Annotated in this window: 50 protein-coding genes; 26 read left to right on the forward strand and 24 right to left on the reverse strand. The window is 46.9% G+C overall.

Translation table 11 applies throughout. From position 1 onward, the window contains the following. Positions 1-165: 165 nt before the first annotated feature. From LMJ53_RS15160 to LMJ53_RS15190, 7 genes are all read right to left on the reverse strand, one after another. Entirely contained in the window at positions 166-2,175 is a 2,010-nt protein-coding gene (locus LMJ53_RS15160) for a methyl-accepting chemotaxis protein (RefSeq protein WP_229588042.1), read from the reverse strand. Between the two features lie 75 nt (positions 2,176-2,250). Continuing rightward, positions 2,251-3,051 (reverse strand): symmetrical bis(5'-nucleosyl)-tetraphosphatase, encoded by an 801-nt coding sequence (locus LMJ53_RS15165; RefSeq protein ID WP_229588044.1) that lies wholly within the window; start codon positions 3,049-3,051, stop codon positions 2,251-2,253. Continuing rightward, positions 3,051-3,428: a Co2+/Mg2+ efflux protein ApaG gene (gene apaG, locus LMJ53_RS15170; RefSeq protein ID WP_229588046.1), complete on the reverse strand. Its 378-nt coding sequence runs from the start codon at positions 3,426-3,428 to the stop codon at positions 3,051-3,053. Before apaG ends, LMJ53_RS15165 begins: the two co-directional genes overlap by 1 nt. Continuing rightward, complete coding sequence (gene rsmA, locus LMJ53_RS15175) at positions 3,418-4,236, reverse strand: 16S rRNA (adenine(1518)-N(6)/adenine(1519)-N(6))-dimethyltransferase RsmA (RefSeq protein WP_229588048.1); 819 nt, start codon at positions 4,234-4,236, stop codon at positions 3,418-3,420. Before rsmA ends, apaG begins: the two co-directional genes overlap by 11 nt. Next, positions 4,233-5,222 carry a 4-hydroxythreonine-4-phosphate dehydrogenase PdxA gene (gene pdxA / locus LMJ53_RS15180; RefSeq protein WP_229588050.1) on the reverse strand — a complete coding sequence of 330 codons (990 nt, stop codon included), beginning with the start codon at positions 5,220-5,222 and terminating at the stop codon, positions 4,233-4,235. Before pdxA ends, rsmA begins: the two co-directional genes overlap by 4 nt. Next, positions 5,222-6,511, reverse strand: coding sequence for a peptidylprolyl isomerase SurA (surA, locus tag LMJ53_RS15185; protein WP_229588052.1), 1,290 nt, complete (start codon positions 6,509-6,511; stop codon positions 5,222-5,224). The genes pdxA and surA overlap by 1 nt, the downstream gene beginning before the upstream one ends. Positions 6,512-6,524: 13 nt before the next feature. Further along, positions 6,525-8,789, reverse strand: coding sequence for an LPS-assembly protein LptD (locus LMJ53_RS15190; protein ID WP_229588054.1), 2,265 nt, complete (start codon positions 8,787-8,789; stop codon positions 6,525-6,527). 163 nt (positions 8,790-8,952) lie between these two features. Between LMJ53_RS15190 and djlA the strand changes: the two genes are divergently transcribed. Then, entirely contained in the window at positions 8,953-9,756 is an 804-nt protein-coding gene (gene djlA, locus LMJ53_RS15195) for a co-chaperone DjlA (RefSeq protein WP_229588056.1), read from the forward strand. Here djlA and LMJ53_RS15200 read toward each other — a convergent pair. The 5 genes from LMJ53_RS15200 to rapA form a co-directional block, all read right to left on the reverse strand. Beyond that, on the reverse strand, positions 9,743-10,492 hold the full coding sequence (locus LMJ53_RS15200) for a DUF3530 family protein (RefSeq protein ID WP_229588058.1): 750 nt from the start codon (positions 10,490-10,492) through the stop codon (positions 9,743-9,745). The two genes, djlA and LMJ53_RS15200, sit on opposite strands and share 14 nt — an antisense overlap. A 32-nt stretch (positions 10,493-10,524) precedes the next feature. Beyond that, the gene (locus tag LMJ53_RS15205) at positions 10,525-10,845 is read right to left on the reverse strand and encodes a hypothetical protein (protein WP_229588060.1); all 321 of its coding nucleotides are present in this window, start codon (positions 10,843-10,845) and stop codon (positions 10,525-10,527) included. Between the two features lie 193 nt (positions 10,846-11,038). Next, a complete protein-coding gene (locus LMJ53_RS15210; RefSeq protein ID WP_229588061.1) occupies positions 11,039-12,118 on the reverse strand; it encodes an OmpA family protein in 1,080 nt (359 codons plus the stop codon). Between the two features lie 160 nt (positions 12,119-12,278). Beyond that, the gene (locus LMJ53_RS15215; protein ID WP_229588063.1) at positions 12,279-12,929 is read right to left on the reverse strand and encodes an RluA family pseudouridine synthase; all 651 of its coding nucleotides are present in this window, start codon (positions 12,927-12,929) and stop codon (positions 12,279-12,281) included. Positions 12,930-12,933: 4 nt separating this feature from the next. Then, entirely contained in the window at positions 12,934-15,837 is a 2,904-nt protein-coding gene (gene rapA, locus LMJ53_RS15220; protein WP_229588064.1) for an RNA polymerase-associated protein RapA, read from the reverse strand. Between the two features lie 247 nt (positions 15,838-16,084). Between rapA and LMJ53_RS15225 the strand changes: the two genes are divergently transcribed. The 3 genes from LMJ53_RS15225 to LMJ53_RS15235 all read left to right on the forward strand — a co-directional run bounded on the left by LMJ53_RS15225 (position 16,085) and on the right by LMJ53_RS15235 (position 19,457). Continuing rightward, entirely contained in the window at positions 16,085-17,476 is a 1,392-nt protein-coding gene (locus LMJ53_RS15225) for a PhoH family protein (RefSeq protein ID WP_229588066.1), read from the forward strand. A 79-nt stretch (positions 17,477-17,555) separates the two neighbouring features. After that, positions 17,556-18,590 carry a hypothetical protein gene (locus tag LMJ53_RS15230; RefSeq protein ID WP_229588068.1) on the forward strand — a complete coding sequence of 345 codons (1,035 nt, stop codon included), beginning with the start codon at positions 17,556-17,558 and terminating at the stop codon, positions 18,588-18,590. A gap of 36 nt (positions 18,591-18,626) precedes the next feature. After that, positions 18,627-19,457 (forward strand): RluA family pseudouridine synthase, encoded by an 831-nt coding sequence (locus tag LMJ53_RS15235; RefSeq protein ID WP_229588070.1) that lies wholly within the window; start codon positions 18,627-18,629, stop codon positions 19,455-19,457. Positions 19,458-19,478: 21 nt separating this feature from the next. Here LMJ53_RS15235 and LMJ53_RS15240 read toward each other — a convergent pair whose 3' ends face one another. Together LMJ53_RS15240 and LMJ53_RS15245 are read right to left on the reverse strand one after the other, a co-directional pair. Next, a complete protein-coding gene (locus tag LMJ53_RS15240; protein WP_229588072.1) occupies positions 19,479-21,527 on the reverse strand; it encodes a tetratricopeptide repeat protein in 2,049 nt (682 codons plus the stop codon). 67 nt (positions 21,528-21,594) lie between these two features. Beyond that, on the reverse strand, positions 21,595-22,530 hold the full coding sequence (locus LMJ53_RS15245) for a D-2-hydroxyacid dehydrogenase (RefSeq protein WP_229588073.1): 936 nt from the start codon (positions 22,528-22,530) through the stop codon (positions 21,595-21,597). Positions 22,531-22,736: 206 nt separating this feature from the next. On the opposite strand from LMJ53_RS15245, the gene LMJ53_RS15250 reads away from it, so the two are divergent. The 3 genes from LMJ53_RS15250 (at position 22,737) to LMJ53_RS15260 (ending at position 25,290) form a co-directional block, all read left to right on the forward strand. Then, on the forward strand, positions 22,737-23,666 hold the full coding sequence (locus LMJ53_RS15250) for an ABC transporter ATP-binding protein (protein ID WP_229588075.1): 930 nt from the start codon (positions 22,737-22,739) through the stop codon (positions 23,664-23,666). Further along, the gene (locus LMJ53_RS15255) at positions 23,663-24,844 is read left to right on the forward strand and encodes an ABC transporter permease (protein WP_229588077.1); all 1,182 of its coding nucleotides are present in this window, start codon (positions 23,663-23,665) and stop codon (positions 24,842-24,844) included. Before LMJ53_RS15250 ends, LMJ53_RS15255 begins: the two co-directional genes overlap by 4 nt. Before the next feature lie 125 nt (positions 24,845-24,969). After that, positions 24,970-25,290, forward strand: a complete 321-nt coding sequence (locus LMJ53_RS15260; RefSeq protein WP_229588079.1) for a hypothetical protein — start codon at positions 24,970-24,972, stop codon at positions 25,288-25,290. On the opposite strand, the gene LMJ53_RS15265 is transcribed toward LMJ53_RS15260, so the two are convergent. Then, on the reverse strand, positions 25,291-25,761 hold the full coding sequence (locus tag LMJ53_RS15265; RefSeq protein WP_229588081.1) for a TerB family tellurite resistance protein: 471 nt from the start codon (positions 25,759-25,761) through the stop codon (positions 25,291-25,293). It abuts the gene before it with no gap. 115 nt (positions 25,762-25,876) lie between these two features. On the opposite strand from LMJ53_RS15265, the gene LMJ53_RS15270 reads away from it, so the two are divergent. From LMJ53_RS15270 to LMJ53_RS15280, 3 genes are all read left to right on the forward strand, one after another. Continuing rightward, positions 25,877-26,698, forward strand: a complete 822-nt coding sequence (locus tag LMJ53_RS15270) for a zinc-dependent peptidase (protein ID WP_229588083.1) — start codon at positions 25,877-25,879, stop codon at positions 26,696-26,698. Positions 26,699-26,794: 96 nt separating this feature from the next. Next, on the forward strand, positions 26,795-27,850 hold the full coding sequence (locus tag LMJ53_RS15275) for an efflux RND transporter periplasmic adaptor subunit (RefSeq protein ID WP_229588085.1): 1,056 nt from the start codon (positions 26,795-26,797) through the stop codon (positions 27,848-27,850). After that, on the forward strand, positions 27,850-30,996 hold the full coding sequence (locus tag LMJ53_RS15280; RefSeq protein WP_229588087.1) for an efflux RND transporter permease subunit: 3,147 nt from the start codon (positions 27,850-27,852) through the stop codon (positions 30,994-30,996). Before LMJ53_RS15275 ends, LMJ53_RS15280 begins: the two co-directional genes overlap by 1 nt. Here the strand turns inward: LMJ53_RS15280 and LMJ53_RS15285 are convergent. Further along, positions 30,977-31,159 carry a hypothetical protein gene (locus LMJ53_RS15285; RefSeq protein WP_229588089.1) on the reverse strand — a complete coding sequence of 61 codons (183 nt, stop codon included), beginning with the start codon at positions 31,157-31,159 and terminating at the stop codon, positions 30,977-30,979. The genes LMJ53_RS15280 and LMJ53_RS15285 overlap by 20 nt on opposite strands. A 135-nt stretch (positions 31,160-31,294) precedes the next feature. On the opposite strand from LMJ53_RS15285, the gene LMJ53_RS15290 reads away from it, so the two are divergent. From LMJ53_RS15290 to LMJ53_RS15305, 4 genes are all read left to right on the forward strand, one after another. Beyond that, positions 31,295-32,266, forward strand: a complete 972-nt coding sequence (locus LMJ53_RS15290; RefSeq protein ID WP_229588091.1) for a calcium/sodium antiporter — start codon at positions 31,295-31,297, stop codon at positions 32,264-32,266. Then, positions 32,266-34,494 (forward strand): exonuclease domain-containing protein, encoded by a 2,229-nt coding sequence (locus tag LMJ53_RS15295; RefSeq protein WP_229588092.1) that lies wholly within the window; start codon positions 32,266-32,268, stop codon positions 34,492-34,494. Before LMJ53_RS15290 ends, LMJ53_RS15295 begins: the two co-directional genes overlap by 1 nt. A 171-nt stretch (positions 34,495-34,665) precedes the next feature. Next, positions 34,666-35,355, forward strand: a complete 690-nt coding sequence (mtgA, locus tag LMJ53_RS15300) for a monofunctional biosynthetic peptidoglycan transglycosylase (RefSeq protein WP_229588094.1) — start codon at positions 34,666-34,668, stop codon at positions 35,353-35,355. A 97-nt stretch (positions 35,356-35,452) separates the two neighbouring features. Then, entirely contained in the window at positions 35,453-36,280 is an 828-nt protein-coding gene (locus tag LMJ53_RS15305; RefSeq protein ID WP_229588096.1) for a DNA ligase, read from the forward strand. Here LMJ53_RS15305 and LMJ53_RS15310 read toward each other — a convergent pair. Together LMJ53_RS15310 and LMJ53_RS15315 are read right to left on the reverse strand one after the other, a co-directional pair. Continuing rightward, on the reverse strand, positions 36,277-37,200 hold the full coding sequence (locus LMJ53_RS15310) for a DMT family transporter (RefSeq protein ID WP_229588097.1): 924 nt from the start codon (positions 37,198-37,200) through the stop codon (positions 36,277-36,279). The genes LMJ53_RS15305 and LMJ53_RS15310 overlap by 4 nt on opposite strands. Before the next feature lie 31 nt (positions 37,201-37,231). After that, the gene (locus LMJ53_RS15315) at positions 37,232-37,549 is read right to left on the reverse strand and encodes a hypothetical protein (protein ID WP_229588099.1); all 318 of its coding nucleotides are present in this window, start codon (positions 37,547-37,549) and stop codon (positions 37,232-37,234) included. Positions 37,550-38,333: 784 nt separating this feature from the next. On the opposite strand from LMJ53_RS15315, the gene LMJ53_RS15320 reads away from it, so the two are divergent. Continuing rightward, positions 38,334-38,615 (forward strand): type II toxin-antitoxin system Phd/YefM family antitoxin, encoded by a 282-nt coding sequence (locus LMJ53_RS15320; protein WP_229588101.1) that lies wholly within the window; start codon positions 38,334-38,336, stop codon positions 38,613-38,615. Continuing rightward, on the forward strand, positions 38,612-38,899 hold the full coding sequence (locus LMJ53_RS15325; RefSeq protein WP_229588103.1) for a type II toxin-antitoxin system RelE/ParE family toxin: 288 nt from the start codon (positions 38,612-38,614) through the stop codon (positions 38,897-38,899). Before LMJ53_RS15320 ends, LMJ53_RS15325 begins: the two co-directional genes overlap by 4 nt. 748 nt (positions 38,900-39,647) lie before the next feature. On the opposite strand, the gene LMJ53_RS15330 is transcribed toward LMJ53_RS15325, so the two are convergent. Both LMJ53_RS15330 and LMJ53_RS15335 read right to left on the reverse strand, forming a co-directional pair. Continuing rightward, positions 39,648-39,911, reverse strand: coding sequence for a hypothetical protein (locus tag LMJ53_RS15330; RefSeq protein ID WP_229588105.1), 264 nt, complete (start codon positions 39,909-39,911; stop codon positions 39,648-39,650). A gap of 638 nt (positions 39,912-40,549) precedes the next feature. Continuing rightward, positions 40,550-41,158 carry a TetR/AcrR family transcriptional regulator gene (locus LMJ53_RS15335; protein ID WP_229588107.1) on the reverse strand — a complete coding sequence of 203 codons (609 nt, stop codon included), beginning with the start codon at positions 41,156-41,158 and terminating at the stop codon, positions 40,550-40,552. 253 nt (positions 41,159-41,411) lie between these two features. Between LMJ53_RS15335 and LMJ53_RS15340 the strand changes: the two genes are divergently transcribed. The 4 genes from LMJ53_RS15340 to LMJ53_RS15355 all read left to right on the forward strand — a co-directional run bounded on the left by LMJ53_RS15340 (position 41,412) and on the right by LMJ53_RS15355 (position 48,004). Further along, positions 41,412-42,656, forward strand: a complete 1,245-nt coding sequence (locus tag LMJ53_RS15340) for an efflux RND transporter periplasmic adaptor subunit (protein WP_229588108.1) — start codon at positions 41,412-41,414, stop codon at positions 42,654-42,656. 10 nt (positions 42,657-42,666) lie between these two features. Then, a complete protein-coding gene (locus tag LMJ53_RS15345; RefSeq protein WP_229588110.1) occupies positions 42,667-45,846 on the forward strand; it encodes an efflux RND transporter permease subunit in 3,180 nt (1,059 codons plus the stop codon). After that, complete coding sequence (locus LMJ53_RS15350) at positions 45,839-47,221, forward strand: efflux transporter outer membrane subunit (protein ID WP_229588112.1); 1,383 nt, start codon at positions 45,839-45,841, stop codon at positions 47,219-47,221. Before LMJ53_RS15345 ends, LMJ53_RS15350 begins: the two co-directional genes overlap by 8 nt. A gap of 159 nt (positions 47,222-47,380) precedes the next feature. Then, a complete protein-coding gene (locus LMJ53_RS15355) occupies positions 47,381-48,004 on the forward strand; it encodes a LysE family translocator (RefSeq protein WP_229588114.1) in 624 nt (207 codons plus the stop codon). Positions 48,005-48,007: 3 nt separating this feature from the next. Here the strand turns inward: LMJ53_RS15355 and LMJ53_RS15360 are convergent, their stop codons facing one another. From LMJ53_RS15360 to LMJ53_RS15370, 3 genes are all read right to left on the reverse strand, one after another. Beyond that, positions 48,008-48,616, reverse strand: coding sequence for a DUF502 domain-containing protein (locus tag LMJ53_RS15360; RefSeq protein WP_229588116.1), 609 nt, complete (start codon positions 48,614-48,616; stop codon positions 48,008-48,010). A 10-nt stretch (positions 48,617-48,626) separates the two neighbouring features. Then, positions 48,627-49,712: a DUF2891 domain-containing protein gene (locus LMJ53_RS15365; protein ID WP_229588117.1), complete on the reverse strand. Its 1,086-nt coding sequence runs from the start codon at positions 49,710-49,712 to the stop codon at positions 48,627-48,629. 150 nt (positions 49,713-49,862) lie between these two features. Further along, entirely contained in the window at positions 49,863-50,801 is a 939-nt protein-coding gene (locus LMJ53_RS15370) for a LysR family transcriptional regulator (protein ID WP_229588119.1), read from the reverse strand. 108 nt (positions 50,802-50,909) lie between these two features. On the opposite strand from LMJ53_RS15370, the gene LMJ53_RS15375 reads away from it, so the two are divergent. The 3 genes from LMJ53_RS15375 to LMJ53_RS15385 all read left to right on the forward strand — a co-directional run bounded on the left by LMJ53_RS15375 (position 50,910) and on the right by LMJ53_RS15385 (position 54,876). After that, a complete protein-coding gene (locus LMJ53_RS15375) occupies positions 50,910-51,935 on the forward strand; it encodes a zinc-binding alcohol dehydrogenase family protein (RefSeq protein WP_229588121.1) in 1,026 nt (341 codons plus the stop codon). A 115-nt stretch (positions 51,936-52,050) separates the two neighbouring features. Further along, positions 52,051-53,211 carry a phage tail sheath family protein gene (locus tag LMJ53_RS15380; RefSeq protein WP_229588123.1) on the forward strand — a complete coding sequence of 387 codons (1,161 nt, stop codon included), beginning with the start codon at positions 52,051-52,053 and terminating at the stop codon, positions 53,209-53,211. Positions 53,212-53,409: 198 nt separating this feature from the next. Next, positions 53,410-54,876, forward strand: coding sequence for an aminoacyl-histidine dipeptidase (locus LMJ53_RS15385; protein ID WP_229588125.1), 1,467 nt, complete (start codon positions 53,410-53,412; stop codon positions 54,874-54,876). Between the two features lie 55 nt (positions 54,877-54,931). Here the strand turns inward: LMJ53_RS15385 and LMJ53_RS15390 are convergent, their stop codons facing one another. Then, positions 54,932-55,441: a lipocalin family protein gene (locus LMJ53_RS15390; protein WP_229588126.1), complete on the reverse strand. Its 510-nt coding sequence runs from the start codon at positions 55,439-55,441 to the stop codon at positions 54,932-54,934. A gap of 91 nt (positions 55,442-55,532) precedes the next feature. On the opposite strand from LMJ53_RS15390, the gene LMJ53_RS15395 reads away from it, so the two are divergent. The 3 genes from LMJ53_RS15395 to LMJ53_RS15405 all read left to right on the forward strand — a co-directional run bounded on the left by LMJ53_RS15395 (position 55,533) and on the right by LMJ53_RS15405 (position 57,662). Next, a complete protein-coding gene (locus LMJ53_RS15395) occupies positions 55,533-55,895 on the forward strand; it encodes a DUF2237 family protein (protein ID WP_229588128.1) in 363 nt (120 codons plus the stop codon). Between the two features lie 2 nt (positions 55,896-55,897). Next, positions 55,898-56,149, forward strand: coding sequence for a TIGR03643 family protein (locus LMJ53_RS15400; protein WP_229588130.1), 252 nt, complete (start codon positions 55,898-55,900; stop codon positions 56,147-56,149). A gap of 61 nt (positions 56,150-56,210) precedes the next feature. After that, on the forward strand, positions 56,211-57,662 hold the full coding sequence (locus LMJ53_RS15405) for an NAD-dependent succinate-semialdehyde dehydrogenase (protein ID WP_229588131.1): 1,452 nt from the start codon (positions 56,211-56,213) through the stop codon (positions 57,660-57,662). Positions 57,663-57,671: the final 9 nt, after the last annotated feature.

The raw sequence follows: 57,671 nt of genomic DNA on the forward strand, positions 1-57,671 counted from the left end.
AACGGTTTCCAGCGCTTGGCTAATATGCATAAAAAAGGCCTACAGAGTTCATTCTGTAGGCCTTTATATACCAACCACTGGATCGGTCAACCGATCTGAAAAGTTCTTAACTGATCGGCATTAAGCTAACAAGCTGGCCTTTTTTATTGACGTGAGTTTGCGCGATTAGACTTTGAATTGATCGACCGAGCGACGTAATTCTTCGGCTAGGCTGGCCACCTCATGGCTGGAAGCGGATGTTTGATCAGCGCCGGTTGAGGTTTCTTCTGCCAGCGCCACGATGGCTTCTAATATTCCGCTGATTTCAATGGCTACCTGATGCTGCTCTTTGGCCGCACTGGATATTTGTTCACTCATATCGTGTGCCAAATGCACCGCATGCGTAATGCTATCGAGAGCTGATGTGGCGACTTCGGTTTTTGCGACACAGCTTTCTGCTTGTTTCTTCCCTTTATGCATCGCTTCTACTGCGGCTTGTGCACCGCTTTGTAGCGCTTGGATCATGTTTTGAATTTCTTGGGTAGAAGCCTGTGTTTTACTGGCTAACGAGCGAACTTCATCGGCAACTACCGCAAAGCCGCGGCCTTGTTCACCAGCTCGAGCGGCTTCAATCGCGGCATTCAGGGCTAATAAATTAGTTTGCTCGGCAATGCCTCGGATCACATCTAAAATGCTACCGATAGCTGCACTGTCTTTATGCACCTTGTTAATCACCTCAGAAGCGTGATCGACTTCTTTCGATAACTGCACAATGATAGCTTTATTTTCTAATGAAATGCCTTTTACGCGTGCGGCTTCGTTATCCGCATTTTTAATCTCGGCTAGAGCATCGTTCGAGCTTTGCAGCACGCCTTGCGCCGTACTGCTCATTTCCGTGGTGGCCGAAGCGGCTTGTGTGACTTGTGACTTTTGCTCGCGTATGGCTTCGGTGGTTTGCAAGGTAATGGTTGAGGTTTGTTCTGAGGCTGCCGCTAGCTGCGTTGAGCGGGAAATAATCCCTTGGATCAAGCTTTGTAAGCTGAGGTTAACCTGATTAATACTTTTTGACAGTTCGCCAAATTCGTCCTGAGCGTGCTGCGGCAATTGTTGGGTTAGATCGCCTGCTGCCATTACGCTGAGCATGGCATTAATTTTTTGCAGCGGTTTCACAATGGCGCTAACCGTACTAAACGCAATAAAAATGGCGATAACAATAGAACCCAACATCACCATAAAGATGGTAGTGAGAGCATTTTGTACACTGCTGCTACTTTGTTGCTGAATTTGCTCCGCGGCGGCAGTGGTCGCTGTTAATAAGGTAGTTAAACGGCTAATGGCATCTTTGGTATCGGAATCGGCTTTCTCGAGCAGTTGGCTGGCATTGGCTTTACCGGTTAACAAGCGAGCTTTATTGGCAGGGATACCATGTTGTTCATTTAAACCGGCCGATAGTTCAAGCATCTTAGTGGCTAATTCAGCGGGCATTGATACGCTGGCGGCTTGTTGCTGCATCACATTAAGTTGCTTTTGTAAGTCAGCTAAGCGAAAGCCAATTTCATTACTAATGGTGGCGGCAGTGCTGCTGTCATTGGTACGGTTTAAATCAACCACGGTATTTAATAAGCTATTAATGCCGGTTTCCATTTGTGTCGCTGCGGTGAAAGCCTGCGGGAAGCTACTGCGGACATTACTGATATCGGTAAAATCTAACAATAACGACGCCATATCATCTGCGGTCATTTCCAGATCACTCATTTGCTGCTCAATCTGACTTTGTAGGCTGATATTATTCGCTAATTGTTGAAATAGCTGCTTTGAGATAGGTAAAAAACTGTCAAAAGCGGCAGTAGCTTGCTGTGCCGCAGCCAGTAATGTCGGTTGCTGCTGTACGGTTTTATTTAATGCTGCAGCGGCGCTGTTATAGGTTTGCAGTTGGCTATCAAATTGTTGTTGTAACAAAGACAGTTGCGCATTGTCGTTGACATGAAAAGCCTGCACGCCAATTTTGCTCATTAAAACAAACTGACTTTTCATCATGGCACTGTTTTCGAGGGCAGGGATCGAGATGGTGTTAACTTCGGCGGTCGCGTTACTCACGCTGTTTAAGCGTATATAAGCAGTAATACCAATAATCACTAATAGCACCGTGATGATGCTAAAGCCCCCAATTACGCGAGACTTAACGGTTAACTTCATGACAACTCCAATTTAAGCATATTAACTGCTATGTCACGGCTAGCAGCGGATCTATCGTGTAGCCGTTACTTGTTATTATTTGTTATCGACACTATACCTTTGTCGTGTTTCAACGCAATAGGCAGTTAATTGATTGCCCCAAACACAGCCGGTATCGAGTGCATGAATGTGTTTAATAGGGCTATAACCCTCTAACGCAGCCCAGTGCCCAAAGCAAATATCCATTTGTGCATGGTCTTGCCATAGCTCAAACCAAGGTTTCAGTTTTGATTGTTTATTTAAACCCGATTTGGTGAGCAGTTCTAATGCGCCATCGGCTTGGCAAAACCGCATACGGGTGCAAGCATTAATAGTAAAACGCCAACGATCTTCCTGGGTGACGACATCGCGCCAACGGCTCGGTGTATTACCATACATGGTAGATAACAACAGTGTGGGTTGATGCTGTAACAGGGCACTGATCTCGGCGCTAGCACTCAAGGCGGTGTTGATATCCCACTCGGGTGCTAAGCCGGCATGCACCATCAATAACTGGCGCTCAGTACACACTTGGATCAGCGGTTGTTGGCAAAGCCAGTGTATCAATTCCGGTAAATGTGCCGCTTGCTGTAAGGCGGTCAGTTTATCAGCGGCTTTAACCTTACTAAAACCATAATAGCTGGCGATAAAATTGAGGTCATGGTTGCCTAAAACGACGCGTGCTTTTGCACCTAAACTGCGCACAAAATCTAGGCAAGCTAAAGAGTCTGGGCCTCGGGCAATCAGATCGCCACAGAACCACAACTCGTCATGTTCGGCTTGATAATGAATATGCGCCAGCAAGCGCTGAAGCGGTTCAAAGCAACCCTGCAAATCGCCTATAACGTAGGTGGCCATCAGTTCAAAATATGTGGCTGAGCCAATCTAAATAAGGGGATGGGGGTTCGAAATGATTGCTGTTTTTGGTCAATCATTTCATAGTAACCCTGCATGGTGCCGACGGGGGTTTCTAATACCGCGCCACTGGTGTAACTGTAGGTTTCACCCGGCGCTAATTGTGGCTGCACTCCGATGACACCTTCGCCAGAGACTTCGGTTTGTTTGCCATTGCCATCAGTAATTTGCCAATAGCGGCTTAACAGTTGTACCTGTTGTTCGCTTTGGTTGGTGATATTGACACAATAGGCAAAGACATAACGATGCTCAGCCGGATCAGACTGAGCGCCTAAATAAAAACTATCCACGGATACGGTAACTTCTTGCTCAAGGCTCATTAGCACTTTCCTGCTCTGCAAGCCACTGGGCAACTTTAACAAATTCTGCAACGGAGAGTTGCTCCGGTCGTAATGATGGATCAATTCCCAGCGCGGTTAATTGCTCAGCAGTGGCAAAATTACTAAAACAATTTCGTAAGGTTTTGCGGCGTTGATTAAACGCTTCTAGGCATACACGGTTCAATATTGCGGGATCCACTTTAGCGCGATCGGCAATGTTAAACGGGATTAAGCGCACAACGGCTGAATCCACCTTCGGTGCAGGTTTAAAGGCACCTGGGCCCACTTGCACCACAGGAATGGCCTGACAGTAATACTGGGTCATTACACTGAGTCGACCAAAGGCTTTACTGCCATGCCCCGCAGTCATTCGATCAACGACTTCTTTTTGTAGCATAAAGTGCATGGTATCGATCTGGTCGGCAAATTCAAATAAATGAAATAATAGTGGGGTAGAAATATTGTACGGTAAATTACCAAATACTTTGAGTTTCTGACCCGGCTGCACCAGTTGGCTAAAATCAAACTTCATGGCGTCTGCTTGATAAATGGTTAATTTATCAGCCATGTCAGGATGTTGGCGTAAACGTTCTGCAAGATCGCGATCAAGCTCAACCACGGTAAGCTTACCGGCTTCAGCAACGACCGGCTCAGTTAAGGCACCAAGTCCCGGGCCTATTTCAACTAACACATCCGTCGTTTTCGGTGCTATGGCTTTAACAATTCGGCCAATTACATGGGGATCGTGTAAGAAGTTTTGGCCAAAGCGTTTTCGGGCACGGTGGCCCTGATGTACATTATCTGTCATGGATTCGTGGTTCGTTGAGCCAATTGAATGGCTTGGGTCACGGCATGAAACAGGCTGCCAGGATCGGCTTTGCCCGTTGCTGCCAAATCTAGAGCGGTACCATGATCAACGGATGTTCGGATCAAGGGTAAGCCTAGGCTAATATTAACTGAACGGCCAAAACCTTTGTATTTCAATACCGGGAGGCCCTGATCATGATACATCGCGAGTACAGCATCTGCTTCGTTCAGGTATTTGGGTTGAAATAAGGTGTCAGCAGGTAAGGGCCCAATTAAGTGCATACCTTGTGCGCGGAGCTCTTCTAAAGCTGGCGTGATCACTTCGATTTCTTCGCGTCCTAAATGGCCATCTTCGCCGGCATGCGGGTTTAAACCGCAAACATAGATACGCGGTTCGGCAATACCGAACTTTTGCTGCAAATCTTCATGCAAGATGGTGATCACTTTGTGTAAGCGTTCGCGAGTAATCGCTTTAGCAACGTAAGCCAGCGGAATATGCGTCGTGGCGAGTGCTACGCGTAAACCTTCAGTGGCGAGCATCATCACGACATAAGGCGTGTTTGATTGCTGTGCAAAAAACTCCGTATGGCCACTAAAAGGAATGCCTGCGCGGTTGATTATGCCTTTGTGGACAGGGCCAGTGACGATGGCCGCCGCTTCTGCGGATAACACCATATCACCGGCAGCACGCAATGTATCAATGACATAACTGCCATTAGCGGCATTTAACTGGCCAGGGATCACGGGTTCAGCTAGCGCAAACTCAGCAATGGTTAAAGTACCTGCGCGTTGCGGTTGAGGTGCGGCACTGGCTTGATAAGGTATAAGTTGCAGCGGCAACCCTAAGCTCGCCGCACGTTCTTGCATTAGTTCGGCATTGGCACAAACAACCAGTTCAACTGGCCAGTCTTGACGCGTTAACGCCAAGACCAAATCAGGACCAATGCCGGCCGGTTCGCCCGGGGTAATTGCGATACGCAGGGTCATTAATCTTCTGCCAATACTTCGATATACGCATCATCACGCAGTTCACGCAGGAAACTGGCTGACTCTTCGTTAAAGCGGCGATTAAAAATCATCCGATACACTTGATTACGTTTTTTATCGGCAGTCGCATCTACGGTGCGACGATCTAGTAATTGCACAATGTGCCAGCCATGTTCGGTGCGGAAAGGCTCGCTCAGTTCATCAGGTTGTAAACGATTTAAGGTGTCACGAAACGCCGGGACATAAACATCTGTTTCACTCCAACCGAGGTTACCACCGTTCAGTTTTGAACCTGGATCTTCTGAAAATTGTTTCGCTAATTCCGCAAAATCCGCATCACCCGCCCGTAGTTTTGTGGCCATGTCTAAAAGCATGGTTCTAGCACGTTCTTCGCTAACGATAATGGAGGGTTTAATCAAAATATGCCGTGAATTGACTTCAGTCAGTTCTGCCACGTTTTCACCACGAATATCAAAAATCGTTAGAATGTGAAAACCTGCGCCAGAGCGAAGTGGGCCAATTAGATCGCCTTTTTTACGACCACGAATACCTTCAGAAAACAAAGTGGGCATTTCGTTGATGTTCATCCAGTCTAATTGACCGCCCTCAAGGGCATTGGCACCACTGGATGAAGCGATCGCGATGCGACGGAAGTCACTGCCATCACGTAATAATTTTAGTACTTGATCCGCACGCTCGCGTGATTCGGTAATTTGTTCGGTAGTCGCTTGGCTAGGAATGGCGATCAGGATATGACCCAATTGGTATTGTTCGCTAATCGCACCTTGCTCTTCCATTAGTTTCACTAGGTTATCGACCTCTTGCTGGCTAATGTAGATGCGACGTTGCACATTGCCGCGTAATACTTCGTTGGTCATGATTTCTTCGCGCACTTTTTCGCGGAAGCGCTCGTAGTTGCCTTCTTCATTCGTCACTTGCTGACGGAATTGCTCCATCGTTAAATTTTCGCCTTGAGCGATATTACGAATCGTATCATCCAATTGGGCATCGCTGATTTGTAAACCCATACGCTGTGCCATTTGCAATTGTAAATTGGTCATGATCAAGCGCTCAGTAGCCTGAGTGCGTAAGGCTAAATCTGATGGGAGTGTTTGACCTTGTGCTTCAGCGTTGCGTTTAACTCGTTGTACTATTTCATCAACATCACTTTTTAAGATCACGCCGCTGTCCACAATCGCTGCAACTCGGTCGATTTCGCGTTCTGCTGCTGTCAGGGAAACGCTGGCAAAACCAAGCAAAACCACACAGATAATTTGCTGTAACTTCATAAATTCCTACATTCTAATTTGTTAGTAAATATGGACGTCGATAACTGAAGATGCCATTTGACAACATGTCAGCTACGCCAAAACCGGCTTTATCACCAAATCCTTTAAAGACAAACTGCACACTGAAACCACTATCCAGTTCGGCAAATTGGTTAACATTATCCACGGCGGTGTCAAAATCTGCCTGTACCTGTCTGCGAGCGACAAAACGCACTGCCCAACAACAGGATTCATATTGCAGTCCTATATTGGCGTCTATCATACGATGATTCGTCACATCACGGTAGTAACTGGCGATCAGTTGCCAGTTTTTATCTATTGGAAAGGCACCAATAACACCTAATTGTTGAATTTCCACTCCTGAGACTGCGCGGCTGTAGCGATGGTTCAATTGGAATAACGTATTCTCACTGCCTCGGTAATCTAAGCTGGCTGAACTCTTGATCAGTTTGTTTTGTTCAATGTCATATTGCAGCGCGCTGCTGACATACCAACGACGATACCAATTCCAGATCATTTCAGAGGCGAGCATCGATTCAGTGGATGGCAAATCTTGAGTCATGGTATTTGCTGTGATTTCCGGATCTTTTAAGAAAAAAATCTGGCCAAGGCTAAAACGGAATAATTCATTTTCGGTATTGTCGTAAAAGCGCGTCGTACCACCAAGGGTAATTTGATTCGCTTCATTGATACGATCTAAGCCTGAGAAACGGTTTTGCCTAAATAAGCCGTAATAATCGTCTTGCAAGCGCGTGGTATCGTACAGGCCAATATTGCTTTGATCGCGATAAGGAATATACAAATACTGTATTTGCGGTTCAAAGGTTTGTAATGCCGGCTCGCCAAACCAATCGTATTCTCGTTCCATATTGACTTTGGCATGCAAGCGAACCTTGGGTAAGGTCCGAGTGATCTCGGCTTGTTCTTCCGTGAGTGAGCTTAAGCTATCTTGTTGATAATAAGTATAAAGCAAGCTTGTTTCAGCCGTGAATTCCATTGCCGAGGTGATGATAGGAATTCGAAGCGTTGGCTCAATGTGCAGTCGATCCGCGGCGTTATAAAAGGCTTGGTCATTTCTGAAATGCGCATATTGGCTAAACCAACTGGCTTCTAGCCAGTTACCTAAAGCGATAGGCGCCGCTGAAGCTACACTCAATTGCGGGATCGCTTTATAGGCTTGGTTATAATTACCCAGAATCTCAAAGCCTTGCATTTTTAAATGCGAATGAACTTGTTCGCCGAAATAACTCAGGCTGGCTTCTCGATATAACTGAGTATCACTCTGGTTTGTGTAATCAGAGCCTAATTCTGTTAGATAAGCGCTATCGCTAACATCGGTAAAGTCGATATAGCCACGCCATTTATCACTAAAATCGGAGCGATTCGTCAAATGCGTTAAGTAACGCGCGCCAAAATCATTGGCTTTTTCATCATCGCTACCCATGTATTCTAATTGCAGTAAGCCACTGTGCTCGGCTGTTAAATACCGCAGTTGCGACTTTAACTGAGCACCACGATTACTCATAAAACGCGGTGTAAGCGTCAGATCGTAGTTTTCGGCCAAGTTGAGGTAATAGGGTAATTCTATGTCTATCCCGGTGCTTTGTGAGCTGCCGACTTTCGGCACCAATAATCCTGATTTACGTTGGTCATCAACCGGGAAAGTTAAATAAGGGATATAAAAAATAGGGATGTCTTTAATTTTAAACACCGCATTACGCGCTTCACCCCAGCCTGAGTCTGCCGCGATGCTGATTTCTTCTGCGTGTAAGCCCCAGCTGTCATCTTGTTCGGGGCAAGTTGTAAACACGGCTTGGCGTAACACTAACGCCTCGTTCGAGGCCACCATGGCTGAAGCTTCACCGCGACCGGCATTTTCAACAAATTGATAACGCGCATCACCCAGCGTAACGCGGTTTTGGCTAATGTCTGCTTCAAAAAATTGGCTACTCACCGACAGTGCTGGATTAAAATACTCAATACCGCCATCGGCACGAAGTGTTTGGGCGCGGGTATCATAACGTGCTTTAGGTGCTTGTAATAAGGTATCGCGGTGCAGGATTTGTACTTTACCTGAAAATTCAGCGCTTTGGTTTTCTTGTAAGTCGACGTTGTCTGAGAAAATGCGGATTCGACTGTCTTGTTCATTTAAATCTTTTAAGATATCAGGCAGTTGAACGGGTTGCTGGCAAGTTTGGCTAGCAAGCGGTGCAGCATTAACCTGCAGAGGTGTCATCGCTACCCAGAGTAATCCTGCTAAACTTAAACCTTGTTTCATGCCTTTCTACTCATTGCTTACTGCGTCGCACCAGCCGACCTTGGGTGGGTTATGATAAATCAATTTTAGAATTCCTGCTAATCCGATATAGTGCCTATGTTAATCGTGTTATGCCAGACCATTGGCTGGCTCAGGGCTCATTGCAGTTTTCGGGGTATGTTACGTGTGGGGAAAAATTCTTGGTGCCTTATTTGGTATCGCTTTATTTAAGCTGCCTGGCCTGTTGTTGGGTGTGGTAGTAGGGCATCTTATTGATCAGATGTTTCAGCGCAAATTAGCGAATTGGGAAGGGCTGCAAAGCGTTTTCGGGCAAGACGATGAACAAGCCTTATTTATGTACAGTAGTTTTGCTGCAATGGGGCATCTTGCGAAAGCGACGGGTGTGGTAACCAAAGCACATATCTCAGAAGCCACCCACTTTATGCAACAGTTGGGTTTAAATGCTCAGCAGCAAAAAGAAGCACAAGCGGCATTTAGAGATGGCAAGGCGGTTAATTTTCCGTTTCGCGCGCAAATCACGGAGTTTTACCAACGCTATAAACGGCGGCCGGATGTTTTACAATTATTCCTAGAAATTCAGTTAAGTATTGCCTGTGTTGATGGCCGCATCAGCGCTGAGCAGCATCAGCTTTTAATTCAAGTTGCCGAGTCTTTGCATATTTCGCGCAGCACTTTAGCGCAATTGCTTTTGGCTTATCAGGCGCAGTCACGGTTTAAACAGGGGCAAGCCCCCGGCAAAGAACAAGGGCCTTCTTTACTTGCGGCTTATCAAATGCTGGGCTGTACACCAGAGATTGCTGACAAAGAGCTGAAGCGTGCTTACCGTAAATTGATGTCGCAACACCATCCAGACAAATTAATTGCACAGGGAGTGCCAGCGGCGATGTTAGAGGTAGCAAAAAGACGTACGCAAGATATTCAAGCGGCGTATGAGCAAATCAAGCAGGCCCGAGCTAAAAACCCGTAGAGTGTAACCAGCCGATAATTTCATTGACTTGCCAGTGTTGCAGGCTTTGTTGATGGTAACCGTCGTTTAAATGACGTTGTCGATATAAAGCATTGCCACGCTGTTGTCCTAATTCTGCCCTTGCTGTGGCCAAGGCGAGTGCTTGTGGATGGTCATGCGCCGTTAATAAATCGAGTACCGGCACATTATTCAATACGTTTTGCGCAACGCTATTCTGTTGCTCGGCTGCTGATAAATAAGCCCCTAAATTCACTAGCGCGGCCGGTGGCATATTTAAACTGTCTGCCAGCAGTAAATTCATTACCGCTGCGATTTCCCCTTGTGCAATAACAATCACCGGTGGCTTTAATCGGGCTTGCTGCGCTAATAATTGCCAGCGTTGGCTCAGTTGGGTTTTTTGTAATGTTAATTGCTGCGCAGGGTTGGTCGCCGTTACTGGCTCTGGTTGCGGCAACACCCAGAGATCCCAGCCACGATCAGGTAAGGATAAGCGAAGTTGATTCAGTAACGAAGGACTAAAAGCGTGCTGATGGGCATCCGGAAGCAACACGATGCTGCCTCGTGTTAAACGAGCCGCACTGGGGGTATGCAATGCCATGAAGGAGGCACTCGCAGCATCAAATTGTTGTAAGTTAACTTGTGGGAATTGGCGTTGAATATCTTGCCAGTGAGGTTCTGCTTGGCTGCTGGTCGCGGCTAAAAGCATAACAGCAAACGCGAACCCTTTATTTTGCATCTATACTACCGCCATTGAGAAACTCAAGTTGATTACTCTATAGCGGCTTGTGTTCCCATATCTTGAGCGGGAAGGCGTTGTGCCAGTAAATCTTCGGCAAAAGCAAACAGCACTTTGTTGTTATGTCTGAATTTTATGTAATTGCCTTTATGCTCGAGTAAAGCAACCACAGTTGAAGGTTGGATGATAAAACAAAATTTGGTGGCTTTAAATTCGACTAACGCTTTGGCCATTTCTCTAAGATGATCGTTTGCTGCGAGACGTTGTGTTTCTTGCTCGTCATTACAAACATGTGCTGAATGCTGCAATTGAATCATTTCAGCATCATCCGCCATGGCGTTAATGCTAAACATGCATAGACCGCATGTAATGAGAAGAAAAACAAACTTAGCCATGATAGGAGGAGTCCAGTAATTGACATTATGTACTAAAAATTAGCAGTGATTGTAAATTACGGCAATAGAAAATAATAGTAGAGTAGCGAAAGCCAATAAAAATAAAGCCGCTAGGGTAGCGGCTTTATTTAATATTAGTACTTAAATACTATTAGCGAAGTACTGGCTCTTTAATCTTAGCCGTTACTTTTGCTTCAATACGTTGGTTGGCAGCGTGTGCTGCGCGGGTATTACCCTCAACGCGAAGCTGAGTTACGCCGAAACCTTTAGAGGTAATACGGCTGCTGTTGATGCCTTGCGCTGTTAATAAATCAGCGATGGCTTTAGCACGACGCTCAGATAAACGCATGTTGTAAGCGGCATTACCGATGTTAGACGCGTGACCTTCGATGAATACAACCGCTTCAGGGAAGCGTTTCATAAAGGCGGCTAACTGGTTAACTTCAGTTTGGCCGTCAGCAGATACTGCTGCAGAGTCAAACGCGAAACGAACTTCGATATCGACATCGCCTACACGGTCCATTTTCTCAGTGTAGATAGTACAGCCTTGAGCATCTACTTTGTGAGCCGCTGGTGTGTTAGGGCACTTGTCTTGGCTATCAACTACGCCATCACGGTCAGAATCAACAGGCATTGGTGCTGGCGCTGGGGCCGGAGCTGGGGCCGGAGCTGGTGTAGGAGCAGCAGCTGCTTCAGCACCAAAAACCCACGTTGCACCTGCTTTTAAAGACGCATCATTCCAATCGCCGTTGTTAATGCCACGGAAACGGTTACCTTCAACAAATAAGGCTACCGCTGGGCTAACAAAATAACGATAACCAACACCGATATTTACTGCATCAAAGGCGATGTCATTTTCAAAATGCTTCCAGCCACCCACTAAATACAGATTAGTGTTTGCCAGATGATACATTGCATCTAAACCAAAACGGTCACCCGTTACGCGAGAATCTTGAACTAATGAATTGAAGCTCTGACGAGCATATTCAAAGCGCACACCCCAAGTTTCGTTGACACGGTAACCAATGTCTGCACCTACACCCCAAGCATCATCAGTGTTGCTCCAGGTAGCTGATTGTGATTTACGCACATCATTCCAGTAGCCTTCACCAAATAGTGAGCCAAAAACCTTTTTTTCAAGATCTTGAGCTGTTGGTGCATCGGCAATAGCCTGAGCGCCAAACAGCGGAATAGCCGCAAGAACTGCTACAGCGATTGCTTTAAGTTTCATCCGTTTCTCCTTCGATTCATCCAATTAAGCAAACTTTGTATAGTTTACCATATTGTTTTGTCAGTATTATTGGTTTTTGCAAAAAATAAAGTTTATTTTTAAGACAATACAATAATAGTGCAGTTAAATGAATGTTGCGTTAATAACCAATTCTTTTTACTTAAAAAGGGCAAATTGCTGAAAAAATCATCTTTTTTGCTGTTGTTGGATGGCTAAGGCTTAAATGACAGGCATGCAGTTGCAAGCGGTCTGCAGCATGCACTGCCTCTCCGGCGTAAAATTTATCGCCTAAGATGGGATGACCAATAAATTGTAAGTGCACGCGTAGTTGATGAGAGCGTCCGGTGACAGGGGTTAATGCCACGCGGCTTTGGTTATTGGCACGGCTAAGCACGCGATAGTGCGTTAAAGAAGGCTTACCATGTTGATAACACACCTTTTGCATCGGTCTATTTGGCCAATCACAAATCAATGGCAAATCAATACTGCCACTGCTCGCTTTAACTAAACCGGAGACTCGCGCTTCATAACTTTTTTCAGTTTCGCGCTGTTGAAATTGCCGGTTTAGCTCACGTTGCGCCTCTTTGTGCATTGCCATAATAAACACCCCTGAGGTGGCCATATCTAAGCGATGCACAATGCTGGCATTGGGCCAAACGCGTTGCACTCGGTATTGCATGCTATCAAAGTGTGCAGGATCTTTACCCGGCACCGACAATAAGCCACTGGGCTTGTTTAGCACCACGATATCGTTGTCTTGATACAAAATATCGAGATAAGGCCATGTCGGTGGGGTATAAGTTAACAGCATGGCGTTAATCGTGACTAACCACGATCACCCGGATCGCATCTAATTTTAACCGAGCTTTGGCCAAGTACTCATTCAGTTGCTGGCATTGCTGCTGTTGATGAGCGATCTCTTCATCCCGCACTAAGGGGTTTACTTGGCGTAGTGCCTGTAAACGCTCGATATCTGCGGTTAAGCTTTGCTGCATTTGAGTTTGTGCTTGGCTGCGTAATTGCTCAAGTTGCAGCGTGGCTAACTGTTCCGCTTGTTGCAGCATAGGGTGGATCAGATTTTGTAAGGCATTCACCAGTTTTGTCGCCGTTTGTCGACCCACCGGTTTTAATTGACGATTAAAGTTATCAAACGACACTTTGGCTGCCAGATCCTTACCGGTTTTATCTAACAACATACGAATCGGCGTCGGCGGTAAATAACGCCCCAGTTGTAACGCCGTTGGCGCGCTGGCTTCTGCGATATAAATTAACTCCACAAAGAAGCTACCAACCGGTACGGCTTTGTTAGGTAATAATGCCACGGAGCTGTTACCTAACACATCATTACTCAGGATATCCAAAGTGCCTGTGACCATCGGGTGATCCCAGCTTAAAAATTGAATATCTTCTTCGGCTAATGCAGTAGCACGGTCGAAAGTGACTGTGGTGCCGTCATCTGCTAATCCAGGATAGTTTTGCTGTAAGTGTTCAGATGGCCGTAAAATGATGCTGGTATCAGAGCGATCTTCTTGATTAACGCCGAGTAAATCCCACGCCTTGAACATTAGCATTGGCAGTTTAACGTCTTGATCGAGTGCACTGACTTCCGCAGCAAGTTGTAACGCTTGTTGACCACCGCTGGAGTTGATCTCTAGTAACTGATCGCGGCCTTGCTCTAATTTAGCTTGTAACTCGGCGGCCAATTCAGCACAGGCTGCGATTAATTGCTCGGCCTCGTCGCTCGGGCCTCGGTAGTCAGCGAGTAGCTGTTCTAACTGCGCTTTTTGTTGTTCAAAAATTAGCCGGCCCGTTTGGCAGGTTTTGGCAAACGCATTTAAGCCGTGATGATACCATTGCAGTAATAATTGCTGCGCAGTATCCGCGAAGTAGGGGATATGGATCTGAATATCATGCTGCTGCCCAATCCGATCTAACCGGCCAATCCGCTGTTCGAGTAAATCAGGGTTTAGCGGTAAATCAAACAATACCAAATGCTCGGCGAACTGGAAGTTACGACCTTCGCTACCAATTTCAGAACACAGCAACACTTGGGCACTGTACTCTTCTTGGGCAAAGTAGGCGGCCGCTTTATCGCGCTCGATAATGGTCATGCCTTCATGGAATACGGCGGCACGAATACCTTCAGATAAACGTAAGGCCTCTTCCAAGGCGAGAGCCGTGGCTGCCGACGCACAAATCACTAAAAATTTGCCGTGTTTCGCCGCTTTTAACGCGGACAACAAATACGCTACACGCGGGTCAAATTGCCACCACTGACTGTTTTCACCTTCAAATGCCTGAAAAACTTGCTCTGGAAAGAGATTAGCGGTGATTTTAGCGTGCACCGAGGCGTCTTGTTGCAAGGCGCGATGTACTTTTAAGGCATTTTGATATTGCTCTGGCATTGCCAGAGGTTGTAATAGCGGGCAACGTTTTGGAAAGCCTTGAATGGTGTTACGGCTATTGCGGAATAAAATGCGGCCGGTCCCATGACGATCTAATAACTTTTCGACCAGCTCATGCCGCAACGTCTCGCTGAGGGGTTGCTGATCGGCGAGTGACTGTAATAGCGCTTGGCTAGCGCTATCGTTTAACAAGTTGTTTAACGAGGCTAACAAATTGGCATTCAGTGACGTGGCGTTTAACAGTTGCTGAGCCAACTTGGCGATCTGCTGATAATCTTGTTCTTCAGCTTGAAATTGTTCGTAATCATAAAAACGATCAGGATCTAATAACCTTAGCCGGGCAAAGTGGCTCTGATGGCCAAGTTGATCGGGGGTGGCTGTCAGTAAGATTAAACCGGCTGTATCTTGGGCTAGGGCCTCGATGCGCTGATATTCCGTACTGGGCTTTAATGGATCCCAATGTAAATGGTGGGCTTCGTCGACCACCAATAAATCCCAGTGGCTACTCACCGCATGCTCGTGCCAGCTGCGCTTTTTCGCTAAAAACTCCATGCTACACAGCACGAGTTGTTCGGTATCAAAGGGGTTATCCGCATCGAGTTGCGCTTGCTGGCAACGTTCTTCATCAAAAATCGCAAAACGCAGATTAAAGCGCCGCAACATTTCTACCAACCATTGATGTTGTAATGACTCGGGCACGATAATTAAAATACGACTGGCCAAGCCCGTTAGTAATTGCTGGTGAATAATTAAACCGGCTTCAATGGTTTTACCTAAACCCACTTCATCTGCCAATAACACCCGTGGTGCGTGGCGCTGTGAAACTTCGCGTGCAATATGAAGCTGATGTGGGATCAAGCTAACACGACCACCAACCAAACCACGCAGCGGGCTTTGTTGCAGGCTTTGTTGATGCTGCCAGCTTTGATAGCGTAATGGGAAGAACTCAAAACGGTCTACTTGACCGGCAAATAAGCGATCTTGAGGTTTGTTAAAACTCAGGAAGTGGTCTAAAAAGGTTTCGCGTAAAATGCAGGGCTCTTGCGTATCTAAGCGAATACCGTGATAACTTAATAGCGCGTTTTCAATCGTTACTTGCTGTACCAGTAAAGTAAAGCCCTCTGCACTTTTCACTTCATCGCCGATGTTAAAACTCACGCGAGTCAGTGGCGCTTCCCGCTGAGCATAAAAGCGTGTTTCACCGCTGGCGGGGAACAGAATTGATAGCATTCTGCCCTCCAGTGCAATTACAGTACCTAAGCCTAAATCAGACTCTGTATCGCTGATCCAACGTTGTCCCAGTGCAAAATTCATTCTAAACCCTAACTGTCAAAAACGGGGCGCTATGGTACAGCGAAACGACCTTGGTTGCATCTGTCTCGCACAGCTTTTTCTTCAGCAACGATTATAAGTTGTCATGCTGTTGTCATCTGGTAACGGCAACGTAGCAATTAGCGTCTAAGGTGCGGTTCGGAACTTTTAGTCGCAGTCTGGCAAAGTTGCACTATGCTAAAAAGAGCCGTAATGCTTTACGGTGAGATAAGCAAATAAAGGAGTGCTTATGGCGCGGAAAAAACAGCAAGCGAAAAAAATTTATGTCCTAGATACCAATATTTTGTTGCATGAACCTTTTGCCTTCCTTAATTTTGAAGAAAACGATGTTGTGATACCGATGACGGTATTAGAAGAACTTGATCATATAAAAGATAAAAATAAAGATGTCAGCCGAGATGCACGAGTGGCGATTCGTGCGTTGGAAGATATTTTAAAAGACGCCTCCCCAGAGCAAATGCTGCACGGTGTGGCGTTACCCAGCCGCCAAGATGCTAAGCCCGCCGGTCATATTTTTATTGTTAACGATCACCATCTAAAAGATGAAATCCCTGGTTTACCCGGCGGCGAGAACGATCATCTGATCATTAATACCGCCTTGTATTTGCAGCGCGAAAAAAGCCCTGTAAAAGTCATATTGGTTACAAAAGACATCAATATGCGTTTAAAAGCCAAGGGTGCGGGTTTAAAACAAGTGGAGGATTACCGCACTGACCAACTGATAGATGATGTACGCTTTCTCTATAAGGGCTATTACAAATTTGCCGGAGAGTTTTGGCCACAAGTCGGTGAATGTCACAGTGTGAATGAAGGGCGCGATACGGTCCATTACATCAACCGAAAGGTCTTACCTAATGCCTATGTTAACGAGTATTTAGTCGATGAGGCTGAAACTTTTGCTGGGAAGGTCTTGGCAGTCAGCGAGCACGAATTAAAAATCCAAGACTTCGGTTATGAGCGATTAATGCATCGACATGCTTGGGGGATTCATCCAAAAAATATTTATCAAGCCATGGCCTTAAATGCTTTGCTCGATCCGCAAATGGATTTGGTGATTTTAACTGGCCCCGCCGGTTGCGGTAAAACCCTGATTGCCTTAGCTGCCGCGCTGGAGATGGTTATTGAAAAAGGCATTTACGATAAAGTCATTGTGACGAGGAATACACCTGAAATTGCCGAGTCTATTGGCTTTTTACCAGGCTCTGAAGAAGAAAAAATGGCACCTTGGTTAGCGGCAATTACCGATTCGCTAGAAGTGCTACACAAAACCGACGAACATCCGCATGCCAGCGTGAATTACATTATGGAAAAGGCGAATATTCAGTTTAAGTCGGTTAACTTTATGCGTGGCCGCAGTATTCAAAATGCCATTGTTATTTTAGATGAATGCCAAAATTTAAGCGCCGCACAGTTAAAAACCATTATTACCCGTTGTGGCGAGGGAACAAAATTAATCTGCTCAGGTAATTTATCGCAAATCGACAGTAATTATCTTACTGCGGTGACCTCGGGGCTCACTTACATTGTGGAGCGTTTTAAAAACTTTGAAGGCAGTACTACCGTTAATTTAAATGGGGTTGTTCGTAGTCGATTAGCCTCTTTTGCTGAGGCGAACTTGTAGTTTTCTGCGATGGATAGATTGACTAATTAATGAAACGCGCTAATTTAGTTTCAACGCAATTGTTAACAAGGAAAGGTTGATGCAAAATCCAGCGCTTTACGAATATCGCCGTACGATTAAATTGGCGGCGCTATTCGTCCTTATGTTGAGTTTTGCTGCGGCACTCTGTCACTTTTTATTGACCATCGATAACCGGCTACAACACACCGAACAACGTTTGCAATTTAAAGCCGCACAAATTGACACGCAATTACAACCGCTGCTGAATTTGCTTAATTGGTTAACCAAGCTACCGTTTAGTGAGCAAGCTGCTTTGCAAAGCACACTTGCGTTAAAGCTGCATAATCGTCAGGGGGAGCCATTAAATACCACCGAGTTAGTAGAGAAAACCGACAGTGTGGCCAGCGAATTGTTATTACTGCAACATCTCGATTTAGCCTTTACGGCTATCGAATTGATGCAACCCGCGCTAGAGCGCATTGTGTATGTGTCAGAACAACATTTTATTTATGCTAATCCGCAGACACAGTTAACCGCGACTTTAGCGAATTTAGTGCCGTGGTTTGAGCAATATGAGCAAGCTGAAGGCTCAGCTAAACCAGGTTTAGCGACTTTGGCGCTAAGTAAAAACAAAGTATTGCTAAGCCAACGTATCCAGCAGCCTAATGGTGGGGCAGGGTATATCTTATTTGTGTTAGATGTCCCTTTATTGTTGATGCCATTACAACAGCAAACACCGGGGGCTGATTTCCTATTATTAGATGAGCATGGCCATATGCTTGGTGGCACGACAAAAGACGACAGCAAGGTCGATGAAATGCTGCTGCAATTACAGCGGATAGGTCGGCAGCCGTTTTCTTTAGCGATGCTTGAAGCACGGAATGGCTTATTTAGTGCCGGCTTTAAAAGCTTTATCGCTTATTGGATTGGCTATCTTGTCGTGTTGTCGCTGGCAACCTTAGGTTATGCGTATCGTTACAAGCAAAAAGTAGTGGGGCCGGTGCGGCGTTTAACGGTTCATGTTGAGCGAGCGATCCGCGATCAGGGTAGCGTAAGACATATTCCTAGTGGTTGGGAAGAGATCTTTGATAAGATCAGTCGATTGAAATCCTGATATACCTTTGCCAATGGCAAGGGCTGAGAATTTATTATGAAGTTGTCTCGTCAACTGCCGGTGACTACGGCCATCTCTGCTATCGATTTACTGGTCTCTGCTGCTCCTGAATTAAGTAAAGGCCGTTTAAAAGATGCGATGAACAAAGGTGCAGTGCAGTTAGTCGGCAAGCCGGTTAAACGGTTGCGCCGCGCTCAATTCATGTTAAAGCCCGGTGCAACACTACTGTTAAATTACGATGAGGATATTTTGCAGCGGCAATGTGCGCCGGCAACCTTATTATTTGATGAAACCGCGTACAGTATTTGGTTTAAACCGGCAGGTATGTTGTCGCAAGGCAATGAGTGGGGCGATCATCTGAGTTTACTGCGGTTTGCTGAGCAGTATTTCACCCCCGCGCGGCAGGTTTTTTTATTACACCGCTTAGACCGAGAGGCCAGTGGCTTAGTTATTCTTGCCCACAGCAAAAAAGCGGCTGCCGCTTTTAGTCAATTAATTGCGCAGCGACACATTGCCAAAGGTTACGCCATTACGGTAAAAGGCCAATTATCTGCCGATTTAATCGCAGATGGGGTGATCAATTTACCGTTAGACAATAAAGCTTCAGAAACCCGTTTTACTGTTGAGGCTTATGATGCCGTTACCGATTGCAGCCGACTTAATGTGCAGTTAATCAGTGGTCGAAAACATCAAATACGTCGTCACTTTGCCAGTGTGGGGCATCCGGTGTTAGGCGATCCACACTATGGTAGTGGCAATAAATCGGCAGCAGGGTTGGCATTACAAGCGGTCAGTTTAAGCTTTAACTGTCCATTACGCCGACGCCAGCAGCTTTTTGAGCTGCCAGCGGCACTGCGTATAGCGTGATAGGGTAAACAGGTTGGGGGGTTAATCGGCTTGATCTGGCGTTAGAGCTTGTTGATTGACCAACATGGTCAGTTCGCCCAAGCGATAAGCATTGACAATATCTGTGCGTAAATCCTCTACCTGCCATTCGCAGGGCCTAGCATGTTCAGTTGTGAAACTTAACCGCCAAGCCAGATCCGCTGGCGGAGATTGCTCAAGTAATGACCAACCAAACCATAAGATATCGGTTAAACCATTCAAATCACGTTTGTGCCAATTGGGTCCTAGCAATGAGGCTAATTCCAGTTCTGCCGTTAAGATAGCGGGTGCAACACCTAGTGCGAGCAATTTATGGCTAAATGATTGGATGGCTTGTTCTAACAAAGCACTTTGTGCGGCTTTATCTTGGCTGTTAACGGCGAGCCAAAGCATTTCACTGCCACTAAAGGATGCGTTAACCGCCTCCGTATCTAGCTCTTGTGCTAATTGTTTTAGCATATCGGTGACAATGCGTCGGCCAAATTGCCGCTGTAAGGCAGCGCGCTGGCGCGGCATAATAACGAGTAAGCTTTGTGTTTGCTGTTGATCCAGCACTTTCACCTTCTCACGGAACTGGATCCATTGCGGCGGCGCTAACTCTGGCACTACCGAAGGCGTGACGGCGTTTTGTTGCCGGCGCACCAATTGCCAAAAAACAAAGCAGATAAAAATCAGTAAAACCAGTAACGCTTGCAGTAAAAATTGGCGAGATTCTGTTTCTGCTAAGGTTTGCTTTAATGTGGTTAATTGCTGGCGATATTGCTCTGCTTCATTAATTTCTGATAAGCCTTCGCTAAGCTCAGCCATGTTGTACTGCATTTGTTCTGCTAATTCTTGTTGATTTAATTGTGTGACTTTTTCTTGTAAGGTATAAGCTAGTTGCCAATCGCCTGCCGCACTCGCTAAAGCTGCTGCGCTATCGTGATAGCGCAATTGTAAAAAAGTGGCGGCTTGCTCGATATCCGGGCTTAATTCATTTAGCAGCACTTTCGCTTCAGCATAACGTTGTTGCGTAATCAATAATTTAACAATGGCCAACGCAGTTTCTTGCATCATGCTGCGCACGTTTAACTGTTTAAAGTTCTGCAAGGCCAACTGATAATACTGTTCTGATTGTGGGTAGTTTTTACTTAAAAGTGCGGCGCGACCCAAGCTGTAATAAACCAAAGCGGTGCGCTGTTTGTGCTGCAATTGCTCTGCGATTTCTAAAGCTTGTTGCAGTAAAGTTTCAGCTTGTGCTATCTGCTGTTCACCTTCCATATAACTTTCAGCCATGTAAATCAGTACATGACTGTAATTCGACAACCTATTTAATTGTTGATAGCGTTCAGCGGCTTGTTGAAAGTGAGTAAGGGCAAGATTATGTTGATCAAGCTTGCGATAAGCCATGCCCATCCGGAAATAAATCGATGCAATTTGTTCGTCATCCGATAACTCACGGGCAATGACCAGCGCTCGTTCAAAATGACTAAAGGCGACTTTATACTGGTTATTTTGCAATGCTAATCGGCCAATCAGCACTAAGGCATTCAACTGGCGTGGGGTATTGCTGAGCTCTTCAGCCAACAGCAAACTCTGCTTGGCATATTCTAAGCCTTGGCTAAGATTACCCAATACATTATGAGCAGAGGCAAAGCTGTTAAATACATCGCTCAATAGTACTTTTGCAGCCACATCTTTTAACGAGGTGAGGCGCTTTTCAGCTTCAACTAATTGTACTAGTGCCATCTCGGCATCTTGAAAATAAATGCCATAGATTTGCGCTTTATGAAATAAACTCATGGCGCGAAGATAATCGCTTGGCGCCATGTTTTCGGCTTTATTAACCGCATCTAAAGCGGCTTCACGTTTGCCGAGTGTTTGATAGCTTTCTGCTAAGACTAAATAGTCTTCGGTGCTTAGGCTGTTCTCTGTTTGCGTTTGTAACGACGTGATCACTTGTTCAGCATGTTCACTGCTGCTTGCTGCGTCGCGCATTCTCGAGCTCAGCGTTTCTGCGACTAAGTTCGTACTGATAAACAGTATAAAGGTAACAAACGTCAGGCATTTCATAGCACTTTTGCTCTTATTAGGTTGTTGGCCACCGCATTCAACTTGTTGGCGCATGGTGTAAAATATTCTACTGTGTTGCTATAAAGTTATTAATATTGTCAGCAATTTTGCTCACCATCCGTGCTCTGGCTTCGCGGCTGGCCCACCCAATATGTGGGGTAATTAATAAATTCGGTAAGGCACAGTGCAACAGCGCCGTGTCGGGCGCGGGGGGTTCTTCGGCTAACACATCTAAACCGGCTGCCAGTTTTCCTAGCTGCAGGGCATTAATCAGTGCGTCGGTATCGATTAATGCACCTCGTGCGGTATTAATTAAAATCGCGCCAGGTTTCAGCCATGCCAGCCGCTGTGCGTTAATAAAGGCTCGGGTGTCTGTCGTTAACGGACAGTGTAATGACACCACATCGGCTTGAGCAAAGGCCTCTGCCATCAGCATTCGGCCGGGCCGCGCTACTGTTGCGCTGGGGCGCTCTGAGATAATCACTTGCATACCAAAGGCTGCAGCTAATTTTGCTGTGGCTTGACCTAAAGCACCATAACCCACAATCACCATGGTTTTGTTAGCTAATTCCATTATCGGAAAATCCAGCAAACAAAAAGAACGGCTTTGTGCCCATTTGCCCGCGGCAACCCGCTGCTGATAGCCAATAAGTTGATTGGTGAGTGCCAGTAATAACGCAAAAACATGCTGCGGCACCGCCGTTTCGGCATAGTTACGCACATTTTTTACCACAATGCCGGCGGCTGCTGCCGCGTCTAAATCGATATTGTCGGTGCCGGTTGCACTGATCATAATCGCTTTTAAACGCGGTAGCTGCTTCAGTACCTCGGCATCTAAGATGCATTTATTCACGATAGCAATATCAGCATTGCGCAAGCGCGGCACAATCTGCGCCGTTGTACTGTAATCGTGTAAGGTTAATTCACCATCAATGTGCTTTAACGCTGAAAAATCCGCATCACCCAAGGTGGCAGCATCTAAAAAAACCAGTTGAAGAGCCATAATTTATTCTTAAATACCAAAGCTATAAATTAGCGATAGAGCAATTACACTGTTTTACCATAGCCGTAGCTAAAATGCAGCAAGTGTTGTTGTTAGACCATTGGCTAAGTGGTTCTGATATTTATGTTATACATTTGCTAACAAATTGCTTGTGAATTAGCGTAATGGCTTTGCTATTATCGTATTTTCATCGAGGAGTAAGCAGCATGCGAATAGCGGTATCGGCTATTGAAAAAGCTTATGCAACGGTGCAAGCCGTGCGTGGCGTCAGTTTTACCATTGAACCGGGTGAGATTTTCGCCTTACTGGGCCCAAATGGTGCGGGTAAGTCATCTATTATTCGTATGTTAGTAGGCATGACGTTGCCCGATACGGGCACTATTCAGGTCGAATACCAACAGCAGCGCTATAACCATATACCACGGCGTCAGTTGGGTTACTTACCCGAAGACCGTGGTTTATATCCGGATAAAAGCGTTGAGAAAAATTTATTGTATTTGGCGCAATTACACGGTTTAAGCAAAGCAACCGCACAGCAGCAAATGTCGCACTGGTTAGAGATATTTGAGTTAACTGAACGGCGACATGAAGACTTAAAGCAATTATCAAAAGGTAACCAACAAAAAGTGCAGCTGATCGCGGCCGTGATCCATCGGCCGGCCGTGGTGATTTTGGATGAGCCATTTTCTGGCTTAGACCCACTCAATCAGGAAAAAGTCGTTGCCTTTTTAAAAGAGCTGCGCCAGCAAGGTATGACGGTGATCCTCAGTGCCCATCAAATGGCGATGGTAGAAAAACTGGCTGACCGCATGTTGCTGATGGCAAAGGGCAAAGTAGTCTTAGCGGGCACCTTAGCCGAGATCCGCCTGCAAGCACAGCCAAAGCAAGTGGTGTTAATTGAAACTGAACAAACAGTCAGTGAAGACAGCTTAGCGTCAGTATTGGCTGATGAGCATTGGCAATGGCAGTCGAGTCACAGTTTTAGTGTCACCTTAGCCAACAGCACGGATCTCACACACTGTTTGCAACGTGTTTTGGGTTCATTCACTGTGCGCGCCGTGACCATGCAAGCAGCCGATTTACATCAATTATATGTGTCGGCCATGGCCGAACATCAGCAAGGGAGTGCAGCATGATCTCTAAGCAAAGTTTAATTGTCGCTAAATGGGAGTTTTTACGCTTCTTTAAATGGAAACAACAGCTGATCTCCTACCTGTTAATGGTGTTGGTGATGGCCGCGGTGGTGGCTTGGAGCTTTTTTGTGGACGAAAGTCGGCATCAATATCGGATTGCCGTTCCTGCGCATTTTACCTTGGAAAATACTGAGCAATTTCAGTTTCAGCGGCCCACGATAACCTTAGAAGAGCAATTGGCACAGTTAAAAAGTACTGAGACCTGGCATGCGGTGGTCAGCGAAGAGGCTGAGGCTATTGTGGTGCATACGCTATCGGGTAAAAAATGGCAGCAAACACTGAATAGCGAGTTACAAAAGTACTTTCGGCAAGTTTATGGTCAGTCACAAGGCTTGTCTGCGGCACAGTTAGCGACATTAGAAGAGCCCGTTACCCTTGAAATGCGTTATTTGGATGACAATTATAAGGGCAGCGATCGGCCTGAAAAGATGATCGCGATAGGTTTATTGTTTTTATTGCTGATTGGTTTATCGACGGCCTTTGGCCAATTACTGATGAGCATTACCGGTGAAAAACAACAACGCGTAACCGAACAGTTATTCGCTATTGTAACGCCACAGCAGTGGATTGATGGCAAGGTGCTGGGCCACAGCTTAAGCGCTATGAAAGCCATGTTTACCACCAGTTTAGTCATAGTGTTAAGTACGGTGATCACGCTGTTGTTTATCGCCGATAAGCCGGTGGATTTTACTTGGCTAAATTGGGCGGTCATTGCTTGGTTAGTGCCTTTCGCTTTAGCGGGGCTGTTGTTATGCGCCTGTTTTATGGCGGCTATTGCAGCTTCGATTGACGATCCTAACACCAGTGGTAAAGGGGTAGTGATGATGGTGACATGGTTACCGCTGTTATTTACTTACTTGGTCATAGATAGCCCCACTGGCTTTGGTATGACCTTACTCAGTTGGTTACCATTGACGTCGTTTGCGGCTATGCCGGTAAGATTAGCCATGGTAGAACTTGCTTGGTGGCAACCCTTGCTATCGTTATTATTGCTACTGGGTACGCTGTATTGGTTGCGGCGTTTAGCCGGGCGCATTTTTTTACGCGGTATGCAGATGTATGGCAAAGAACCGAGTTGGGGCGACATTATGCGCTGGGCACTGAGCAATAAAACCGAGTAATCGCATTTATTGAACTATTCAGGTCAGGCTCAGCCAGATAAGAGATAATAAGCTGCCGTGGTAACACGGTGGCGCTTTTTGCAGAGCAAGGTTCCACTTACTGCAGCAAATTAAATGAGGTTATTATGTTTGATTCATCCTTTCGCCAGCAAGCAGCCGCTTGGCAACGCCAGTTTCAGCTGCAGCATCGAGGCAGCTTTTTACAGCGTGTGCTCGCCTGGTTGGTACTGGGTGTTATGCTGATGGTCGGGGCCTTTTTACTGTTGTTTGCCTTAGTACTCAGCTGGGTATTGATCCCCATTTTGATTTTTCGGCATCGGCAACGCATGCGTAAATTTAGAGAGCAGGCCGGTCAATATCAGCAGCAACAGCAAAGCCACACCCGCTCTGGCGGTCAAGTGATTGAAGGCGAAGTCATCCACAAAGATGATACCGATCCACGTTAGTTAAGTGGGTTTATTGGCCAGCTTACTTTGAATAAAATCACTGTGGCGGATGAACAGTAAATCTGCCACTTTACGTAACATCGCATCTTCATGTGGGTCGATATTGCCATCGGCATAAGCCACTTTCCATAACTGGTCTAAAACGGCAATGCGCTGCGGCTCGGTTAAACTTTTTAGTTTCGAGGTGTAAGCGTGTAAGCAGGTTGAGTCAGCCGCCATTTGCTGCGCCTGAGCAAAAACCTTGTTGGTATGCTCTGGGGTTAATTGATATTCCTCTGATAAGTAGCGCTGAACCAGTTGCTGCTCTGCTTCAGCGCTGTCAAAGTCTGCGTGTGATAACTGTAGCATCAGTACCACGGCTATAAACTCTGCTTCGTTAAGCCCAGCTTGTTGCCAATGCTGTTCAGCCGCGCCGGCACCTTGCCAATCGTTACTGGCTTTCTCGAGTAAGTTTTTTAAAAGATTAAACATGACAACTCCTAAATCACTGCAGCCATAGCGCCTCACTGCTTGGCGCTAAATGCTTGAATTTTGTCAGACCTCACCCCACTAAAAGAGTTCGACTGCCTCTTGCTGGAGCACCTGAGTGCCCTTACTTATTTTATTAATACTGACCATCTTAATCAGTGGTTTTATCTTTGGCCAGCCTTACTACCAACGTTGGCAACGGCAGAAAATCCGCGCTCGGCCTTTTCCCGAGCCTTGGCGGCAGATCTTAAAAAAGCGTTTACCCTATTATCGCGCCTTGCCCACTGATCTGCAGCTGCAATTAAAAAAACATATTCAGGTGTTTATTGCAGAGAAAGATTTTATAGGTTGTGCAGGCTTAACCGTTACCGATGAAATGCGCGTGACCATAGCGGCGCAAGCCTGCTTGCTGTTATTAAACCGACCCAATCATTACTTTCCGCAGCTAAAAGCGATCTTGATTTATCCTGCCGCCTTTATTGTGGCCAATGCGCAACAAGATGCGGCGGGCTTAGTCAGTGAGCAACGGCGTATTCTCAGTGGGGAATCTTGGCAACAAGGGCGGGTGATTTTAAGTTGGCAAGATACTTTGGCCGGCGCCGCCAATCCAAAGGATGGCCACAATGTGGTGATCCATGAGTTTGCGCATCAATTAGATCAAGAACATGGCAGTGCACAAGGTGCCCCATTATTGCAGCGCAGTAGTGATTATCAGCAATGGTCTCAGGTGATGCAGCAAGCCTTTGATCAATTACGATGGCAGCTACAACAGGGCCAACCCGTGCTGATTGACCCTTACGCGGCAACCAACCCGGCAGAGTTTTTTGCGGTATTATCAGAGGTGTTTTTTGAACAATCCGCCGAATTAGCGAAACAGCATCCGGCATTGTATCAACAATTGAGCTACTTTTATCGATTAGACCCGTTAAGTTGGCACTAATCGCGCAGAGGCCGTCTTTCGCCGTGTGCTGATTGATCGTTATGCTCACTTTACGCATAACAGATCAGGCTAACCTGCTGATGATAAGGAGAGACAATGCGGCATTTATGGGCAATAACATTACTGTGGAGCGGTATCTTGCTGGCACAAGAAGCGGTGCCTGTGCAAGCGATTCAGCCTGTTGCCAACAGTTTGGCAGAGCAACTGACGGTATCCGGCACCTTAACGGCGCGTCAAGATGCGAACTTATCAAGTAAAACGGCGGGTTTGGTGGCACAAGTTCATGTTGATGCGGGGAACCGTGTGGCAGCGGGAGACGTGTTGCTGACTTTAGATACCGCCTTGGCACAACATGATTTAGCACAGTTTCAAGCGGGGTTAGCGTTAGCTGAAGTCAACTTACAAGAACAGCAACGCTTGGTTGCCGAAGCCGAAACGCTGACGTCGCAACAGCTTTTTCCACAAACAGAATTAGCGTTAAGAAAAGCGGCATTGCGTCAAGCCGAGGCCCTAAAACGCCAAGCAGCTGCGGCGCTGGCGCAGCTGCAAGAGCAAGTAGCACGACACCAGTTAACCGCACCTTTTGCCGGCGTGGTGGTTGAGCGATACACTGATGTGGGTGAGTATGTCAATTTAGGAGCCCCAGTATTTCGCTTAGTGGCCTTAACGCCGTTGTATCTTGACGTGCAATTACCACAAGAATATTACCCCGCGTTAGCGGATCTTTCGCATATTGATGTTATCTCTGATCTTTATCCTAATAACGCCTTGTCCGCCACCTTAACGGCCGATGTTCCCGTGACCAGCGGTAATGCCCGGAGTTTTCTGGCAAGGCTCACCGTGGCTAGCCAGCTTAGTGGCTTATTGCCAGGTACGTCAGCCCGCGCGGTATTCCATTTTCAACAACGTGAGCGTCAAGTTTTGGTGGTGCCTGCCGACGCGTTGCTACGCCATGCAGATGGAAAATTCAGTGTGTTTTCTATTGCTGAAGGTAAAGCCTATCGCCGACTTGTGACCCTTGGGCGCAATACCGCTGGCGGTGTAGAAATTGTGTCGGGTTTACCCGAAGGTGAAGCGGTGGTGGTGCGAGGTAATGAAAATTTACGTGATGGCCAAGCGGTTCGCTTAGTTAGTGTGGCAGGAGGCAACTGATGTTAGCTGCCGCAATCCGCCATGGCACCATTTTAACGGTTGCTGTTTTAATTATTTGTGTGTTGGGTATTGTTGCCGCTTTTCGAATACCCGTGCAAATGATCCCTGATCTGGAAGTCAGAACCATCAGTGTGGTCACGGGCTGGCCCGGTGCCACGCCGCAAGATATTGAAAAAGAAATTTTAATTGAGCAAGAGCGCTATTTACGCAATTTGCCTAATTTGCAGCGGATGATTTCCAGAGCAAGTACCGGCTCAGCTAACATTGAGTTAGAGTTTCCATTCGGGGTGGATGTTAATGAAGCCTTGATCCGAGTCAGTAATGCCTTAAGCCAAGTGTCTAGTTATCCTGAAAATGTCGACCAACCGCGCTTATTAAGCAGTTCTTTTTCCGCAAATGCCTTTATGTATTACCGCTTAATGCCTCTTGCCGGCAACCCGCTGCAATTAGACATGGACATGCTGCGAGATTTCGCTGAAGACGTGGTTAGGCCCCGTATGGAACGCGTGCTTGGCGTATCCGAAATTGGTGTCAGTGGCGGTGCTGAGCGGCAAATTCAGGTGCTGGTCGATCCAGCTAAATTGGCACAACGCGGTTTAAGTATGAGTGATGTGCGCCAAGCCATTCGCGAGCGTAACCGCGATAGCTCTGCAGGTGATATCGATAACGGTAAACGACGCTATTTATTGCGGGTGATCGGCCGTTTCGATAATTTAAGCGAATTAGACGACGTTATCCTTGCACAACGCGGCGCTGAACAAGTGCGACTGCGTGATGTTGCCAGCTTGGTATTAGATCATTTTGAAGTGCGGCAACTTTCCTATGCAGACGGTGAGCAAGCTATAGGTTTGTCCGTCAGCCGCGAAAGTGGTGCCAATGTGATCGCCATTAAACAAGGTATGTTGGAGGTTGTAGCGCAGCTTAATCAAGATTTATTAGCGCAACAAGGTTTGCAACTGATGCTGATTGGCGATGACGTGCGTTATGTTGAAGATTCTATCGTTAATGTCTGGACCAACTTAGCATTAGGGGCCGCTCTAGCAACCCTGGTTATGTATCTGTTTTTACGTTCTGGCCGTGCCACCCTTGTCGGCATTATTGGCCTGCCAATCTGCACCATTGCGTCATTCCTTGGCTTGTTATTATTTGATCGCACCATCAATGTCATTTCTTTAGCGGGAGTTGCCTTTGCCATTGGTATGACGGTGGATAACACCATTGTGGTGCTCGAAAGTATCGAGCAAGCCAGACGACGGGGCTTAACTAAGTTTGATGCAGCTTTAGCCGGTGTGCGTGATGTTTGGCCAGCGGTATTAGCCTCAACCATGACCACGGTGTTGGTGTTTTTGCCTATTTTGTTTATTGAAGAAGAAGCCGGGCAGTTGTATTCCGATATTGCGATATCGATTGCCGCGGCGATAATTGCCTCGATGTTAGTGGCGGTGTTTGTGGTACCTTCCGCCTTAGCCAGAATGGGATTTGGCGGTCAAGCTGCGGCTCAAGCTGGCAGATCAGCTGCGCCAAGCCGAATATTGGCTGTGATAAATCGGCTAACCGCCACCGGTAAGCGGCGGGCAGCCGTTATGCTGAGCACACTCGTCTTTACCTTGGGCTTAGCCGCTTGGTTAATGCCCCCTGCCGAGTACCTGCCCGAAGGCGAAGAGCCGAAAGCATTTTCATTGATGATTGCGCCACCCGGTTACAACCTCACTGAAATGGCGATGATTGCCGAAGAGGTCAGGGCGTTTCTAGAGCCGCACGTGCTGGCAGACGCGCAAGCGTTTGACGAGGGTACAACCGGCATGCCCCCTTTGAAATATTATTCAATGAATGTGTCAGTAGGGCGAATTTGGTTGATGAGTGAGCCGGTGCGAGCCACGGATATACAGGCGATGATGGATCGCTTAACGGCGTTATTTCGGCAGTATCCTGGGATGCGGGCTTTTTCTTCACGAGGTTCCATAATTAGCAGTAATGATGGCGGTACCCGTGCGGTGGCGTTGGATATTTCGGGGCCTGATCTGGCGAGTTTATATGCGACCGCCGATGCCGCCTATTTGGCAGCACAACAGCTATTTGACAACCCACAGTTAAATTCTGATCCGTCGTCGTTGTCTTTAGATCAGCCGCTGATTGAAATTCGCCCCAACTGGCAACGCTTGGCAGAGCAAGGCTACAGTGCGGCTGACTTTGGCTTTGATGTCGCCGCGTTAAGCGATGGTGCCTTTGTTGACGAGTTTTTCTTAAACGACGATAAAGTGGATATTTTCTTATTCAGTGCTGCGGGTAATCAACAACAATTGGCCGCGTTGGGGCAAGCGCCCTTGTTTACACCGGCTGGCGCAGTATTACCGCTGAGTGCCTTAGCTGAACTGCGTGAAGTGGCCGACAGTGATAACTTACGGCGGGTAAATGGTTTACGTACTGTCACGTTGTATATTATCCCGCCTCGCGACGTCGCGTTAGAAACTGCTGTTGAGCAAGTACAGCAAAAGCTTGTGCCGCAGTTGCAACAACAAGGCGCCATTGCCCAGGGCGTTAGCCTCGATATCACCGGTGCCTCGGATCAGCTTGATGCCACTAAGGCGGCGCTAAGTGGTAACTTTATGATTGCGATTGTCTTAATCTATTTATTACTGGTTGCCATTTTCCGGCATTGGGGCTATCCGCTGTTAATTCTAACGACTGTGCCCTTAGGGCTGGCGGCGGCACTGGTCGGTTTGGTCACCATTAACGCAACGGGGAGTGTGTTTACTGCGATGGGACTAAGCGGGTTTTATCAATCCTTTGATATGATCACCATGTTGGGATTTTTAATTTTGCTCGGCACCGTGGTGAACAACCCCATTTTGATTGTTGATCAAAGCCGGCGTAATTTTGCAGCGCAGCCAGGTAAGGTACAAGCCGCAGTGTTGGCCGCGGTGGCTACACGGTTAAGGCCTATTTTAATGTCCACCGCAACAACAGTGTTTGGTTTGGCGCCTTTAGTGTTCCTCCCTGGTGAAGGCACAGAGTTGTATCGTGGCGTGGGTGTCATTGTGTTAGGTGGTTTGCTGTTGTCTACGGTCGTCAGTTTACTCTTCTTACCGGCATTATTAATCTCGGTATTTAATGCAATACCTCGTTTTACGCGAATAACATCTTAAGTAATTGCGCAATTAACACTAAGGCGACCAACGGCAGGATCCAGCGACTGTATTTACGATAGTCCTGCTCTGCTGTTTCGCCTTTTTTAGCAAACTTTTCCATAACGGGCACTAAAATCATTAAGGCTAAAAATAATACGGCCAGGATCCCAATTAATACCATGTGGCAATGTGTCCTTCTCGGTTAACGCCATGTTGATGGCAGATATTTATTTTTGCATAGGTACAGAGTACCCCTCTATTGACCTTACCATACACATGATAAACTGCCCATAATCTATTAAGGAGATGACTGATTATGTTGCTGGCGGTATTAGCGTTGTTAGCAGGCTTAGCCTTGCTGGTGTGGAGTGCAGACAAATTTGTCGATGGCGCGGCGGCAACAGCTAAATATGCAGGTATGCCACCGTTGCTGATTGGTATGTTAGTGGTGGGGTTTGGTACTTCAGCACCCGAAATGGTGGTGTCGGCGATGGCAGCCAGTGATGGTAATCCTGCTTTGGCTTTAGGGAATGCTTACGGCTCGAATATCACCAATATTGCGTTAATTTTAGGCTTAGTCGCGTTAATTAGCCCTATTGCGGTTAATTCGCAAGTGCTGCGAAAAGAGCTGCCCATTTTATTAGGCGTAACCTTGTTTGCCGGTTGGCAATTATTCGATCATCAGTTAACACGGTTTGATGCTTGGTGTTTGTTAGGCGTGTTTTTACTGTTAATGATTTGGTCGGTATGGCAAGGCATGCGTAACCCTGGCGATCCGATGGCAGTCGAAATGAATACCGAACTGGCCAACGCCGAGAGTATGAGCTTAAAACAATCGATAATCTGGTTGCTGGTAGGCTTACTGTTATTGATTTTGGCTTCGCGGATGTTGGTGTACGGTGCGGTGTTTATTGCACAATCATTGGGTGTCAGCGATTTAGTCATTGGCTTAACGGTGGTGGCGGTGGGAACCTCGTTACCAGAGTTGGCGTCTTCATTGATTGCCATCAAAAAAGGTGAGCACGATATTGCCTTGGGTAATGTGATCGGTTCAAACCTGTTTAATACCTTAGCGGTAGTGGGTATCGCAGCGATGATCCAACCGATGAGTGTTGATGCGGTAGTGTTAACACGCGATTGGACCTTGATGGCGGTGCTGACTGCGGCGTTATTAGTGCTCGGTTTTGGTTACAAAAAACAGGGGCGTATTAACCGGTTTGAAGGCGCGTTGCTGCTGGCTGTGTTCTGTGGTTATACCGGTTATCTATTAAGTACCGTGTTGGGCTGATGGCATATAGCAAACCTGAGTTAGATAGCGGTTATTATTTACAGCATTTTAATGAGCTGCTGCAGTTTGTGGCAGCGCATTATCAAGCAGTGCTAACGGCAGACAGTCAGGCTTTTATTAGTGACTTTGCTGCCTTAGCGCCCTCTGCGCAGCTGTTGTTGGTGCGCATGCTGAATCGCAAAGGCGCAGTGTTTTGTGATAGCGAACTAAGCTACGATGAAATTGGTGAGCCAACACCTTGGTTAATGCTGTTGCAGCAACAGGGTTTTGTCGCAGAACTCCAGACTACGGATTTGGCCGATTTTTGGTTACGTCTGACTAAACACACCTTATGGCAATTACTTGAGCGGGCGCAGCAGCAACTGGCCGCGCCGTTGGAGCTTAAAAAAAGTGCCACCAAACCGCAATTGCTGCGTATCGCGTTGAGTTTGCCAGTGGATTGGTTGGCACTGATCCGCCAGTTACCACAGCGCTATGTGGTGTTACAGCGACAAGCCGCACTGAGTTATATCTATTTCCTGTATTTTGGCCGCATAGAAAGCAACTTATCGCTGTTTACGCTGCGCGATCTGGGTATTCGGCAAACCGGGCAATTTAAACAAGTCTTCCAACCTCGCTTTACCGAGTTAGCTCAAGCGCAACTGGCTTTTAGCATTGCTAGCGCTAAAGCACCGATCCAAGCATTAGCCAAAAAACTGAAACCGCTTACAGATGTGGCAACCATCCGCGCCGAATTACAGCCGATGCTCACTATGGTTGAACACTGGCCGCAAACCGATGATCCGCAGCTCAGCACTAAGCGCAGTGAGCGGTGTTATCAGCTAGGCCGGATTGCCGAGCAGCAGCGGCAAATGGATTTTGCTATCGCGTTTTATCAGCAAAGTGCTGATTTTCCCGCATCAGAGCGACTGGCGCGTTTATATTGGCAGCAAGGCCAGCGCGAGCAATGCCAAAGCTATTTGCAGCAACTGTTAAATGATCCAGCCTGTGATGAAGAATGGCTGTTTGCCGATGATTTTTTCACTCGGCACTTTCCTGCGCCAGGCACGGTCAGTGCTAAGCGCTCCCGACTGACAGAATTACTGCAACAAGCTCCCAGTATTGGTGTGGATGAGTTGTACTTAGGCAAAGCCGAGCAAGGTGTGATCGCGCATTATCAACGCCAAGGTTATCAGGCGTTTCATGCCGAAAATAACCTATGGCTGGCGCTATTTGCCCTATGGTTTTGGCATGAGCTATTTGAGCATCCGGCAAGTGCCTTGCATAACCCGTTTGAACGGCGGCCACGCAATCTCAGTGCTGGGCTGTTTTACTCGCAATTTGCCGACAGTATTGAACAGAAACTGCAGTTGTTAGCCGAGCCTACGGCAACGCAGTATTTACTCAGTGCTTTGGCCGCGCATTTTGGCAAACGCAATAGTATCTGTTTTTGGCCGCAAGACTTGGCAGAGCAACTGTTACCCTTAGTTAAGCAAGCTCCTGCCAAGGCGTTAACCACTTTGTTACGTCATATGGCGCAAGATTTTCAGCGCTGCAGTAGTGGCTATCCTGACTTGCTACTGATTAAAGGGAATGAGCTGGCTTTTGTTGAAGTCAAAGCCCCGGGTGACAAGATCCAGCGCCATCAACTCGCGCGTTTGTTAGCTTTGCAGCAAGTAGGGTTTAACGCCCGTTTAGAAAAGCTGCATTGGATCATCGATCCTGATCGTCTGTATGTGGTACTTGATGTCGAAACCACTGGCGGTAAAGCGGGGAGTGATCGGGTTATTGAAATTGGTGCGGTTAAAGTACAATCTGGCGAGATCATTGACAGCTTTAGCACCTTACTTGATCCTCAGCGGCGCATTCCGTCTTTTATCAGCCGACTAACCGGCATTACAAATAATATGGTTGTGGGCGCCCCCACCTTTGCCGAAATAGCCGATAGCCTGGCGGCCTTTCTCAACGGCGCGGTGTTTGTGGCGCATAACGTGAAATTTGATTACGGCTTTATTAAGGCCGAGTTTGCTCGGTTAGCCATACCCTTGGATATGCCGCAGCTGTGTACCGTGGTAAATATGCGCCGGTTTTACCCCGGGCATGCTTCTTACAGCTTAGGCAAATTATGCCAAGCGTTAGACATTCCCTTGCTGAATCATCACCGCGCCTTAGATGATGCTAAAGCCGCTGCGCAGTTACTCTTACTGATAAATCACAAACGCGGTAAGCCAGAGCACGCCACGACCTAACCCCTTTTTAATGCGGCATATATTGCCTTGATAGAGGGCATAGGTCATTGAGCTATGCCGTCATTGCCGTTGGCAATAAAGGGGGGCTGGCTGAATAGGGTGTGCTGCTGTCATCGTCTATAGTGTTAAGGGCAACATCTAAGAGTCATGGCTTTAATGAAGAGGGTTAGAATGTCACAACATCAACGCAGTTGGCTTGGCTGGACAGGGTTAGTCATTTGGCGTTTTTTGCTCTGCTTTTGCCTGATTTTAATGATTTTGCTGTCTGTGCTGCGGTTTATCCCGCCACCTACCTCCGCTTTTATGCTGCAAAGCCCTTATCCCGTGACGCAATATTGGATAGACATTGCTGAGCTACCGGCGCATGTGCCGTTAGCGATGGTTGCCTCTGAGGATCAGCGGTTTCCTCAGCATTGGGGGGTAGATTTTGCGGCGATCAGTCAAGCGCTACAGCAATTTGATAATGGTGGTGGTCTGCGCGGTGCGAGCACCCTAAGCCAGCAAACAGCAAAAAATCTATTGTTATGGCCAGGACAAAGTTTTTTACGTAAAGGCATAGAAGCGGGTCTAGCGTTGAGTCTTGAGGTCATTTGGGGTAAAAAACGGATTTTAGAGGTATACCTCAATCTTGCTGAATTTGGGCAAGGCATATACGGTGTTGAAGCGGCTAGCCAACATTATTTTGCTAAATCGGCGCGTTATCTCACCGTTAATGAGGCCGCAAGGCTCGCCGTGCTGCTACCCAGTCCACGCTCGCGCGATCCACGTCAATTAACGCCTTATTTGCGTCAACGCGTCGCTTGGGTCGAGCGACAAATGCGGCAATTAGGGAGCAGTTACTTAAACCCGATATTGCATTAATCACTGGTGGTAGCGATAACCGCGACCCAACTGCAAAAAAACCAGCAAACGTTAACAAACGGCTATACTTTATTTTTTAAATAAAGGATGCCAAATAATGATTAGATTGTTAATTTTTTTATGGGTATGCGCATTGCCTTTAGGGGTAGCCGCTAAGCCTGAGTTGCTGCTAGCTCAGATTTACCATGAAGATGTCGACATTCAAGATTATTGGGTAAGCGAGAAATTAGATGGTGTGCGTGCTTATTGGGATGGTCAACAACTACTTAGCCGAGGAGGCAATATTATTGCTGCGCCGTCTTGGTTTCTTGCTGATTTTCCAAGCCAAAAATTAGATGGCGAGCTGTGGCTGGGTCGCCAGCAGTTTGCCGCCACGTTAAGCATAGTGAGCAAGCAACAACCGGTACAGAGCGAATGGCAGCAAATTCGTTATTATGTATTTGAGTTACCCGAAGCGGCAGGGACCTTTAGTGATCGGGTCTTGGCAATGCACGCGCTTAAACAGCAGCTAAATTCGCCTTATATCGTCATTGTGCCGCAGTTTCGTGTTGCGGATAAGCAACAACTGTTTACTAAACTTACTGAGCTGGAGCAGGCTGGCGCAGAGGGCTTAATGTTGCATCATCAAGCCGCGTTGTATCATACCGGCAGAAGTCAGGCGTTATTAAAGCTGAAAACCTATCAGGATTCAGAAGCCGAAGTGGTGGGTTATTGCCCGGGTAAGGGCAAGTATCAAGGTATGGTCGGAGCGCTTATCGTCAAAACACCTGAAGGCAAAACCTTTGCTATTGGCAGTGGTTTAACCGATGCGCTGCGCGAAACACCACCAGAAATTGGCACGGTGATAACCTATCGGTATAACGGTCTGACCGTGCATGGCTTACCTCGTTTTGCGCGATTTTTAAAAGTGCACTCCGATTTTTAAGCCATTGGCTCGGGTATCACGGTGGCGGGACGCAATAAGGCTCGGATCCGTTCAAAGGGAGTCAACACGATAGCATTGCCCAGTAACACCAGCGCAAAACCGCTAAAGGTATAGCTGGTCCAGCTAAAACCTTCAAATAAGGTACTTAATACCACGGCCACTAATGGAAAGAGCACTATGGTATAGCTGGCTTTTTCCGGGCCAATTTTTTTCAGTAGCGCAAAATAACTGGCAAAAGCGATGACCGAGCCAAAGATCGCCAGATAGAGCAATGAAGCAAGATAAGCCGGTTCAGTACTGAAGTTAAACTGTTGTCCTTGCCATAATGCCGCTAACAATAATACGCCGCTACCGTACAGCATGCCCCATGCATTCACTTGCATAATGGGCATGCCTTCACGTGAGTTGCGCACGCTGACCATGTTGCCAAACGAGGCCGAGAGCGCACCCGATAAGATCAGCAATAAGCCGATTAAGCTGGCATTGGTTAAATCTAAACCATCCAAATCAGGCCAAAACAGCACCACAATACCGGCGATGCCCATTAAGGCACCAAAATAAATACGTTTTGCTACCGGTTTGCCGAAAAACAACCGGGTATTAACGATATTCATCAATAACATAGTAGTAAAGGCGATGGCGGTCATCGCGGAGGTCAGGTATTGCTGTGCTTGATAAATAAACAGAAAGTTAACGGCAAAATTGAGTGTGGCTAACAACAAAATAAAGCCATGCTGGCGCAGCGTGAAACGCATATCGAGCTTTTTATACCAACAAAATAGCCACATCAGTACAGCGGCAATAGCAAAGCGATACAAGAGTGATACTTCAATCGCAACTTCACCGAGTTGAAACTCAATGGCAAACCAGGTGGAACCCCAGATCAGTACGGTAACTAAGTACAATAAGATGTTTTGCATAAAGCGATGCCAGTGGCGATAAAGGCGCTGATCATAAAGCCTTGTTCAAGATTAAAACAGTGGTCAAAGTAGAATTTTTTATGTAGTTTGCTTTAATGCGACGGCGGTGCAGTCGCGTGTTAAACCATGCAGCTTCGCCAGGTTGTAACTTGGGATAGTTGACAACCTTTTCGCCGTTGGCGAGTGATTTGCTTTCTTTTGCCTTGCGAAAATAATAATGCATAGTCTGCGACTTTAAACGCTTTCTAATCATGTGGTAAAAAACTTTTTCGCCGTTGGCGAGAACGTTAAGGATCTTGGTATCTGAACCCGAGGCTAATCGTGTAAAAAGCGTCGCAAGTGCAAGCAAAAGCATCCTGAAAAATGTAGACTCGGCCTTAGGAAATCTGGCTAAAAGTGCAAGCACTGCTGGAGCTGAGAGTACGGCCTTGGTAACTGATATAAATGAAGCAGTTGATAAAAAATGAGAAAGAAGAGATCGATAAATGATGCGTAACGGACTAAAAAATTATCTAAATATGTCTTTTTCATTTGGAATAATGATTGTTATGGGTGTATTGATAATAAAAGGCCAAATAGCTCATCATCAGTATACTTCAGGCTATATTGAATACTTTGAATGCTTTAACGACAAAAAGACTGAGTCGACTTATCAATATAATTTGAAACTTAAAAGTGACGAGAGTTTTAGGAATCGAATCAAAGTACCTTGTGACGTAATCCCCAAAATCTCAAAAGGGGATTATGTCGAGGTTGAAAGTATTGGTCACATTTTCATCCAAATAACCCTCAATGAAGTTGAATTATTTGACAAAGCTTACTTAGAGAGAAGAAGAAGCAATGTTAACTTTATTTTTATACTGCTTTTTTTGTTAGGGTTATGTGATTTCAGCTATAGAATGTTTAACAACGTAAAGAGTAGGAAACTCACTTCAACGTGATATCAGTCCAATTCTAAGAAGTTAGATAAGGAAAATTAGTGTTGACGCACATGGTGTTTTTATTCTTGTCTTAGATAATGCTTAGTCTCTGACTCCAAACAGACCAAAAAATAAATACCTTATCAATTCCTTGCTCACAAAGGTCAACAGGACTAATATTTGTACGTTAAGTTGTACTAATTGGAGTTCAATATGAGCCGTATTCATCTTGATAAAGATATTCAGCCTTTATCTGAATTTCGTGCTGGTGTTACATCATTTATTAAGCAAGTCAATGAGACACGTCGGCCGTTGGTTATTACGCAGCATGGTAAAGGTGTGGCCGTTGTTCTCGATGTCGCAGAATATGAAGCAATGCAAGAGAAGATCGAGTTACTTGAAGAAATACATACTGCTGAAGCGCAATTGGCTGCAGGTTTAGGTGTTTCAAATAAAGATGCTCGTTCCCAAATCTTAGAACGCATTAATAGATGAGAGTAGTCTGGTCACCTTTAGCATTACAAAAGCTGGGTGATGCTGCAGAGTTTATTGCTTTGGATAATCCCTCCGCCGCAGAAAAATGGGTAAATGACGTTTTTGACAAAACGGATCTCCTTGGATCAGTGCCAGAAATGGGGCGAATGGTTCCAGAAATGCCTCAAACACACTACCGAGAAATTATCTTTGGTCATTACCGCATCATTTATAGCTTGAGTCATGAGGTACGCGTGTTAACGGTAAGACATTGTCGTCAGTTGCTCACCGAGCATGATGTGTGAAACGATGTTAGTAAATGCTTAGCCTCTCCCCTAAAATGATGTTTAACGAAGCTTCCTGCTAACACCTAAAAGCGAACTTAAAAGCCTTAAAATTGAAATTTCAGCAATTGACGCAGTGCCAAATACAATCAATAATCATGTATCAGATGATAAAATAGTAAAGTTTAAATGAAATTTTTGAGTAAACTCAAAGGCTACTGTCAAAACAAGATAATAATTAAAGACACTAAAATTTATTCATTTTTAATAATTGGTAGCATGTACTTTTTAGGCTTTTTTAAAGTATTTATGAGTGGAAGCTTTGAAGAATTTTCTTTATATCGGTTTACTTGGGTCTCATTAACAGTTATCCCTGCAGGTATCATAGTTTCCTTTTGGTATGCAGTTCATGAGCATAACCAAAAAAGTGATTGAAAATAACTGATGTACTAAGTACCAAGTGAGTAATTCAGTAGACTTGGGTAATCTTGGTGGTAGCACAGGCACCCGAAACTTCAATCAAAAATGCTTAGTTTCTGACCCCAAGCATGCTACTACTGCGAAAGCCCGTTCAATTTTGCCCGCCCAAGGCCACGAGGTAACTCGCTCGGCGCTACCGCCCCTCACTCAAACACCCCTCGTCTTAAAACCTTGGTTGGACAAACTTGCTCGGCTTGCAACGTAATGGGATTGAAAAGCACATCAGCCTTAAATGCTTAGTCTTTGACCCCAAACATGTTACAAGTCCCTGAATCAATAAATGTTATCTTTAATGCTTAGCAATTGTTGAATGGTGAATCACCCAATAGGCTAAAGCAACAAAAACACCACCAACTAAAACGGCTAAAGACCAAATCCACGAGTTTACGAAGGCCAAAGAATCATGCTTACTTTGCAGCCTTTTGGCGTCATTGAATACTGCCGCACTAAACGCAATATGTACTAAAATGGTCGCTATAATTGGCAATAAGCTCCAAGTCAGACTAAAAGTCATTAAGTGCTCTGAACCTATATTGCTTGAATGAAAGTCCATTTAAATTCTCTCCTTGATGATTAGAAAAACTCAACTTTTACATAACGCTTAAGTGTTTTATCCGACACGCTGTACAGTGACGGATAAACGCCAGTTGAACGTGCCGATTCACTTAGTTTTTGGTATAGCTGATGCTAATGGAGTTTTCTTTTTGATGAAACAATTAATTTACAGTGGTTAATTTTGAAATGCTTTATCTCTGAACCCTAAACATGAGTTGCATAAATGACGACCAAAACGATTTGGGGTAAAAAACGGATTATTCAGCTTAGCGAATACCGCTCTGGCTTTTAGTCCCCTTAGAGCGAGCCGACTGATTATCGTTGGCCAAGGTTTTAAGAAAACGGGTGTTTGAGTGCGGCGACGAAGCATAGCGCGAGTTACGTTTTCGCCTTGGACAGCGCATGAGCAGTTGGGCTTTCGAGCGGAAGTGGGGTCGCATTTTCTTTGGATACTTTCTTTTGGCGACGCAAAAGAAAGTATCTCGCCAACGGCAAAAACGTTAAGGGTTTTAGGGGCTTGGTATCTGTCCCCGAAGCTTGCCGACGCAAAAGAAAGTATCTCGCCGCAGGTGAAATCTTGCCTCGCCAAGTAGGCTAAGCCACCGAATATTCAGCCGCAAAAAATGCAGGTAAAACTTAGCGTGGAAAGGCCTGCAGCGTCATTTCCGCAATTTGCTGCAGTTGCTCTGCTGTGGCGCCATTATTGGCTTGAATCGCCATGCCTTGTAACACGGTTCCCATAAAGCGTGACAACACTTCTGCATCAACATGTGCCGGAAGATCGCCCGCTATTTTGGCCTGAGCAAAGCGTTCATGCAGTTTTTGTTCACCGGCCAACCGGCGATTAATTAATGCCGCTTTTACGGCCGATGCCGCTTCGCTGCAAGACAAGGCGCCTTGCACCACAAAACAACCTTGGGGTTGTGTTTTGTCGGCCATATTATTCGCCGCACCATAAAGCATATGTTCGGCTACTTGATAGGCAGTGGGTTTTTCTAGTGCCGGTAAAAAAAACGAGCAAGGGCGGCTTTCATAAAGCTCAATGGCTTTTAAAAAAAGCTGTTCTTTATTACCAAAAGCGGCATATAAGCTGGGTTTGTTAATTCCCATGGCTTCGGTGAGATCGGCTAATGAAGTGCCATCGTATCCTCTGCGCCAGAAAACCTCTAGAGCCTTCTCAAGCGCGGTATCTGTATCAAAGGCGCGGGGGCGGCCGACACTTTGTGGGCAACTTGTTACGGTCATGGCTCTGCTCCTGAAAATAGTGTTTATATAGTAAACAGCAAATCGCCCCATGTCCAGCAAGGGTTATATACCGCTAGGTATAAAACCTAACCCCCAGCTAACGCTTATAACGAATCGTTCTAAAGGCAAACTTATTATATTTACCACTTGGTACAAAATAGATTGACAGTAAGAGATAAATCTATATATTTACCGACCGGTACAAAACAAGCAGATTAAATGCAAATTACGCAACAAAGTGGAGACGTGCGTCATGAGTAGTTTCAAACAGGTGAGAATTTTAATGTTAGCCAGCGTTGCGGCATTCGCGCTGTCCGCTTGTGGCAACCCGGAAGCCGCTGAGCAAGCAACGGCGCCTGCTGCTCCTGAAGTAAGTGTGGCACAGGTTGTCGCTGAGCGTATCACCGAATGGGACGAATTTACGGGCCGTTTGCAAGCTCCGCAAACCGTGAAGCTGGTGCCTCGTGTATCCGGTTATATTGAGCAGGTGCATTTCAGCGAAGGCGCTTTGGTGCGTCAAGGAGATTTACTGCTGCAAATCGATCCTCGCCCGTTTACTGCAGATGTGGCGCGTTTAAAAGCCGAATTACAAAACGCCGAAAGCGCGGCCAGCTTAGCTGAAAGTGAATTTCGGCGCGGCGAAAGGTTAAGCAAGCAGCAAGCTATTTCTACTGAAGCACTCGACAGCCGTTTAGCACGGCAACAACAAACAGCGGCCACTGTCGCTGCGGTGAAAGCCGCCTTGCAGCGCGCAGAATTAGATTTAAGTTATACCCGCGTAACGGCCCCTATTAGTGGCCGAGTGTCTTATGCGATGGTAACGGCCGGTAACTTTGTGACCGCTGGGCAAACTGAACTGACCAATGTTGTCTCGACTGACAAAATGTATGCCTATTTCGATGTAGACGAGCAAAGCTATTTAAAATACGCCCGCCTAAGCAACGAAGGAAAACGCGCCGATACCCGTGATGCAACGGGCAACCCAGTTTATATGGCGCTGGCTAACGATACAGATTATCAACATATCGGTCAGATCGATTTTGTGGATAACAGTGTCAATCAACACACTGGCACGATTCGTCTTCGCGCCAGTTTTGCTAATCAAGATAACCTTTTATTACCCGGTTTATTTGCCCGTTTAAAGCTCGTTGGCAGCAACAGCTATGACGGCGTGTTAATTGATGAAAAAGCCATTGGTACGGATTTGAATAATAAGTTTGTATTGGTGGTGAATGCCAATAATCAACTGGAATATCGCGCCGTGACTTTAGGGGAAAAAATCAATGATTTGCGCATTGTTAAAGCGGGCTTAGCCCCTAGCGATAAGATTGTGGTCAATGGTTTGCAGCGGGTACGGCCGAATATGCAAATTTCACCGAAAATGGTGGAGATGGCAAATGAAACGCAGCTAACGCAAATTCGTCAGGCACAGCAACTGCTTGAGCAAAGCCATGCCGCATTAACAGCACAAGCCGCACACAGCGCGACTCAAGGTTAAGGGCTCTTCGATGTTTTCTCAATTTTTTATCAAACGGCCGATCTTTGCTGCCGTTATTTCATTACTGTTTTTTATCAGTGGTGCCATTGCGGTTTGGCAACTGCCAGTAACGGAATATCCAGAAGTGGTACCACCCACTGTGGTGGTCACCGCAAATTATCCGGGTGCCAACCCTAAAGTGATTGCTGAAACCGTTGCCTCGCCGTTAGAGCAGGAAATCAACGGTGTTGAAGATATGTTGTATATGTCATCGCAAGCCACCTCTGATGGCCGCATGACCTTAACCATTACCTTTGCCATTGGTACCAACGTCGATTTAGCGCAAAGTCAGGTGCAAGCGCGGGTCGATCGCGCTATGCCAAGACTGCCGCAAGAAGTGCAGCGGCTGGGCATTGTCACAGAGAAATCGTCACCCGATCTGACCATGGTGGTGCATTTAACGTCACCAGACGATCGTTACGACATGCTGTATTTATCTAATTATGCTGCGCTAAATGTTAAAGATGAATTAGCGCGTATTGAAGGTGTTGGCGCGGTACGGGTATTTGGTGCGGGTGATTACAGCATGCGTATCTGGTTAGATCCGAGTAAGGTTGCGGCCTTAGGGTTATCGCCAAGTCAAATTGCCAGTGCCATTCGTGAGCAAAACCAACAAGCCGCAGCCGGTAGTTTGGGCGCACAACCGAGTGGCGATGCCGATTTTCAATTATTGATCAATGTGAAAGGCCGTTTAACCACGGAGGCAGAGTTTGAAGACATTATTATCAAAGTGGGCGAGCGCGGTGAAATCAGCCGCTTAAAAGATGTCGCCCGAGTCGAATTGGGTGCATCTACCTATGCACTGCGTTCCTTGTTAGATAATAAAGATGCGGTTGCCTTACCGATTTTCCAAGCGTCAGGTTCCAACGCCATTCAAATCTCTAATGATGTGCGTAGCACCATGCAAAGTTTAAGCAAAAGCTTTCCGGATGGGCTTAGTTACGACATCGTTTACGATCCGACGGTTTTCGTGCGGGGCTCAATTGAAGCCGTTGTAAAAACCTTACTTGAAGCCGTATTGCTGGTGGTGTTAGTGGTGGTGCTGTTTTTACAAACATGGCGCGCGTCTATTATTCCGCTGGTGGCTGTGCCGGTGTCTTTAGTGGGTACTTTTGCCTTTATGCACTTAATGGGTTTCTCATTAAATGCCTTATCGTTATTTGGCTTAGTTTTAGCAATTGGTATCGTGGTTGATGATGCCATTGTGGTGGTCGAAAACGTTGAGCGTAATATCAGCGAAGGTTTATCACCGGTAGCGGCTACACAAAAAGCCATGAAAGAGGTCACGGGGCCTATCGTGGCCACCACCTTGGTATTAGCGGCTGTGTTTATTCCAACGGCGTTTATGTCGGGTTTAACCGGGCAATTTTATAAGCAATTCGCGCTAACGATTACGATCTCTACCTTTATTTCGGCGATTAACTCGTTAACGCTGAGCCCGGCATTGTCGGCCCTTTTGTTAAAAGGGCACGGCGAGAAAAAAGATGCGCTAACCCGTGGTATGGACAAACTGTTAGGCGGTTGGTTGTTTGCACCGTTTAACCGTTTCTTTGCGCGGTTGTCGAATGGCTATGGTTATTTGGTACAAAAAATCATCCGTTTTGGTGCCATCGTGATGTTGCTGTATGTTGCCTTGGTCGGTTTAACCGGCCTGCAGTTTGCCACCACGCCAACCGGTTATGTGCCTGGGCAAGATAAGCAATATTTAGTCGCTTTTGCGCAGCTACCGGATGCCGCTTCACTTGAGCGTACCGAAGCGGTGGTGAAAGAGATGTCACGGATCGCCTTAGCACAGCCAGGTGTGGCTAATTCGGTAGCCTTTCCCGGGTTGAGCATCAATGGTTTTACCAATAGCCCGAACAGTGGTGTGGTCTTTACCCCGTTAGACAGCTTTGACGAGCGTCAAGATCCAGCGTTATCCGCTAATGCCATCGCTGCGGCCTTAAACCAAAAATTTGCCGGTATTGAAGATGCTTACATCGCTATTTTCCCACCACCGCCAGTGCAAGGTTTAGGCACCATTGGCGGCTTTAGATTGCAAATTCAAGACCGTGCCAATTATGGTTATGAAGAGCTGTACAACGTGACCATGCAGGTAATGATGAAAGCGTGGCAGACACCTGAACTTGCTGGGGTGTTTTCAAGTTATCAGGTTAATGTACCGCAGCTAGATTTAGATATTGATCGCACCAAAGCGAAACAACAGCAAGTTTCGTTGGATACGGTGTTTCAAACGCTGCAGGCGTATATGGGCTCGGTTTATGTCAATGACTTTAACCAGTTTGGTCGCACCTATCAGGTGAATATGCAAGCTGATCAAAAGTTTAGACAAACGCCAGAACAAATCAGCCAGTTAAAAGTACCGAATGCCCAGGGTGAGATGATCCCACTTGGTTCTTTTATCACGGTAACCGATACCGCCGGCCCTGATCGCGTGATGCACTACAATGGTTTTACCACGGCAGAATTAAATGGCGGTGCGGCCCCCGGCTTTAGCAGTGGTGAAGCGCAAGCGGCTATTGAGAAAATCTTGGCAGAAACGCTACCCAATGGCATGACTTACGAGTGGACTGAACTGACCTACCAGCAAATTTTAGCCGGTAATGCGGGTATGTTTATCTACCCGTTAGTGATTTTGCTGGTGTTTATGGTGTTAGCGGCACAGTACGAAAGCTTAAGCTTGCCACTGGCGATTATCCTGATCATTCCAATGACCTTATTATCGGCGTTAAGTGGTGTGCTGTTATACGGCGGTGATAACAACATCTTTACGCAAATCGGTTTAATTGTGTTGGTGGGCTTGGCAACGAAGAATGCCATTCTTATCGTCGAGTTTGCGAAAGAGTTGCAAGACCAAGGCATGACAGCTTTAGAGGCCATTTTAGAGGCCGGTCGTTTACGTTTAAGACCGATTTTAATGACGTCTATTGCCTTTATTATGGGCGTAGTACCGATGGTGTTCTCCAGTGGTGCCGGTGCAGAAATGCGCCAAGCGATGGGCGTAGCGGTATTTGCTGGCATGATTGGTGTCACTATTTTCGGCTTAATTTTAACCCCGTTGTTTTATTATTTACTGGCCAGTCGGCAACAGCAAAAACGTGCCGCGACGCCAGTGCAACAAAACTCGACTGTGGAGGCTTCTGATGCCTAACATGTTTAAGCTATCAACGATGGCAGTACTGGTCGCTACGTTAAGTGCCTGCGCGGTGGGACCCGATTATCAGCAACCGACTCAGGTAGCCAACATTAACTTTGATAGCCCTTATCAGCAAGCAGAGCAAGCTCAAAGCTGGTGGCTAGCGTTCGATGATGCCACGTTAAACCGCTTAATTAGCCGTGCTTTAGTGGAGAACCGCACCTTAGTGCAAGCCCGCGCTAACGTTGACCGCGCCTATGCGGTATTTCGTGACACGCAAAATAATAGCTTGCCCAAGGGGAGTTTAGCGAGCGGTTATCAAGCAACTGAAAATGGCACAGTGTCGAGCAGCGATGACGGTGTCATTACCCGTGGTTTTAGCAATGGCGCTAGCCTAAGTTGGGATATCGACTTATTTGGTAAGCTACGGCGGGCCACCGAAGCGGCAACCGCGGCGGCAGAGCAAGCTGATATCTTGTGGCATGATGCGCAAGTGCAGCTGATTAGCCAAGTTGCCACCAGCTATGGTGAATATCGCGGTGCTCAACTGCGGTTATTAGTGGCAGAGCAAAATTTGCAGAATTTGCAGCAAAGCCGTGACATCGTGCTGGCTCGGCTTGAGGCCGGTTTAGCGTCTGAATTAGAGTTAGCGCAAATTGAGGTACAATATCATCAGGTGCAAGCCGCGGTGCCCGCCTTTCGGGTAGCCTTGTTAACTGCCGATGCCACTTTATCAGCGTTATTAGCGCAACAACCCGGCAAACTTAACTTAGGCTCTGTACCGAAACTGCCTGAGTTGGCCGAGCCTGTCGCCGTGGTCGCCGGTGAAAATTATCTGCGTTATCGCGCCGATGTTGCCAGCGCTGAGCGCGAGTTAGCGGCAAGAACTGCCGATATTGGCGTGGCTACCGCCGATTTGTATCCGAATGTGTCGATATCGGGCTTTTTAGGCTTTTTATCTGGCCCGGGTTTTTCGTTGGGCAGCGATAATCAAAGCTGGGCGATAGCGCCCACACTAAGCTGGCAGGCTGCCGATTTAGGCTCGGTGAAAGCGCGGATCCGTGTGGCTGAAGCCAACGCCACTATTGCCTTAGCCCAGTTTGAGCAGCAGGTGTTCAATGCCATTGCCGATATGCAACTGAGCTTGCAAAGCTACAATTTGAGCCGTGAGCAGCAACTGAGCACTGAGCGGCAATGGCAAGCTAGCAATAAAGCGCTGCGTATCGCGCGTGAGCGTTACAATGCCGGTAGCGGTGAGTTTTTAGCGTTATTAGATGCCGAGCGCGAGCAGCTGTCCGCGCGCGATCAGTTAGCGCAACTGCAGCAACAAAGTTTTGGTCGTTTAGTGGCTATTTACCGCAGTTTTGGTGGTGCGATCCAGCTGCAATAAATACAGCTTGCCGTGCTTTGAGTTAAAAAGCTGGAGTAATCCAGCTTTTTGCTTTGATAAAACCGTCAAAATACCTGAAGGGCGCTAATTCCTGTTTAAAGTCACTTGCTGAGTGCACAACTAATCGCCAAAATAGCCGCCTACTGCGATGAGGTCACTATGGTTAATTTAGCTTTGCTGGGTGCGTTTATTCCGACGTTTTTGTTTGTGTCGGTAACACCGGGTATGTGTATGACGCTGGCAATGACGCTGGGTATGAGTCAGGGCGTGCGCCGCACCTTTTGGATGATGTGGGGTGAAATGTTAGGCGTGGGGCTGGTGGCGGTATTGGCCGTGCTAGGCGTCGCCGCGCTAATGTTGCAATTTCCGGCGTTATTTCAATGGTTCAAACTGCTGGGCGCGGCTTATTTGTGCTATGTGGGTATCCAAATGTGGCGGGCTAAAGGCAAGTTAGCTTTACCCAGTGCTGGCGCCGTACCGCAAATGTTATCGCGCCGCGCCTTGTTTAGTCAGGGGTTTATCACCGCAGTGTCCAATCCGAAAGGCTGGGCTTTTCATATGGCGTTATTACCGCCGTTTATCGACAGTTCGCTGTCGTTTTGGCCGCAACTGGCTATTTTGATCAGTATTATTTTGTTGCTAGAGTTTTTATCTATGCTGCTGTATGCCAGTGGCGGTAAAGCCTTGGCATTGTTTTTAACACGGTCTAATCGGGTGCAGTATCTCAATCGCATTGGCGCCAGCCTGATGTTCGGCGTGGCGCTGTGGATGCTAGTCGATTAACGTTTAATCGAGCTTAGGCGGTGCTTTGGCACTGCCAATACCCCCGCTTAACACCAGTTGTAGCGCTTCAGCGGGTTTCATATCAATTTTTCGGGTGCAGCTACGCGGTACAATAATGGTATAACCGCCCACGTTGTAAGCCATCGGTAAAAAGACGGCTAATTGCTCTTCTTGCATTAAGCTCGACATGCGGTCATCGGCTTGGCCGCCTTGTTTGGTGACAATACCAATCATCTCAATCTCGGATGAGGGCAGCTTAACCAGTACCACTGATCCATCTTTAAAGTTTTTACCCGACATCACATCAATAATATCTTGCAGCATGCCGTAAATTTGTTTGGTACCGGGCAATTTCATCAGCGTTTTGCCGGGTAATTGCCACAGCCAATTTAGGCTACGCCAGCGAGAGCTAAACCCCACTGCAACACAAACTAAGAGAAAACCGACAATCGCTAAACCTGGAAAGTACCATTCACCCGGCAGAACCATTTTAAACAGCGGGGCTAAACTGCTTTCGATGGTATGCAGCAGCCAGCGTAAGATCTCAATGGTGATCACTAAGGGTAAAATGATCACCAAGCCTTTCAATAGGCTTTTCACAAAGATGTTCATGTCATTCCTTTTATGGCTTAGCACTATTTAACGCATGAATGGCAAAACTACCTAACCAATGACCACCTTCGTAACTGTCGCCAATCAGGTTGGGATAGGAGTGCGCAACATGCTGATCGGCAATGGCTTGTAAATGGGCATAGCGTGGGTATTGTTTGGCCAGTACCGATAAATTCCAAGCGCGACTGAAGTTTAAACCATCTAAATGCACCAGTTTACCATCGCTGCGATCGCTAACTTGGCCAACGGCCAGTTTATAGTTCTTATCGGCTAATTGCGGCATAAAGCGGTTTACCCAGCGTAAAAACTGACCGGCAGGTAAAATGCGCTGCATAAGGCCAATTTCTTCTAAGCAAGGCGATAAAAAGTCATAACCACTCGGCTCCCAAGTGATGGGGCAGTTGGCATCGTCTAAATAATAGCTTTTGGCACGCTCACTGATCAGCTGTTGTAACGCGGTATGCTGCAGGGTAAGCGCATAATCGTAAGCAAAGCTTAAACCAAAGGCGGTGTTAGTATGTTCACCCACTCGCACTGGATAAACCAAGCGCGGTAAGAAGTTTTCGTAGCGGCTAACAATCACATCGGCCAGTGGTTGTAAATTTTTAGCCAATTGTTGGCCAAGCGGATCGGGCCAACTGTGCAGCTCTGCGGATAGCTTTAACAACCAGGCCCAGCCATAAGTGCGTTCAAACGACGCATTGATATCTTTGCTAAAAAACGCGACTTCTTGTGCCACTTTTTCAGCGGTGAGATGACGTTTTAAAATGGTTTTAACGTCTTCAGCTTGCGCCAGCTCAGGAAACTGTTTCAGTAAAGTGACCATTGACCAATAGCCATGCACCGCACTGTGCCAATCAAAGCAGCCATAAAATATCGGGTGCACTACCGACGGTTCTTGTAAATCCGCGGCACTGCCCAATACGGTGCCCGTTTTGTATGGATAAGGTGTTTCGACACAATGCAGCGGTAATGTCACCAGCTTGTTAGCTTCGGCTAGGGTCAAGCTATGGCGAGTTGCGGCGGTATTATTCGCCTGGCTGGTAAAACTGAGTGTGGCGACAAAAACCGTGCTGAGCAGGGCGCTTAACTTCATAATGAAACCTTGTTGTCTGCAGATAAGATCAGGTAATGCGTCTAAGACTAAAGCATATTGGTGAGGTTGTTAATGTAAATTCGCCGCCTTTCGTCATTTCGCGGTTTTACATCGGCAAAGTGCTGGGTTGATGCTGCATGGTTGCCTTCGCTATGCTGGTAAATCAGCTGGATGTAATAGCGCTTGCTGCAGTAATTGCTGCAATAAATCAGTGCAGCGAGTACGCAACATGTCACGTAATAAACGCACCGTCGGGGTAATAAGTTGTCGGCTAGGGCAAACTAACCATAATTCAGTTGGCGTGGGTTGGTACTCGGGCAGCAGTCGCTGCACAGTGCCATCTAATAAATGCGCTGACATGTCTAACGCCGATTTGATGGCGACACCTTGCCCAGCAACGCACCAACGCCGCACGAGATCGGCATCGTTAGCCACCCGATTACCGGAGATTTTCACTTTAAAGGTGTCGTTTTGATGCTGAAACTCCCATACGTCTTTTACTAAATCATACAGTTGATAACATAAACCATTATGTGAGGCGAGTTGATGCGGATGCGTGGGAGTGCCATGTGTGGCTAAGTAACTTGGCGCGGCACATAGTACTCTGGGTACATGGCATATTTTAAAGCCATAGAGGCTGGCATCTCTTGGTGCGCCATAGCGTAAGGCTAAATCAACCGGATCACGGTAAAAGTCGACATTGGTATCACTGATATGCGCTTTGATACTCAGCTTTGGGTGCTGCAGCATAAACTCATCTAACCACGGTAAAATAATATTGCGGCCCAGATCTGACGATAAAGCCAGCCGTAGTTCGCCATCAATAATGTGCTGTTCATCTTTTAGATTTTGGCCGGCTTGTTGTAATAGTTGCAGAGCGTGTTCACATTGCGGGATAAATTTTTCACCTTGTGGCGATAAGCGTAATTGTCGGGTTGTGCGTACAAACAGTTCTGCACCTAACGCTTGCTCTACCCGTTTTAGAGCCGCACTGGCGGTGGCAGCTTGCATGTTTAAACTGGTTGCGGCTGCCGTGATACTGCGAAACTCAGCCACTTTCAATACCACCCATAAATCTTGTATTTGCATTCGATACTCAAATATTTTTTGATAATAAAACAAATATTGCATTGTTTATCATTGTAAAAGCAAGCGCTATGCTACATCCCTCATTCAATAACGTTTCGGAGCAACAACATGAAAGCCATCGGGTACCATGCAAATAAAGCCATTACTGAACCGCACGCCTTAGTCGATATCGAATTGCCGCAACCGATCGCCTCGGGTCGCGATGTGTTAGTCAAGGTACAGGCAATTGCCGTTAATCCGGTCGACTTTAAGATCCGGCAAAATGCGCAACCGGCAGCAGGTGAGTATCGGGTACTGGGTTGGGATGCCGTGGGTGAAGTGGTCGCGGTGGGTGATGAAGTGGCGTTGCTCAGTGTTGGGCAACAAGTGTATTACGCAGGGGATCTAACACGGCAGGGCAGTAATGCAGAATATCAATTAGTTGATGAGCGTATTGTCGGTAATAAACCCAGCAATTTAACCGCGGCCGAAGCGGCGGCCTTACCCTTAACCACCATTACTGCTTATGAATTATTGTTTAAGCAGTTGGGCATGCAGCAGCAAGTTGTAGGACAAACACAAAAAACGGCGGAAGTGCTGTTAGTGGTGGGCGCCGCTGGCGGTGTGGGCTCTATGTTACTGCAATTGGCTAAAGCTTTAACGGGTGCAACCATTATTGCTACGGCGTCGCGTGACAGCTCGAAAGCTTGGGTCAAGGCATTAGGCGCGGATTATGTGGTTGATCACAGCAAACCTTTAGCGGCTCAAATTAACGCTTTAGGGATAGCGGCGGTCACCCATGTTGCAAGTTTGAACCATACAGAACGTTATGTAGATGATTATGTCGAGGTGTTACAGCCCTTCGGTAAGTTAGGTTTGATTGATGATCCGGCCACACTGGAAATTAAAAAGTTAAAGCCAAAGAGCATTTCGCTGCACTGGGAGTTTATGTTTACTCGCTCAATGTTTAAAACGGCCGATATGCTAGAGCAGCGTCATTTGCTCAATCAGGTAGCGGCATTGATTGAACAAGGTGTTATGCGCACTACGCTTGGGCAGCATTTTGGGCAAATTAATGCTGCAAACTTAATTCGCGCCCATGCCGAACTGGAGTCTGGCCAAGCTATCGGAAAAATTGTATTAGAAGGGTTTTAAGCCATTTCAGCAATCGCATGGCGATAACGCGGATCCCTGACTACCTTTAGCAAAGGGCAACCATAACGGTGTGCCCTTGCACGGTAGCGCCAATATCGGCGCAGCGGGGGATCAGATGCAGCAGACAGGGATAGCAACACCCATAGTGGCGGTAAGCACCGCCACAGTGCTTTTTATCGGTCGCACCGAATATGGCATTGTTGCTAAACCGATATTAATTGACAGCTTGGCGCAATATCGGCAGTTATTTCAAACACCGCAAAAAGACCTGCCGGGACACGGCAAACTGCACGATAGCAAGCTTGCTTCAGCAATGAATCAAGCGGTGATGACGTTTTATGCCAATAACGGTAACAAAGCCTATATTTGCCCTGTGGCTGATGACGATTTACAGCCGCTTTATCAAAAAGTGTTAACTGCTTATGTTGATTTCAGCCTGATTGTTTTGCCTGGGCTATATTGGAGCGGGACAAAACACAGTGCCGCGAATGAGGCGATTAAAACTTCGCTGGCGTTTTGTCAGCAGTCTCGTCGCTGCATATTGCTGTTAGATATCGCGCCGACAGTGCAACTGCACAGTGCCGCCGATGTTGCTGCCTTACAGTTACCTTCATCAAGCTATGCCGTGTTGTATTATCCATGGTTAACGATGCCTGATCCCAGCTATCAGCCCCGAACGAAAAGCGGGGTGTTGCCAGCGCTCATTGTTCCACCTTCAGCCGCAGCGGCGGCGATTTACGGCACTATGGATAGCAAAAACGGTGTTTGGAAAGCGCCAGCAGGTACTACGGCAAAACTTTATGACGCCTGCAATTTGCGGCTGCCGATAAGCAATACCTTGCTGCAGCAGCTCAATCCATTAGGGATTAATTGCCTAAGAGCGTTACCCAAGGCAGACACTGTGCTTTGGGGTGGGCGTACCTTGGCATCGGCGGCCGAGCCAGAATGGCGGTATCTTTCAGTGCGGCGCACCGCTATCTTTATTGAGCAAAGTATTTTACACAACCTTGAGTGGGCTCACGCTGTGGAAAACAGTGAGCCACTGTGGCAAGCGGTACGCAGTAATGTGGAACAGTTTCTGCTCTCGCTATTTCAAGCCGGGGCTATGAAAGGCACGGTGCCGAAAGAGGCTTTTTTTGTACGTTGTGGCTTGGGGCAGACAATGACCGTGCAAGATATCCTCCAGCAGCAGCTGATTCTCTTATGCGGCGTGGCTTTGCTTAAGCCGGCAGAGTTTGTCATTCTTAGGTTAGTGTATCCTCTTAGCGTGCCATAGTTAAAGCGGCATAGTTAACGCGACATAGTTAACTGGCAGCCTACCTTTACAGCTCCGCGATCTCTTTAGCCTGTGTCGGTGTGTGCGCTGCGGCAGAAACTCAACTCTGATGTTGGCTTATGTTAAACTGGCGTCAATTTGGTTTTGCCTGCATGTTCGCGCAGAGCCTGTCGTTTTCTTCGATTTTCAGGAGCCTTTGTGACTGCTTTATCTAGCTTATATCCACAACCCTTATGGCAATGGTTTGCGCAAATTTGTGCCATTCCTCATCCTTCAAAACATGAACAAGCACTTAGCCGGCATATTCAAGCCTGGGCGCGAGATAAAGGCTTAGCCGTGCATGAAGATCAGGTTGGCAACTTAATTATTAAAAAAACCGCTACTGCGGGCATGGAAAACCGTAAAGCCGTGGTTATTCAAGCGCACCTTGATATGGTGCCACAGAAAAATGCCGATAAAGTGCATGATTTTACAAAAGATCCTATTGATGCTTACGTTGATGGCGAATGGGTCACGGCACGTGGCACCACGCTGGGCTCAGACAACGGTATCGGTATGGCATCTGCGTTAGCCATCTTAGGCAGTGATGACATTAAACACGGCCCATTAGAAGTGTTACTCACGGTAGATGAAGAAGCGGGCATGACGGGCGCTTTTGCTTTGCAACCCGGTGTGCTAGAAGCGGAAATTTTAATTAATACCGACTCAGAGCAAGAGGGTGAAATCTACATGGGCTGCGCCGGTGGTGTAGACGCCGAATTTAGTGTGCCGATGCAATGGCAACCGATCCCTGCAGGACATCAAGCATTTCGGTTAAGTTTAACCGGTTTAAAGGGCGGCCACTCGGGCGTGAATATTCACTTAGGTCGCGGTAATGCCGCCAAACTATTAGCGCGCTTTTTAGTGATGTCGGCCGCTGAGTTAGGTTTACGGATCAGTGAAATAGTCGGCGGCTCTTTACGAAATGCCATTCCGCGTGAAGCCGGTGTTACGGTGACCTTGCCTGCGGCGAATCAAGCTTTGTTAGCTGAAAAAGTCGCGGCTTTTGAAGCGTTATTACAGCAAGAGTTAGCGGCTATTGAGCCGGCGATCCGCTTTGCTATGGCGGAAACCATTTTACCCTCACAAGTCATGGCGCCACAGTGTGAACAAACGCTATTAAACTTATTACATGCTTGTCCGAATGGCGTGATGCGGATGAGTGATGACGTGGAGGGTGTGGTAGAAACCTCGTTAAACTTAGGTGTGATCACCACCGATGGCGACAGTGTACAGGTGGTGTGTTTAATTCGCTCACTGATCGATTCTGGCCGTGAGCATGTCGAGTCGGTATTGACCAGTTTGGCGGCATTAGCCGGTGTCTCGATCAAATTTAACGGTGCTTATCCAGGTTGGAAGCCGGATCCTGATTCACCGGTAATGGCTATCGTTAAAGCCACTTACGAAGACATCTACAATAAAGAGCCAGTGATAATGGTGATCCATGCGGGTTTAGAATGTGGTTTATTTAAAAAGCCTTATCCTGAGATGGATATGGTATCGATTGGCCCAACCATTCGTTATCCGCATGGCCCTGACGAAATGGTGAATATCGAAACGGTCGGCCAGTATTGGCAATTGCTGTTAGCGGTACTAGAACGTATTCCGGAAAAGACCGCAGCTTAAGTCACTAAGCCAGCCGCAGTAAGCCATTACTGCGGCTTTTTCTTGGGCCAGCGCACTATTTGCAGCTGCCAATCCAAATCCAATTGTCAGTCGCCACCCCGATCCGTTCGGCTTCTTTTAAGAAAGGCGCACATTTTGCCGCCGTTAATTGCGGTTGGCGTGCCAGTAGCCAAGCGTAATCCGTATTAGGGCCTATTACCAAGGCAATTTGATAATCGGCATCTAACATGGCGATATTATAGCCGCCATAGAAAGGCCCAAAAAACGACACTTTTAAGCGGCCAACATCAGGGGCTTCCACAAAGTAAGCTTTGCCATTGGCGGTGTTCCAGCGTTGCTTTTTAGCATCGTAGCCACGGTTAATAACAGTCACACCACCATCATCACGCCGTTGATATTCTGCGGTAACTTGGGTTAAGCCTCGCTCAAAAGAATGATCTAACCGGGCAATTTCATGCCAGGTACCAAGATAGCGCTCTAGCTCAAAAGGTTGCACCGGCGATACGCCATCAGGTACCGAGGTACAGCTGGTCAGAAAAAAGATGAAGATCCAGAAAAAACGCATAACCACTCCTGTTTAAATATTTCGCAGATGATTAATCGACTCGGCGATTCTATACGTTTAACAAGCTTAACAGTGTCAAAAAGCAGATGATATGGACAAAAATATTCTTGGCGGTGCGCTAGAGGCGTGTTGCTACTCACCGATGACCGGCTATTTTCGTGATGGTTTTTGCAAAACAACCGCACAAGATAGCGGCAGTCATGTGCTGTGTGGTCAAATCAGCAGTGAGTTTTTAGCTTTTACCTTAAGTCAGGGCAATGATCTGACTACGCCCCGGCCCGAGTGGCATTTCCCGGGCTTACAACCGGGCGATTTTTGGTGTCTTTGTGCCATGCGTTGGTTAGAAGCCGAGCAGGCCGGCGTTGCGCCCTTATTAAAGCTATCGGCTTGTCATAGCAAAGCGCTGCAGTTTGCCGAATTAGCGTTGTATCAGCAGTATGCGCTTAAGGAGTAACGATGCAGATCTTATCTGAAGAAGATGTCTCTCGTATTGTCGAAATGGCTTGGGAAGATCGTACGCCGTTTGAGGCGATCGAAGGGCTGTATGGCTTAGATGAAAGTGCGGTGATTAAATTAATGCGCAAAACACTCAAATCCGGAAGTTTTCGGCTATGGCGAGCGCGAGTAACGGGCCGTAAAACGAAACATTTACAGTTACGTGATCCCGCCGTTAGTCGGGCCTATTGTCCAACACAATATAAGCGTTAGGGTTGTTTCCATTGGGCTGAACGTCTAGGCTGGTTAGTCGCGATACAAGGAGACCGATGCGATGCTGACTAACGTAGATGCGAGTTTATTGAAAACCTGTTCCTTTATTAATGGCCAATGGCAAGCCGGCCCTGATAGTTTTGCCGTAACAAACCCTGCAACACAACAGGTGCTGCTGGACGTGCAGGGCGCTAATGCCGACATGGCAGAGGTTGCGGTAGTCGCCGCGGCGGCGGCCCAAGCCGCCTGGGCTGCCCAACCGGCTCAACAGCGAGCCTCAGTATTATTGCGCTGGCAGCAGTTGTTGTTGCAGCATAAAACTGATTTAGCCCTGCTACTCACTTTAGAACAAGGCAAGCCGCTAACGGAAGCGGCGGCAGAAATCGAATATGGGGCTTCTTACCTGCAATGGTTTGCCGAAGAAGCGAAACGACTTTACGGCGACCTCATTCCTGCACCGGCCTCAGATAAACGCATTTTAGTTCAGCGACAGCCAGTGGGCGTTGTGACCGCGATCACCCCTTGGAATTTCCCCAATGCCATGATGATGCGCAAAGCCGCTGCGGCTTTGGCTGCAGGCTGTAGTTTTGTGGTCAAGGTAGCCCAGCAAACCCCCTTGTCTGCCTTAGCTTGTGCCGAATTAGCGCAACAAGCCGGTGTGCCATCAGGCATCTTCAATGTGTTGGTTGGCACTGATGCCCAGGGCATAGGTGAGGTGCTCACGCAACATCCCAAGGTGAATAAATTCAGCTTTACCGGTTCAACTGCCGTTGGTAAAAAACTGCTACAACAGTGCGCGACTGGAGTAAAACGGGTGAGCATGGAGCTTGGTGGCAATGCGCCTTTTATTGTGTTTGCCCATGCCGATTTAGAGCAAGCGGTATCAGGCCTGCTGGCGGCGAAGTTTCGTAATGCCGGCCAAACCTGTGTGTGCGCCAATCGTATTTTAGTTGAAGAAAGCGTGTTACCAGACTTTTTAGCGATGCTATTACCCAAAGTGAAGGCACTAAAAATGGCCGCTGGCGAGCAAGAGGGCGCGCAAATTGGCCCCTTAATTGATGAAAAAGCCATCCAAAAAGTAGAGCACCTGGTTGAAAAAGCCTTGGCATCAGGGGCTGTGTTGCATTGTGGCGGTCAGCGCCAAGCCGTGGATAGTTTATTTTACCCTGCCACAGTATTAACCGATGTTCGTGCTGATATGGAAATAGCACAACAAGAGATCTTTGGCCCGGTCGTGGCCATCAGTAGTTTTAACAGCGAGGCGCAAGCGATACAACTTGCCAATGCCACTGAATATGGCTTGGCGGGTTATTTTTACAGCCAAGATTTAGCGCAAGTGTTTCGTGTGGCCGATGCCTTACAATTTGGCATGCTGGGTATTAATGAAGGCATTATCTCTAATGCTGCGGCACCTTTTGGTGGCATCAAGCAGTCAGGATATGGGCGTGAAGGGTCAAAATACGGGCTAGATGATTATACCGATTTAAAGTATTTGTACCTTGGTGGGCTTTAAACGGGGGAT

Origin of the sequence: Rheinheimera sp. UJ51 (assembly GCF_020819615.1) — a bacterium.
GTDB classification, from domain to species: domain Bacteria; phylum Pseudomonadota; class Gammaproteobacteria; order Enterobacterales; family Alteromonadaceae; genus Alishewanella; species Alishewanella maricola.

Excerpts from the sequence above, each read along its gene's own strand:
- LMJ53_RS15160 (WP_229588042.1), bottom strand. The coding sequence starts at position 2,175 with ATGAAGTTAACCGTTAAGTCTCGCGTAATTGGGGGCTTTAGCATCATC.
- LMJ53_RS15165 (WP_229588044.1), bottom strand. The coding sequence starts at position 3,051 with ATGGCCACCTACGTTATAGGCGATTTGCAGGGTTGCTTTGAACCGCTT.
- apaG (WP_229588046.1), bottom strand. The coding sequence starts at position 3,428 with ATGAGCCTTGAGCAAGAAGTTACCGTATCCGTGGATAGTTTTTATTTA.
- rsmA (WP_229588048.1), bottom strand. The coding sequence starts at position 4,236 with ATGACAGATAATGTACATCAGGGCCACCGTGCCCGAAAACGCTTTGGC.
- pdxA (WP_229588050.1), bottom strand. The coding sequence starts at position 5,222 with ATGACCCTGCGTATCGCAATTACCCCGGGCGAACCGGCCGGCATTGGT.
- surA (WP_229588052.1), bottom strand. The coding sequence starts at position 6,511 with ATGAAGTTACAGCAAATTATCTGTGTGGTTTTGCTTGGTTTTGCCAGC.
- LMJ53_RS15190 (WP_229588054.1), bottom strand. The coding sequence starts at position 8,789 with ATGAAACAAGGTTTAAGTTTAGCAGGATTACTCTGGGTAGCGATGACA.
- LMJ53_RS15200 (WP_229588058.1), bottom strand. The coding sequence starts at position 10,492 with ATGCAAAATAAAGGGTTCGCGTTTGCTGTTATGCTTTTAGCCGCGACC.
- LMJ53_RS15205 (WP_229588060.1), bottom strand. The coding sequence starts at position 10,845 with ATGTTTAGCATTAACGCCATGGCGGATGATGCTGAAATGATTCAATTG.
- LMJ53_RS15210 (WP_229588061.1), bottom strand. The coding sequence starts at position 12,118 with ATGAAACTTAAAGCAATCGCTGTAGCAGTTCTTGCGGCTATTCCGCTG.
- LMJ53_RS15215 (WP_229588063.1), bottom strand. The coding sequence starts at position 12,929 with ATGCTGTTAACTTATACCCCACCGACATGGCCTTATCTCGATATTTTG.
- rapA (WP_229588064.1), bottom strand. The coding sequence starts at position 15,837 with ATGAATTTTGCACTGGGACAACGTTGGATCAGCGATACAGAGTCTGAT.
- LMJ53_RS15225 (WP_229588066.1), top strand. The coding sequence starts at position 16,085 with ATGGCGCGGAAAAAACAGCAAGCGAAAAAAATTTATGTCCTAGATACC.
- LMJ53_RS15230 (WP_229588068.1), top strand. The coding sequence starts at position 17,556 with ATGCAAAATCCAGCGCTTTACGAATATCGCCGTACGATTAAATTGGCG.
- LMJ53_RS15235 (WP_229588070.1), top strand. The coding sequence starts at position 18,627 with ATGAAGTTGTCTCGTCAACTGCCGGTGACTACGGCCATCTCTGCTATC.
- LMJ53_RS15240 (WP_229588072.1), bottom strand. The coding sequence starts at position 21,527 with ATGAAATGCCTGACGTTTGTTACCTTTATACTGTTTATCAGTACGAAC.
- LMJ53_RS15245 (WP_229588073.1), bottom strand. The coding sequence starts at position 22,530 with ATGGCTCTTCAACTGGTTTTTTTAGATGCTGCCACCTTGGGTGATGCG.
- LMJ53_RS15250 (WP_229588075.1), top strand. The coding sequence starts at position 22,737 with ATGCGAATAGCGGTATCGGCTATTGAAAAAGCTTATGCAACGGTGCAA.
- LMJ53_RS15255 (WP_229588077.1), top strand. The coding sequence starts at position 23,663 with ATGATCTCTAAGCAAAGTTTAATTGTCGCTAAATGGGAGTTTTTACGC.
- LMJ53_RS15260 (WP_229588079.1), top strand. The coding sequence starts at position 24,970 with ATGTTTGATTCATCCTTTCGCCAGCAAGCAGCCGCTTGGCAACGCCAG.
- LMJ53_RS15265 (WP_229588081.1), bottom strand. The coding sequence starts at position 25,761 with ATGTTTAATCTTTTAAAAAACTTACTCGAGAAAGCCAGTAACGATTGG.
- LMJ53_RS15275 (WP_229588085.1), top strand. The coding sequence starts at position 26,795 with ATGCGGCATTTATGGGCAATAACATTACTGTGGAGCGGTATCTTGCTG.
- LMJ53_RS15280 (WP_229588087.1), top strand. The coding sequence starts at position 27,850 with ATGTTAGCTGCCGCAATCCGCCATGGCACCATTTTAACGGTTGCTGTT.
- LMJ53_RS15285 (WP_229588089.1), bottom strand. The coding sequence starts at position 31,159 with ATGGTATTAATTGGGATCCTGGCCGTATTATTTTTAGCCTTAATGATT.
- LMJ53_RS15290 (WP_229588091.1), top strand. The coding sequence starts at position 31,295 with ATGTTGCTGGCGGTATTAGCGTTGTTAGCAGGCTTAGCCTTGCTGGTG.
- LMJ53_RS15295 (WP_229588092.1), top strand. The coding sequence starts at position 32,266 with ATGGCATATAGCAAACCTGAGTTAGATAGCGGTTATTATTTACAGCAT.
- mtgA (WP_229588094.1), top strand. The coding sequence starts at position 34,666 with ATGTCACAACATCAACGCAGTTGGCTTGGCTGGACAGGGTTAGTCATT.
- LMJ53_RS15305 (WP_229588096.1), top strand. The coding sequence starts at position 35,453 with ATGATTAGATTGTTAATTTTTTTATGGGTATGCGCATTGCCTTTAGGG.
- LMJ53_RS15310 (WP_229588097.1), bottom strand. The coding sequence starts at position 37,200 with ATGCAAAACATCTTATTGTACTTAGTTACCGTACTGATCTGGGGTTCC.
- LMJ53_RS15320 (WP_229588101.1), top strand. The coding sequence starts at position 38,334 with ATGAGCCGTATTCATCTTGATAAAGATATTCAGCCTTTATCTGAATTT.
- LMJ53_RS15325 (WP_229588103.1), top strand. The coding sequence starts at position 38,612 with ATGAGAGTAGTCTGGTCACCTTTAGCATTACAAAAGCTGGGTGATGCT.
- LMJ53_RS15330 (WP_229588105.1), bottom strand. The coding sequence starts at position 39,911 with ATGGACTTTCATTCAAGCAATATAGGTTCAGAGCACTTAATGACTTTT.
- LMJ53_RS15335 (WP_229588107.1), bottom strand. The coding sequence starts at position 41,158 with ATGACCGTAACAAGTTGCCCACAAAGTGTCGGCCGCCCCCGCGCCTTT.
- LMJ53_RS15340 (WP_229588108.1), top strand. The coding sequence starts at position 41,412 with ATGAGTAGTTTCAAACAGGTGAGAATTTTAATGTTAGCCAGCGTTGCG.
- LMJ53_RS15345 (WP_229588110.1), top strand. The coding sequence starts at position 42,667 with ATGTTTTCTCAATTTTTTATCAAACGGCCGATCTTTGCTGCCGTTATT.
- LMJ53_RS15350 (WP_229588112.1), top strand. The coding sequence starts at position 45,839 with ATGCCTAACATGTTTAAGCTATCAACGATGGCAGTACTGGTCGCTACG.
- LMJ53_RS15355 (WP_229588114.1), top strand. The coding sequence starts at position 47,381 with ATGGTTAATTTAGCTTTGCTGGGTGCGTTTATTCCGACGTTTTTGTTT.
- LMJ53_RS15360 (WP_229588116.1), bottom strand. The coding sequence starts at position 48,616 with ATGAACATCTTTGTGAAAAGCCTATTGAAAGGCTTGGTGATCATTTTA.
- LMJ53_RS15365 (WP_229588117.1), bottom strand. The coding sequence starts at position 49,712 with ATGAAGTTAAGCGCCCTGCTCAGCACGGTTTTTGTCGCCACACTCAGT.
- LMJ53_RS15370 (WP_229588119.1), bottom strand. The coding sequence starts at position 50,801 with ATGCAAATACAAGATTTATGGGTGGTATTGAAAGTGGCTGAGTTTCGC.
- LMJ53_RS15375 (WP_229588121.1), top strand. The coding sequence starts at position 50,910 with ATGAAAGCCATCGGGTACCATGCAAATAAAGCCATTACTGAACCGCAC.
- LMJ53_RS15380 (WP_229588123.1), top strand. The coding sequence starts at position 52,051 with ATGCAGCAGACAGGGATAGCAACACCCATAGTGGCGGTAAGCACCGCC.
- LMJ53_RS15390 (WP_229588126.1), bottom strand. The coding sequence starts at position 55,441 with ATGCGTTTTTTCTGGATCTTCATCTTTTTTCTGACCAGCTGTACCTCG.
- LMJ53_RS15395 (WP_229588128.1), top strand. The coding sequence starts at position 55,533 with ATGGACAAAAATATTCTTGGCGGTGCGCTAGAGGCGTGTTGCTACTCA.
- LMJ53_RS15400 (WP_229588130.1), top strand. The coding sequence starts at position 55,898 with ATGCAGATCTTATCTGAAGAAGATGTCTCTCGTATTGTCGAAATGGCT.
- LMJ53_RS15405 (WP_229588131.1), top strand. The coding sequence starts at position 56,211 with ATGCTGACTAACGTAGATGCGAGTTTATTGAAAACCTGTTCCTTTATT.